This is a genomic window from Streptomyces sp. ICC4, from assembly GCF_003287915.1.
Lineage (GTDB): Bacteria > Actinomycetota > Actinomycetes > Streptomycetales > Streptomycetaceae > Streptomyces > Streptomyces tritrimontium.
This window is the reverse complement of sequence record NZ_CP030286.1, coordinates 7,089,375-7,146,228: the sequence shown is the minus strand read 5'-3', so window position 1 is coordinate 7,146,228 and position 56,854 is coordinate 7,089,375. Positions and strand designations below refer to the sequence as shown.

Sequence of the window (56,854 nt, the reverse complement as noted above, 5' to 3'; positions counted from 1 at the left end):
CCGGACGGGTTCGCCGTCCCGGAAGACGAGCAGGGTCGGCATGGACAGCACCCCGTAGCGCGCGAGCGTGGCGGGGTTTCGGTCCGCGTCGATCTGGACGACCTTGAGCCGGTCGGCCTCCTCGGCGGCGACCGCGGACAGGACCGGGGCGAGCTGGCGGCACGGGCCGCACCAGTCGGCGGTGAACTCCACCAGGACGGGCCGGCCCCGCTCGCCGAGCACCTCCGCCTCGAAGTCCGCGTCGGTCACTTCGGCCACACCGTGTGCCTTCATCGTTGCTTCCCCTCTCTCCTCGACCGGTTCAACCGGTCATCTCACATCTGGGCCGTGCCGCTTCGGCGTCGGCGAGCTGGCTCGCCACGTGGTCCCGTACGTCGGTGAGCCGGCCGATCAGGCCCTCCAGCTCGGCGAGCTTGCGCCGGTAGACGGCGAGCGAGGCCGGGCAGGAGTCGCCGGCCGGGTGCCCGGCGCGCAGGCACTCGACGAACGGGCGGGTCTCCTCCAGGTCGAAGCCGAAGTCCTGGAGCGTGCGGATCTGGCGGAGCAGCCGCAGGTCGTCCTCGCCGTAGGTGCGGTGGCCGTTGCCGTCGCGCCGCGCGGGCAGCAGGCCCCGGGACTCGTAGTACCGGAGCGTCCGCGTGCTGGTGCCGGCCCGCTCGGCCAGTTCGCCGATTCGCATGGGCCGACCGTAAGCCTTGACGTCGGCGTCAAGGCAAGGAGTCGGGGGGAGGCCCTCACCACCCCCGTGAGCGAGGGCCTCCCTCCGGGAGTACGTACCGGCCGGGTGGCCGGTTCGCGATGATCCGGATCATGTGAGGCGGATCACGCACGGGGGTACCCCGCGGGGCGGCCGGAAACGTACGCTAGGAAGTGGATCACGGATCGATCCGATTACCGGACAGTCGCAGAGAAAGCGGACCAAAGCCCTTAACTCCATAGGACTTTCCTACGAGTTATGGGCTTGTTTGTTTGGTCTGTAGTCGCCACGCCTCGGCCACTCCTACGGTGTGGCGTGTGCACTCCAGCCCACCTTTCAATGCCCCCGCCGCGCGTCGTCTCCGCGCGGCCCTGGGCATGGCTCCCGGTCATGTCGCCTATGGCCTGCGCGCCCAGTACGGACTGCTCGTCACCCCCGAGACCGTGACGGCGTGGGAGCGTGGCGAGATTTCGCCCTCCTCCACCGAGCTCACGGCCCTCGCGGGCGTGCTCTGGTGCTCCCCCAGCGAGCTCCTGGCCGAGCCGGTCACTTTGCGCGAGCACCGCATGGCCAGGGGGCTGGCCGCCGACGACCTGGCCCGGCGGGTCGGTGTGGAGACGGGCTCATACCAGAAGATGGAGGACTCCGGCCGCTGGAAGGGCAACGAGCGGCAGTCCGCCGCGCTGGCCACGGCCCTGGGGCTGACCCTGGCCCAGTTCGTGACCGCGACCGGCAAGCACGAGGAGCTGGCCGATCTGCTGCGCAGCGGGGTGACCACGCGCTGGCAGGCGTACGTGAAGCCGCTGGCCAAGCTGCTGCCGGTGCCCAAGGCGCACCTGGAGCGGGTGCTGGAGCAGCTCCACGGGGAGTACCAGTCGAGGATGGTGGCGACCCTCGGATGGGGCGGCGCCGAGGGCGAGGCCGGCAGCGGCGACTCGGGGCGCGAGTACCTCGCGGACATCGTGGACCGCTTCTGGTCCCTCGCGGGCGGTGCGGCGTAGGACACATTTCCACCGCGGGCCCCCTACCGGAACGGCCCCGACCGCGTCCACGGCAGGACGCGGCCGGGGCCGTTCGACGTTCGGATTCAGGGCGGTGGTCCCGCCCCCGCGGGCCGGTGGACCTTTCCGGTCACAGCACTAGTCGACGGGCGCGTGGAGCACGGTCGCGCGGACGCCGTCGCGCTCGAGGTCCGCGCGCAGCCGGTCCGCCACCGCGCGGTCGGCCACCAGGACGGTCGGCGGGGTGGCGCAGGAGGCGATGGCCTTCTTCAGGTGCTCGAGCGAGGGCGCGTAGTCCCTCGCCGCGTCCCTGTCCTTCGCCGCGTCCTTCTCGTCCGCGGGCCCGCCCGTCTTGACCCGGACGGTCTCGTACAGCCCCACCATGTCGCCCGCCCGGTGGGTGAGGAGCTGGGCGAGGAAGGTGGACTGCAGGTTCATGTACGGGTCGTTGGAGTACAGGGCGATCAGCGGCGGGGCGGCCCGGTCGAGGTCGCGCCCGGCGAGGGCCTCGGTCGCCGGGCCCAGGTCGGTCTTGGGGCCGCCCTTGGCCCACAGGAGCATCGGGTTGCCGTACCAGGCGGAGGGGTGGCTCCACCCCGACGGGACCCCGAACTGCACGTTGCCGAAGAGGGCGAGCGCGGCGGCGGTCGCGAGGCCGGAGCGCAGCAGTGTTCCGCCCCGGCGGCTCCACACGGAGCCGCGCGCCGTACGGGCGGCGGGCAGCAGCGCCAGCCCGACCAGGCCCAGCGAGATCAGGGCGATCACCAGGCCGGCGGCGGCCAGCTTCTCGAAGTAGTACGAGAAGTGGCCGATGGTGTGCTTCTGCCAGGCCCCGAAGAGGCCGATCACGGTGGCCGCGCCCAGGACGAGGGCCAGCACCATCCGGCCGGTGCCCGTCTTGCGGTTCGCCGGCAGGGAGGCGGCCAGTACGGCCAGCAGGGCGCATCCGATGAGGACCGGGCGGTCGGGGACGACCATCGGGCCGGGCAGGTTCGAGGTCTTGGAGACGTCCAGCTTGGTCAGCACGGAGAAGAGGCTGGGCAGTCCGGCGACGACCGCGCCGGCGGCCAGGAACACCAGGAGCGGGATCCTGCGGCGGGCGAACCGCCGCCGGTGGACGATCAGGACGGCGGCCAGGGCGAGGCCGATGAGGGCGCCGTAGAGGTTGTAGACGAAGGTCACGGCCACCAGCGCGGCCACGGCGACGACCGCGAACTCGGCCCGGCCCATCGCGGGCCGCACCAGCAGGGCCAGCCCGACGGTGAGGAAGAGGAGGCCGGCGGTCTCGGAGTCGAAGCCCCGCTCGACCAGTTCCGCCATCGAGCCGGAGAGCATCACCGCCATCACGGTGGCGCAGACCGCCGCCGCGCGCCACCCGCGCAGGCGCGGGCCGCCGATCCAGCGGGCGGCCCAGACGAGGGCGGCGCAGAGCAGGGCGTAGCCGCCGATGACGTACAGGAGGTAGCGGTTCATCATCTCGACGCCGGGGCCGCCGTCGGTGGAGGACTTCACGAGGACGTCGATCCAGGCCAGCAGGAAGTGGGTGCCCTGCGGGTAGACGGCCTCGGACGGGGTCATCATGTACGTCCTGGCGGCCTCCTGGTGGAGGAAGGCGTAGCCGCCGACGTGGTGGATGCCGTCGAAGTACGAGAAGTGCCCCAGCCGGTCCTCGGACGTGATGAAGAGGGCCAGCCGTTCGGTGACGGACTTCCCGATGAGCGGGTGGTGCATGTAGTGCCAGACCACCGCCGCGGTGCCGGCGACCAGTGCGTCGGAGCCGCGCAGCCGCAGGGGGATGCGGGGGCGCCGGCCGGACAGCCAGCCGGCGAGGGACACGACGCTCAGCAGGAGGCCCGCTCCGGGGACGGGTGCCAGGCCCCAGGGCCATACGGAGAAGAGCAGTCCGAAGGACATGACCGCGCCGCACAGCACGAAGGCGGCGACGACGATCCGGTCGAGCAGGCCGCCGCCGACCCGCATCAGGGAGGCGATGGCCAGGACCAGGACGGGTATGAGCACCACGTCGAGGGCGAGCGCGTCCAGGAGCAGCGGCAGCGCCCAGGACGCCGCGAGGGCCGCGCCGAGCACGGACCAGCGCCGCCGGGTTCCGCCCGGTGCCGGGTCCGGGACGTCGGCCGAGGCCGCCCGCGGGCTTTCGGGACGCGTTCTGGTCAAGAGGGCAGGGCGGTTCGCCACGGGAGACGGACACCTTCCAAGGAGCGCGCGGAACCGGAGGACGGGGCCCGGACTTCGCGGCCGGACCGGCCGCTCAACCCCCTACGGTGAGATTCTCGGATCATAGCCCGCGGACGGGGCGGGGCATGGCTGAGCCCGGCGCCGCCCCGGTGGGGGGCCGCGTCGGGCGGGTGCCGGCCGGACGGGGCGCTCACGCTCCGCCGGGGCGGTGGCGATCGGGCCGTCCGGCCCTCGGATTCGGGAGGAAGGTCCCGGCCGGGAGGGTCAGAAGACCGACTCGGCCTCGTACATGCGGTCCTCGGGGACGGTCTTCAGCTCGGTGACGGCGTCGGCCAGCGGGGCCATGACGATGTCGGTGCCGCGCAGGGCGGTCATGTTGCCGAAGTCACCGCGGTGGACGGCTTCGACCGCGTGCCAGCCGAAGCGGGTCGCGAGGACGCGGTCGTAGGCGGTGGGGGTGCCGCCGCGCTGGACGTGGCCGAGGATGACCGGGCGGGCTTCCTTGCCCAGGCGCCGCTCCAGCTCGACGGCGAGGCGGTTGCCGATGCCGGCGAAGCGCTCGTGGCCGTACTGGTCGATCGCGCCCTTCTCGTAGGGCATGGAGCCCTCGCCGGGGTGGGCGCCTTCGGCCACGCAGATGACGGCGAACTTCTTACCGCGGGCGAATCGTTCCTCCACCATCTTCACCAGGGCGTCCACCTCGAAGGGGCGCTCCGGCAGGCAGATCCCGTGGGCGCCGCCGGCCATGCCGGACTCCAGGGCGATCCAGCCCGCGTGCCGGCCCATCACCTCGACGACCATGACGCGCTGGTGGGATTCGGCGGTGGTCTTGAGGCGGTCGATGGCCTCGGTGGCGACCATGACGGCGGTGTCGAAGCCGAAGGTGCGGTCGGTGGAGGAGATGTCGTTGTCGATCGTCTTCGGCACGCCGACGACGGGCATGCCGGCGTCCGACAACATCCGGGCGGCGGTCAGGGTGCCCTCGCCGCCGATCGGGATCAGCGCGTCGATGCCGTAGAGCTTCGCCAGCTCCCGGGCGTTCTCGGCAGCCTCGTGCAGCCGGGCGCGCTCCATTCGGGCTGAACCGAGAATCGTGCCGCCGCGAGCGAGAATGCCGCTGACGGCGTTGATGTCGAGGGGGCGGTAATTGCCGTCGAGGAGGCCCTTGAAGCCGTCCTCGAAGCCGATGACCTCGTCCCCGTGCCCGACCACGGCACGGTGTACGACCGACCGGATGACAGCGTTCAGGCCCGGACAGTCGCCGCCTGCGGTGAGAACTCCGATACGCATCGTGCTGTGTCTCCTGCTCCTGGTCGTACCGGGCCGTACGCGTGCGGGCGGACAGCCGGCCGTACATATGAAGGGCTGTATGAAGGGCGTATTGATGAAGCCTGTCCGATTGTTCCACGTGTCCGGGGTGACGCGCGCTCCGTGGCACACCTCCTCCGACGTGCCGGTCAGGCCTTTCGACCCCCTCGACAGGGCCCTTTTCCCGGCGGGCGTCCTAACGATCCGCAGGGGTATTGTCAAGAGGTCAACCCCACATTAACTGGGACAACCGACTCGAATATCCGCCCCGCCGGGGCCAGAATCCTGGTGGGGCGATCCCGAGATTTCACACGATGGGACGGAGAGCACGCGTGACGCGCAGCGTGTACGTGACCGGTATCGAGCGGGGGGACGGCCGCCAGGTCGTCGAGCTGGGGATCATGGAGCTCCTGACCCGCCAGACAGGCCGGGTGGGCGTCTACCGCCCGTTGCTGCACGACGGCCCCGACCGGCTCTTCGACCTCCTGAAGGGCCGCTACCGGATCGACCAGGACGCCTCCACCGCCTACGGCATGGAGTACCACGAGGCCTCCGCCATCCTGGCCGAGAAGGGCACGGACGAGCTGGTCTCCCAGCTGGTCGGCCGCTACCAGAAGGTGGCCCGGGACTACGAGGTCATGCTGGTCCTCGGCACCGACTACGCCGACACCAACCTCCCCGACGAGCTGGCCCTCAACGCCCGCCTCGCCAACGAACTGGGCGCGCTGGTCATCCCCGTCGTGGGCGGCACCAAGCACCCGGCCGAAGCCGTGCGCGCCGAGACCCGCAACGCGTACCGCGCGTACGAGAGCCTCGGCTGCCACGTGGGCGCGATGGTCGTCAACCGGGTGGCCCCCGAGGACCGCGAGGCGATAGCCGAACGCCTGGCCGCACGGCTCCCCGTGCCCTGCTACGTCCTGCCGGAGGACAAGCACCTGTCCGCCCCGACGGTCGCCCAGATCACGCAGGCGCTCGGCGGCGAGGTGCTCCTCGGCGACGAGGCCGGGCTCGCCCGCGACGCCCTGGACTTCGTCTTCGGCGGGGCGATGCTGCCCAACTTCCTCAACGCCCTGACCCCCGGCTGTCTGGTCGTCACCCCCGGGGACCGCTCCGACCTGGTCATCGGCGCGCTGGCCGCGCACACCTCCGGCACCCCGCCGATCGCCGGCGTACTGCTGACGCTGAACGAGCGCCCGGGCAAGGACATCCTGACGCTGGCCTCGAAGCTGGCACCCGGCACGCCGGTCGTCTCGGTGGCCGGCAACAGCTTCCCGACCGCCGCCGAACTCTTCTCGCTGCAGAGCCGGCTGAACTCCGCGACCCCGCGCAAGCTGGAGACCGCGCTCGGCCTGTTCGAACGCCACGTGGACACCGCCGAGCTGCGCGAGGTGCTCTCGGTGGCCCGCTCCGAGCGCGTCACCCCGATGATGTTCGAGAACGAGCTGCTGGAGCGGGCCCGCTCGGAGCGCCGCCGCGTGGTGCTCCCGGAGGGCACCGAGGAGCGCGTGCTGCGCGCCGCGGACGTGGTGCTGCGCCGCGGGGTCTGCGACCTCACCCTGCTGGGCGAGGAGCCGGCGATCCTGAAGAAGGCCGCCGACCTGGGCATCGACATCTCGGCCGCGCAGCTCATCGACCCGTCGACCTCCCCGCTGCGGGAACGGTTCGCCGAGTACTACGCCAAGGCCCGCGCCCACAAGGGCATGACGGTCGAGCTGGCCAACGACGTGGTCACCGACGTCAACTACTTCGGCACCCTGATGGTCCAGGAGGGCCTGGCCGACGGCATGGTCTCCGGCTCGGTGCACTCCACCGCCGCCACCATCCGCCCGGCCTTCGAGATCATCAAGACCAAGCCCGACGCCTCCATCGTCTCCTCGGTCTTCTTCATGTGCCTGGCCGACAGGGTCCTCGCGTACGGCGACTGCGCCGTCAACCCGGACCCCAACGCCGAGCAGCTCGCCGACATCGCCATCCAGTCGGCGACCACCGCGGCCGCCTTCGGGCTGGAGCCGCGGATCGCGATGCTCTCGTACTCGACCGGCACCTCCGGTTCGGGCGCGGACGTGGACAAGGTCCGCAAGGCCACCGAGATCGTCCGCGGGCTCCGTCCCGACCTGCTGATCGAGGGTCCGATCCAGTACGACGCCGCCGTGGAGCCCTCGGTCGCCGCGACCAAGCTGCCCGAGTCCGAGGTGGCCGGCCGCGCGACGGTGCTGATCTTCCCGGACCTCAACACCGGCAACAACACGTACAAGGCCGTACAGCGCTCGGCCGGCGCGGTGGCGGTCGGCCCGGTCCTGCAGGGGCTCCGCAAGCCCGTCAACGACCTCTCCCGCGGCGCGCTGGTCCAGGACATCGTCACCACCGTGGCCATCACCGCCATCCAGGCGCAGGGCGCACCGGCCCCCACTGGCGGGGCCGTGCCCGCCCCCGAACGGGCACGGCCGCCTGGCGGGCCCCGGGGGGATCGGGCCACTGCCGGTTCGGGACCGGCCCAATGAAATCTACGGGTGCCCGCTCGCTCTCTCGCCCATCCAAGGGTTGAACTCCGGCTACCCCCACGGGTGGTAACCCTGTACAACCAGGGGTGTACACAAGGGGGTCCTACGTGCAGTTGTCCGCGCATCCGGCAGTCGCCCGGCTCCGCGCCGTGCGGCCGGCCGTCGTCGAGACCGCGTACGCCCTCGGCTCGCTCTGGATCTCGACCTCCATGCTCGCGAACTGGCCGGACCCCGCGGACTACTGGCGCGACACCGACACGCTCGCCTACGTGCTGCTCGGCGCCGTCTACCTGCCGCTCGTGCTGCGCCGCCGCTTTCCCGTGGCCGTCCTGGTGAGCACCGGGCTCTGCGTCGCCGCCTACTTCACCCTCGGCTACTACCACGTCCCCGCCGTCTGCGGGATGCTCCTCGCCCTCTACACCGTCGCCTCCCTGCGCCCCCGCCCCGTCTCCCTGCGCTGCGCCGCCACCTCGCTCCTCGTGCTGCTCTGGGGCACCCGGCTCGCCGAACCGGGCATCGGCCCGCTCAGCGTCGGCTTCGTGACCGTCACCACCACCGTCTGCTGGGTGGCCGGGAACGGCTCCCGGCGGCTGCGCGAGCTCACCCGCCGACTCAGGCTCGAACAGGAGGAGAAGGCCCGCCGGGCCGTGGTCGCCGAACGCATCCAGATCGCCCGCGAGCTGCACGACGTCATCGCGCACCACGTCTCGGTCATCTCCGTGCAGACCGGCCTCGCCGGATACGTCTTCGCCTCCGACCCGCCCACCGCCCGCCGCGCCCTGGACACCATCGGCTCCAGCGCCCACGAGGCCCTCGCCGAGATGCGCCGGATGCTCGTCGTGCTCCGGGAGGACGGGCCGGAACCCGCCGGGTACGGGAACGGGCAAGGGGACGGGGCGGGCGAGGTCTCCGGACTCGGACGCCTCGGCGAGCTGGTCCGCCGGGTGGGCGAGGCCGGCGTGCCGGTCGACGTCACCGTCACGGGGGCGGCGTACGCCCTGCCGCCCGGAATCGACCTCTGCGCGTACCGCGTGGTCCAGGAGGCGCTCACGAACGTGCTCAAGCACGCCCCGGCCGCGCACACCACCGTCCGCGTGGACTACGCCGAGGACGAGGTCCGCGTACGGGTCAAGGACGACGGCAGCGGAGCCCGCCGCGGGCACGGCCCGAGCCCCGCCCCCGGACACTCCGGCCAGGGCCTGACCGGCATGCGCGAGCGCGCGATGATCTACCACGGCACGCTGACCGCCGAGCCGGCCCCCGACGGCGGCTTCGAGGTCAGCCTGCGCGTGCCCGTACCCCGGACCGGCCATGACGGCTGAGCCGCCCCCGGAGGAAGAGGGAACCACCGTGCTGCGCGTCCTCGTCGTCGACGACCAGTTCCTGATCCGGTCGGGACTGACCGCGCTGCTCACGGCCGCACCCGGTTACGAGGTCGTCGGCGAGGCCGAGGACGGCGACGCGGCGGTGCGGCTGGCCGCCCGGACCCGGCCCGACGTGATCCTCATGGACATCCGGATGCCCGGGACCGACGGGATCGCCGCCACCGAGCGGATCCTGGCCGCCGCCGAACCCGGCGCGCGCCCCAAGGTGCTCATGCTGACCACCTTCGACTCCGACGAGTACGTCTTCCGCGCCCTGCGGGTCGGGGCCGGCGGCTTCCTCTTCAAGGACACCCCGCCCGCCCGGCTGCTGGCCGCCATCGCCACCGTGCACGCAGGCGAGATGCTGTTCAGCCCCGGCGCCCTGCGCGGGCTCGTCGACACCTACGCCGCGCCGGCCGCGGTCGCGCCCCGGGCCGCGCGCCCCGGCATGGACACCCTGACCCCGCGCGAGCGCGAGATCCTCGGCCTGGTCGGCGCGGGCCTGTCCAACGCCGACATCGCCGCACGCCTCGTCCTCAGCGCCGCCACCGTCAAGACGCACGTCCACCGCTGCATGAGCAAGCTGGGGCTGGCCAGCCGGGCGCAGGCCGTGGTGGTGGCCCACGAGTTCGGCCTCGCCGTCCGGCTCAGCTGAGACCCCTTCCGGATGCGGGCTCCGGCCCGCGCCGCCAGAGTGGGAGCCATGGGTATCGAAGACTACGGCGGCGGCCCCGGCGCACAGCAGACGGGCGTCATGGTCGTGACGACGAACGACGTCCCCGGCTACCGGGTCGAGCAGGTCATCGGCGAGGTCTTCGGCCTCACCGTGCGCTCCCGCCACCTGGGCAGCCAGATCGGCGCGGGCCTGAAGTCCATGATCGGCGGCGAGCTGAAGGGCCTCACCAAGACGCTGGTGGAGACCCGCAACCAAGCCATGGAGCGGCTCATCGAGCAGGCGAAGGCGCGCGGCGCGAACGCCGTGCTGATGATGCGCTTCGACGTCACGGACGCCGCGGACGTCGGCACCGAGGTCTGCGCGTACGGGACGGCCGTCGTCCTGGTGCCCGCCAGTACGTAGCCGCCGGTACGTAGCCGCCGGTACGCAGCCGCCGGTACGGAGCTGTACGCAGCCGCGCAGCCACCACGAACGCACCACCATGTGACCCACCGGTCACATAAGTCCAGGACCGAGCGCTGCTTTGTCCATGGGCCTGCCGTGCCGCGATCCGCAAGCTGTCAGGTCAGTGAGCGGACCGCCGGCCTCCACGTCGCGCGGTCTTCCGCACAGGAAGCGCCGACTCCCGGAGGTCCGATGCGAACCCCCCTCTGGCCGGCCGCAGCCGCGGTGGCCGGCCTGGTCGCCACCTTGGTCGTGGCCGTGCCCGCCGCCCCCGCCGCGGCGGCCGCCCCCGTGACGATCGCCTCGCCCGAACTGTCCGTCAGCGTGGACAGCGCCTTCCCCCGCGTCATCAGCTACACCCGCACCGCCACCGGGGACGTGCTGAACGGCAACGAGGACACCCTCGGCGCGATCGTCGTCAACGGAACCACCTACACCCCCGCCGTCACCTCCACGCCCTCCGCCTCCGGCGTCGACTACGCGCTCGCCTTCTCCGGAGTGACCGTCAGGGCCCGTCTCTCGGTGGCCGGTTCGGTCGTGGAGTTCAAGGTCACCGCGATCGAGGACACCGCCGCCCTGCGCGTACGCAGCTTCGCGATCCCCAGCCACAACCTCGTCAGCGTCCGCAGCAGCCAGCCGGGCGCCGCGCTGTCCACCGCGAAGATGCACACCGCCACCACCGGCACCGGGGACACCTTCACGCCCGTCACCGCGAGCACCCCGGTCGACGCCTCCGCCACGACCGTGATGTACGGCCTGGCCAACACCGGCAAGCTGGCCGCGGCCATCGACTCCAACGCGTACTACGACGCCCCCTCGGGCGGCACGGCCACCGAGAACGGCCGGATCAGCAAGCAGGTCACCGACAAGGGCTCCTACCGCCGGGCCGGCCTGTGGAGCGGATCCTGGCTCTACCGGGCCACGGGCGCCGCGGACACCGACACCGAGCCGCTGCCCTATGCCCGGATCGCGGTCACCGCCGACCGCAACGGCGACTCCGCGGTGGACTGGCAGGACGCCGCGGTCGCTTACCGCGACATCTGGACCCCGCCGACCGGCTGGGAGCAGACCGCCGACCGCGTCGTACAGCGCATCCCCTTCAACTTCGCCTCCGCGGCCACCCACCCCTTCGCCGAGACCCTCGACGAGACCAAGCGGGTCAACCTGGCCACCGACGGCCTCGGCCAGTTCGTCCTGCTCAAGGGGTACGCCTCCGAGGGCCACGACTCGGCACACATGGACTACAAGAACATCGGCTCCAAACTGGGCGGCGCCACCGACCTGAACACCCTCACCACCGTCGGCCACACCTACAACGCCGACTTCGGCGTGCACATCAACGCCACCGAGGAGTACCCGGTCTCGGCCACCTTCGACCCCGCCCACCAGAGCGGCGGCCTCGGCTGGGACTGGCTCGACCAGTCGTACTACGTGGACACGCGAAAGGACGGGCAGTCCGGCGGGCGCCTGAAGCGGCTCCAGGACCTCAAGTCGGCCGCCCCCGGCCTGGACTTCCTCTACGTGGACGTCTGGTACGGCGACGGCTACGTCTCGCGCAAGCTCGAACGCGAGATCTCCGGCCTCGGCTACCAGCTCGCCACCGAGTTCCCCAACTCCATGACCGAGCAATCCCTCTGGCACCACTGGGCGACCGACGTCAACTACGGCGGCACCGACCTCAAGGGCATCAACTCCACCATCGCCCGCTTCGTCGCCAACCACACCAAGGACGACTGGATCGCGGGCAACGCGCTGCTCGGCGGTGCCGAGATCACCGCGTACGAGGGCTGGCAGGGCAAGCGGGACTTCACCTCCTTCCTCTCCACCACCTTCGCGACCAACCTGCCGACCAAGTACCTCCAGGAATCCCCGGTCGTGAAGTGGACCGCCGACACGGTCACCCTCGCGAACGGCACCACCGTCACCACCGCCGGCGGCACCCGCAAGATCACCACCGGCGGCCGGACCGTCCTGAACGGCTCCGCGTACCTCCTGCCGCGCGACGGCAAGCTCTACCACTGGAACACCGCGGGCGGCTCCACCACCTGGACCCTGCCCGCCGGCTGGTCCGCGCCCAAGCTCTACCGACTGACCGACAGCGGACGCCAGCTGGTCGGCGACCTGACCGTCACCGGCGGACAGGTCACCGTCAACGCCACCGCCAAGACCGGCTACGTCGTCACCAACGGCGCGGCCCCCGCCCAGCCGGACCCGGTCTGGGGCCAGGGCACCCCGCTCAAGGACCCCTCCTTCTTCTCCGGCAACCTGAACGCCTGGACCGTGAGCGGGTCCGGCGCCGCCGTCACCCGCAACGCCCAGGGCCAGAGCGAGCTCACGATGGCCCCGAACACCGCCCCGGCCGTCTCCCAGCAGCTCACCGGCCTCGCCCCCGGCACCCACGCGGCCTCCGTCTGGGTCTCCACCCCGACCGGCCGCGCCGCCACCCTCACCGTGACCCCGACCGGGGGAACCGCCGCCTCCGTCTACGCCGACTCCTCCACCCTGACCAACAGCCTCGGCGGGAGCGAGAAGAACACCACCAAGATGCAGCGGATGAAGGTGTTCTTCGACGTGCCGGCTGGCCAGTCCACGGCCACCCTCAAACTGTCCGCGGCCACCGGCCCCGGCATCGTCTACCTGGACGACGTACGGGTCGTCCGCTCCGCCCGCACCCCGCTGAACGGCCACTGGTTCACCGAGGACTTCGAGAACGTGGACGCCGGCTGGGGCCCCTTCGCCTTCGGCGGCGCCGGCGGCTCGGCCACCGACCCGCGCACCCACATCGCCCAGCGCAACGCCCCGTACACCCAGGCGGGATGGAGCGGAAAGCTGGTCGACGACGTGATCAGCGGGCAGAACTCGCTCAAGTCGCACGAGGAGCGGCAGGGCCTCGTCTACCGCACCCTCCCGCAGACCCTGCGCCTGACACCGGGCCGCTCGTACAAGGTCGCGTTCAGCTACGAGAACGGCTTCAGCGGCGACTACCAGTTCATCACCGGCTCCGGCAGCACCGAGACGGCGACCGCGCTGAACCAGGCCCGTACGGCCACCACCTTCACCAAGACCTTCACCGCCGGCGCCGACGCCTGGATCGGCATCCGCAAGGTGACCGGCGAAGGCTCCCACAACGAGGCCGACTTCATCCTCGACGACCTTGCCGTCGACGACCTCGGCTCGGGCGGAGGCGGTGAACTCCTCGTCCCCCAGAGCCAGATGAGCGTCAAGGCGGTGGACAGTCAGGAGACCGCCGGCGAGAACGGCGCCGCGGCCAACGTGCTCGACGGCGACGGCGCCACCATCTGGCACACCCAGTGGTACCAGGCCACCGCGCCGATGCCGCACGAGATCACCCTCGACCTCGGCGCCTCCTACAACGTCTCCGCGCTGCACTACCTGCCCCGCCAGACGCAGACCAACGGACGCATCGCCGACTACCAGGTCCTGACCTCCACCGACGGGGTCAACTGGGGCACGACGGCCGCCTCCGGGACCTTCGCCAACACCACCGCCCAGCAGGACGTGGCGTTCACGGCCCGCACCGCGCGCTACGTCAAGCTCAAGGCCACGAAGGAGGTTTCGGGCAATCCGTGGACGGCCGTCGCGGAGCTCAACATCGGCTACCTACCGTGACGCGGACGGCTGCTGCGTCGATTGCTGCGTCGACTGCTGTTGGCGGAACCGGCCGGGCGCCACGCCCACCCGGTGGCTGAACAGCCTGCTGAAGTAGGCGGCGTCCTCGTAACCGACCCGCCGGGCGACTCCGGCGACCGGCAGGTCGGTACGGGCCAGCAGCTCCTTGGCCCGGCTCAGCCGGATGCCGAGGAGGTATTCCTTGACCCCCTCCCCGGTACTGCGCCGCACCGCCCGGCGCAGCTGGGGGAGCGGCATCCCGAGCCGGGCGGCGTGCTCGGCCACCGATATGGGCAGCAGCGCGTCCCGGGCCAGGGTGTCCATCACGGCGTCCCCGTGCCGCGACACCTCGGCCCGGGCGTAGCGCAGCGCGACCAGCAGCCCGTGCACGGCCGCCGCGGCCTCCACCTCCAGCAGCGGACCGCCGCGCCGGGCCGCCCGTACGATCCCGTCGACCACGTGCCGTACCCCGGCCGTCCCGCTCAGCGGCACCAGCGGGCGGTCCGGGGTGACGTAGCCGAGATCGGTGTACGCCTCCACGCTGTGGCCGGAGAAGTCCACGAAGCACTCCTCCCAGCCGGTCCCCGGATCGGGGCCGTAGTGGTGCTCCACCCCCGGGACCAGCCACAGCAGCGCCGGCGCCGTCACCGGCTGCGGGGCCCGCCCGCCGTGGCTGAACCAGCCCCGGCCGCCGCAGACCACCACCGCGACGTGGTGGTCGAGCACGCGCGGGCCCACCACCGGCAGCACCCCCTGCTGCACCCCCACGCCGAGGCACACCAGGCCGAGCCGGCGGTGGTTGGCGGTGGGGGAGAAGTACCGCATCCAGCTGCTGTACGGGGGCGTCGCCATCTGCGGATTGTGATCCACAAGCCCCGGCGGGCTCAAGGGGCGGCCGGCTCCTGGTCGGTACGGGGCTTCCGCGCGGCCGACGGGACGGGCAGGACGAGAGGGACGGGCGGGACGGGAGCGGGCACCGCCGGCCGGGACTCCGGCCGCAGCCCGGCCGCCAGCCCGGCGATCACCACGGTCAGGCCCAGCCACACCGCCGGGCCCGGCACCCCGCTGCCGGTCGCGGCGCCGGCGGCCGCCGCGGCGAGCGGCGCGACCCCGGTCAGCAGCCCGGCCCGGCCGGCGCCCACGGCGGCCACCGTGCGGTACCAGAGGAGGAAGGCCACCGCCGTCACCATGACGGCGAGGTATCCGGCGGTCGCCCACTGGCGCGGGCTCACCGTCACGAGCTCCGCGGGCCCCTCGAAGCACACCGTGAGCACCGCCAGCATCACCGCGCCCAGCCACACCGCGTGCAGCGACACCCCCCAGGCTCCGTGGCGCCGCAGGACCGGCACCGCGAGCAGGGTGAAGCCCGCTTCGCAGACCAGGGCGAGCGCCGCCCAGCCCACCCCGGCTGCGTCGGTCCGGCCCGTCCCCTCGACCAGCACCGCCCCGGCCACCACCACGGGCGCGGCCAGCAGCACCCGGCGGCTGGGCCTGCGGCCCTCCAGCAGCGGGCCGATCACCCCGAGCAGGATCGGCACGGAGGCCACGGCGACCGCGATGACGGCGGGCTCGGCATGCGCGACGCCCCGTACGACCGCCACGTTGAACAGCACCAGGCCGGTCGCGGCGATGCCCGCCAGCCACAGCCACTCCCGGCCGCGCGGCAGCACGATCCGCACCCGGGCCGCGCGGGCGAGGGCGAGGAGCAGCAGCGCGGCCGCGGCGTAGCGGACGGCCTGGACCCCGAACAGCGGGGCGTCGACGAGGGACCGGGAGACGGTGACGCTGCTGCCGACGAGCGCCATGCCGGCGATGCCGGGGGCGAGGTCGCGCAGCGGGCCTGGCTTTGTGTTCATACCGTCGAGCGTCCGTCAGTATTGGACTCATGGACAGTGCCGAAGTGAGCTTGATCAAGGGGTCCAAAACCGTGGAGTCCGCTCGCACGTCCGAGGCCGCCGGATCGGACTTCCTGCTGCTCGACGTCGGCCAGGCCCCGCCCGGCGGCCGGACCGACTGGCTCACCGCCCGCATCCGCGCCGCCATCGCGGACGGCACCCTGCCGGTGGGCAGCAGGCTCCCGGCGGGCCGGGTGCTCGCGGCGGAGCTCCGCGTCTCCCGGGGGCTGGTCACCGAGGTGTACCAGCGCCTGGCGGACGCCGGCCAGGTGGAGGGCCGGGGCCGGGCCGGGACGGTCGTGGTGGCCGCACCGCTGACTGCCGTACCACTGACCGCCGCGCCCGCGCCCCCGGTCCCGGCGGGTCCGCCCCCGCCCCCGCCCCGGGGCGGGGCCGGACTCGTCGACGCCCTGCGCGCCGCACCGTGTCGCATCGACCTCTCTCCCGGAGTGCCCGACCTGGCCGCGTTCCCGCGCTCGGCCTGGCTCCAGGCCGAGCGCCGGGTCCTCGCCCGGCTCACCCCCGCCGACTTCGGCTACGGGAACCCCCAGGGCACGCTCGCGCTGCGCGAGGCGATCGTGGGCTGGCTCGCCCGGGGCCGGGGCATCCGCGCGGACCCCGGCGAGGTGGTCGTCGTCGCGGGCGTGGCCCAGGCGCTCGGACTGCTGGCCCAGGTGCTGCGCGCCGAGGGCGTCCGGCGCATCGCGGTGGAGGACCCCGGCTCGCTCGGGGCCCGGCAGCAACTGGAGCACGGCGGCATGGAGATCCTGCCCGTACCGGTGGACGCGGGCGGGATCGACACCGCGGTCCTGGCGGCGGGCCGGGCCCAGGTGGCGCTGCTGACCCCGGCGCACCAGTTCCCGACCGGGGTGGTCCTCGACGGGGAGCGCCGCCGCGAGCTCCTCGGCTGGGCGGCGGCCGGCGGCGTGGTCATCGAGGACGACTACGACGCCGAACACCGCTACGACCGCGCCCCCGTCCCCGCGCTCCGGGCCCTGCTGCCCGATGCCGTCTGCTACGCGGGCAGCGTGTCCAAACTGCTCGCCCCCGCCCTGCGGTTGGGGTGGCTGCTGGTCCCGCCGCGCATGCTGGACGCCGTGATCGAGGCCAAGCGGTACGCCGACCTCGGCAACCCGGTCCTCGCCCAGCTCGTGCTGGCCCGGCTGATGGAATCGGGCGAACTGGAGCGCCACCTGCGGTTCGTGCGGCGCCGCCACCGGGCCCGCCGGGACATCATGCTGCGGGCGATCGCCGCCGAGCTGCCGGGCGCCCGGGTGCACGGAGCCGCCGCCGGACTGCACTTGATGGTCACCTTCGACGGCGCGGACTTCGACGACACCGCCCTCGCGGCGGCGGCCCTGGACCTCGGGGTCAAGGCCCAGCCCCTGTCCTGGCACCGCCTCGGCCAGGGCCCGCCGGGCCTGGTCCTCGGCTACGCGGCGAGCCCGCCGGGAGAACTGGAGGAGGGCGTGGCGGCCTTCGGCACGGCACTGCGCCGCCTGCGGGCTTCCTGACCCGGAAAGTTTTTCGGGAACGGCGGCAACCTCCCGGCGGTTCGCGCGTCGTGCGGGGGTGAAGGGCGTGAACCCGCGCCTTCCAGCCGACCGTGGAGAACCACCGTGAAGAACCTGAAGCGTGCCCCGCTGACCGTCCGCAAGGCGGCGGCCGTCGCCGTCGCAGCCGCCGGGGTGGCCGTCGCGCTGGCCGGGCCGGCCTCCGCCGCGCAGGGGGCGTCCGCGTCGCCGACCCCGCCCGCGCCCGCCCCGGCGGTGACCGCGCCGAGCACCGCGCCCAGCGCGGCCCCCTCGGCCCCCCCGAAGCCGCAGCCCTCGGAGCTGTGTCTTATACCCCTCTGACTCTGCCGACCATCCACTCCCTGTCGTTCTCGTTTGTGGTCGTTCCTCGGCGGCCCCCGGTTCCAGACCGACCCCGTCGAGCTGTACCGGGAGATGCGCCGCGACCACGGCGCCGTCGCCCCGGTCGTCCTCGACGGCGACGTCCCGGCCTGGCTGGTCCTCGGCTACCGCGAACTGCACCAGGTCACCAGCGACCCGGTGCTCTTCTCCCGGGACTCCGACCTGTGGAACCAGTGGGACCGCATCCCCGCCGACTGGCCGCTGCTCCCCATGATCGGCCGCAAGCAGCCCTCGATCCTCTACACCGTCGGCGAACGCCACCGGGAACGCGCCGCCGTCATCTCCGAAGCCCTCGAATCCGTCGACCCCTTCGAACTCAAGGGCCACGCCGAGCGGTTCGCCGACGAACTGATCGACCACCTGTGCGGCAGGGGCTCCTGCGACATCGTCGGCGAGTACGCCATGCTGCTGCCGCTGCGCGTCCTCGCCCGCATCTACGGCTTCTCCGACGCCCAGGGCCCCGGCCTCGTCACCGCCATGAACGACATGATCAACGGGCGGGCGGGCGCCCTGGAGGGCCAGCGCCACCTCGCCGAGTCGATGTTCGGGCTGCTCGCCGCCAAACTGGCCGAGCCCGGCCCCGACGTGGCCTCCCGGATGCTCGCCAACCAGGCCGGCTTCACCGTCGAGGAGGTCGCCCAGGACCTCATGGTGATGATGGCCGCCGGCCACCAGCCCACCGCCGACTGGATCGGCAACTCCCTGCGCCTCATGCTCACCGACGACCGCTTCGCCGCCTCCCTCGCGGGCGGCCGGCACAGCGTCGGCGAGGCCATGAACGAGGTGCTGTGGGAGGACACCCCCACCCAGAACGTGGCCGGCCGCTGGACCTCCCGCGACACCAACCTCGGCGGACAGCGCATCGGCCGCGGCGACCTCGTCCTGCTCGGGATCGGCGCCGCCAACGGCGACCCCCACGTGCGCACCGACGCCGGCGCCCTCACCGGCGGCAACAACGCCTTCTTCTCCTTCGGGCACGGCGAACACCGCTGCCCCTTCCCCGCCCAGGAGGTCGCCGAGGTCATCGCGCGCACCGGCATCGAGGTGCTCCTCGACCGGCTGCCCGACGTCGACCTCGCCGTGCCCGCCGCAGACCTGGCCCGCCGCCCCTCGCCCTGGCTGCGCGGCCTCACCGCCCTTCCCGTGACCTACACGCCGACCCCCGCCCTTGGAGCCACCCGATGACGTGCCCGATCGACCACACCGGCCCCGCGGCCATCACCCTCGACCCCTTCGTCGCGGACCTCGCCGCCGAGAGCGCCGCCCTGCGCGCCGCCGGCCCGCTGGTCCAGGTGGTCCTGCCCGGCGACGTCACCGTGTACGCCGTCACGCGCCACGCCGAGGCCCGCAAGCTGCTCACCGACCCGCGCGTCGTCAAGGACATCGACGTCTGGGGCGCCTGGCAGCGCGGCGAGATCCCGCTGGACTGGCCGCTGATCGGCCTCGCCAACCCCGGCCGCTCGATGCTGACCGTGGACGGCGAGGACCACCGCCGGCTGCGCACCCTGGTCGCGCAGGCCCTGACCGTACGCCGGGTGGAGAAGCTGCGCGCCGGCATCGAGGCGCTGACCACGGGCATGCTGGACAAGCTCGCCGCGCTGCCGGCCGGCGAGACGGTGGACCTCAAGGCGCAGTTCGCGTACCCGCTTCCGATGAACGTCATCAGCGACCTGATGGGCGTCGACGCCGAGGAACACCCGCGCCTGAAGGCCCTGTTCGAGAAGTTCTTCTCGACGCAGACGCTGCCCGAGGAAGTCCCGCAGATGATGGCGGACCTCGGCGCGCTGTTCTCGCGCATCGTCGAGTCCAAGCGCGAGAACCCGGGCGACGACCTCACCAGCGCCCTCATCGAGGCCTCGGAGGACGGTGACCACCTCACCACGGAGGAGATCACCAACACCCTCCAGCTGATCGTCGCCGCCGGCCACGAGACCACCATCAGCCTGATCGTCAACGCGGTCGTCGCCCTGGAGAGCCACCCCGAGCAGCGCGCCCTCGTGCTGAAGGGCGACGTCTCCTGGGAGAACGTCATCGAGGAGACCCTGCGCTGGTCCAGCCCCACCTCGCACGTCCTGATCCGCTTCGCCACCGAGGACGTGGAGGTCGGCGATTGGATCCTGCCCAAGGGCGAGGGCCTGATCGTCTCCTTCGGCGCCCTCGGCCGCGACGAGGCCCAGTTCGGCGAGACGGCGGGCGAGTTCGACGTCACCCGCACCCCGAACCGCCACATCTCCTTCGGCCACGGCCCCCACGTCTGCCCCGGCGCGGCCCTGTCCCGCCTGGAGGCCCTGGTCGCCCTCCCGGCGCTGTACGCCCGCTTCCCGGACCTCGCCCTGGCCGTGTCCCCCCAGGACCTGCGCAACAAGCCGATCCTCACCCAGAACGACCTCTTCGACCTCCCGGTCCGCCTGTCCTGACCCCGACGCCCGCGCCCCCTCGGCCCGAGGGGGCGCGGGCGCCCGTTAAATCGGATGTGCGTGCGGCGCGCGGTTGTTAGGTTCGGGGTGTGCCGAAGCTGAATCAGATCATCGCAGTCGAAAAGGGCGTCAAGTCCAAGGCCCTCCAGGAGCTCACCCAGGCTCACCAGGACGTGCAGAAGCCCGCCCTGCTGGCCGGCATCTCCCGGACCTACCAGCCCAAGGACGAGGAGGGCGAGCAGCTGCCGCCCGAGTCCACGCGGGTGCAGGTCAAGGCCGAGGACGCCCTGCGGGCGACCGCCGGGACCCTGACGCGGCTCTTCGACGTGACCGCGACGAAGGACTGGGCGAACCGGACCGCGGTCGCCGACGTGGTGGTCGACGGCACGGTCCTGCTGCCCCAAGTACCCGTCCCGTACCTGCTGTTCCTCGAGAAGCAGCTCACCGACCTGCACACCTTCGTGCGCAAGCTCCCGGTGCTCGACGCCTCCGAGTCGTGGAACCTGGACCCCTCGACGGACTCCTGGAAGACGGAGCCCGTGCGGACCATCCGCACGAAGAAGGTTCCGCGCAACCACGTGAAGGCCGAGGCCACGGAGAAGCACCCGGCGCAGGTCGAGGTGTACTACGAGGACGTGCCGGTCGGCTACTGGACCACGGTGAAGTTCTCCGGCGCGCTGCCCGCCCGCCGCGTCAACGAGCTCCTCGACCGCGTCGAGAAGCTCCAGCAGGCCGTCAAGTTCGCCCGCGAGGAGGCGAACAACACCGAGGTCACCGATCAGCGGATCGGAGACGCGGTCTTCGGCTACCTCTTCAGGTAGCCCCCACATTCGCCCCCCGTCGCGAGCGGGGGGTGCGCGATGAGCGCAAGCTGAAACTGATGTTGAAGCTGATCCAGGGGTGTCAGGTGGGGGTTCGAATCCCTCCCCCCGCACACGTGCGGGGGTGGCCCAAGTCCGGTAGAGGCGGCCCCGTCAAACTCAGATTCTCGCTCCAGTCTCAGTATTCGCCGCCGAACACCGGATCGACCGAGCGCGGGCGAACATTGGCGGATGGGGGTTCAAGTCCCCTCGGCGGCTCTCTCGTGCCGCTGTAGTTCAATGGCAGAACACGTCGATCTCAAAATGATCCGCGGCTCTTAAACGCCGCCGGTGTGCGCAAATGGGTGGCAAGCTGGAGCCCGGGAGCTGGACATGCTCCCGGGCTCCGTCACGTTCCCGCACCGAGGGCCGAGGGCCGAGAGCCCAGGGCCCAGGGCCCAGGGCCGCACGGGCCACCGCACGGCCCCCGGCCCCGTTACGCGGCCACCGGGACCGACACGAACGTCTTGCCCGACTCGTTCTCGACCAGGACCGCCCGGACGTCCGCCGGGTCCACGGCCGCCGAACCGTCCAGCGCCGCGCCCTTGCCCTCGCCGTGCTCCGCGGAGCCGACCACCCAGCTGCCGGCCGTGGTGCGCGTACCGTCCCGGGAGACCACCACCAGGCGGCACCGCTCGCCCGCCCGCACTCCCGTCACCGCCGCGTGCACCCGTACCCACTTCGCGGCGGGCGTCACCTGTACGGTCATCCGCGCGCCCGTGCCCGCGTCCGTCGCGGAGGCCACCTTGGTCCCGCCCACCGGCGGCGACGGCTGCGCCGAGACCGTGGGCGTCGGAACCGGAGGCAGCGCGATGGGTCCGCCGTCCGCACCGCCCACCTGGGTCCCGGCCCAGAACACGGCGGCCAGCGAGGCCGCGGCGGCCACCCCGGCGAGCACCGTCCGGCGCCGGCGGGCCCCGGCGACCTCCTGCCGCATCTGCCGCAGGGTGCGCTGGAGCAGCAGGTCCCCGCCCTGCGGCGGGCCTTCGAGGAACGCCTCCGCCGGCACCTCGCCCAGCGCCGCCTCCATCTCGCGCAACGCGGTCACCTCCTGCCGGCACTGCACGCAGCCCTCCACGTGTTCCTCGACCCGGCGGACGTCCGCGTCGTCCAGGACGCCGAGAACGTACGGGCCGAGCAGTTCCTCCTCGTGCCGCTGCCGGTTCATGCCACCACCTCCTGAAGTCCGCCGGGCCGCCGGGGCGCCCCGCCCGTTCGTCTGTCGTCCCCGAAGGCCTCTCGGAGCGCCTTGAGCGCGTAGTGCGAGCGCGATTTGACCGTGCCGGCCGGGATGCCGAGGGTGTCCGCGGCCTCGGCGACGCTGCGCTGGCGGTAGTACAACTCCGTCAGCACGTCCCGGTGTTCCGGGGACAGCCGGTCGAGGGCCCCCAGTACCGCCATCGTGTCGACCACGGCGTCGGCATGGTCCGCCTCCACCGGCGGATGGGCCGGCGAGCCGGATACCTCCGGCGGCCGCGCGGCCTTGGCCCGGTACCGGTCGGTGATGATGTTGCGGGCCACCGTGAGCAGCCAGCCGCGCACCGAACCCTTCCCGTTGACGAGGACTTCCGAGTGGCGCCAGGCCCTGATGAGGGTCTCCTGGACCACGTCCTCGGCCGCGGCCCGGTCCCCGGTCAGCCGCGTGGCGTAGGCGAGCAGGGCGTGGCCGTGCTCCTCGTACACCGACTTGATCAGTGCTTCGTCGGCTCCGCCCCGCCGAGCGCGGGGCCACAGTGGTCCGGCCATCTCACCCTCTCCGTCTTCCTCGCTTGTGTGGTGCTGTCACAACACGCCACACGGGGGTGCCGGGTTCACGTGACCTGCGTCACGGGGTCCCGGCCGGTCAGGTACGGCAGGTGCGGCCCTGGTTGAGGCAGTCCACGACGTCCGCCATCCGCTGCCCGGTCATCGCGTTCACGAACATCGCGTGGTCCGTCCTGGGACTGTGCCGCTGCTCGGGAAAGGAGTCGAGCGCGATCGGCGCCCCCGGTGGCACGTCGTAGGCGAGCGAGATCCGCAGCTCGGGCACCGGGAAGGTGCCCTGCGGACAGACCCCGTTCGCGGCCGGGAAGAGCAGGTGGGACCGGTGCCCGGGGCTGGTGGTGTCCAGACCGTTCCAGCAGCTGGGGAAGGCCAGCGTGCGGGTGAGGCGCTCGCCCGCCGGACAGCGGGGGTAGCGGGTGGTGGACCGGTCGGGAGAGCCCGAACAGCCCCAGCGGGCCCGCACGTCCGCGTCGGTGCCCGCGGTGAGGGCCACCGCGTCGCCGGTCATCGCGTTCAGGAACCGAGGCATCGCCACCACCTTGCTCACCGGGCTGCCGATGAACTCCACGTTCACGGAGGCCTCCGGCAGGATCCGGCCCGCGTTGCCGTGGCCCGCCGAGCCCTCGTGCGCTCCGCTGCCCGGCCGGTCGGTGCGGCGCAGCACCGGCCAGTAGTACGTGGAACGGTCGCCGCCCGCGCAGCTGGTGGCGGCCGCGTCCAGGGAGGCTTCGGTGGAGAAGGCGTCCGTGGACAGGTTCCCGACGTAGGCGTGGGTGTGGTGGGCGCCGGAGCGCAGTCCCGGCGAGACCACCAGGTTGTCCTCGTTGTAGTGGCCCTCGGCATTGCGGCCGCAGTCCACGGACACCCGGCCCGTGGAGGCGTCGGGTCCGCTCGGCCGGGGCGCGGCGGGACCCGGCGGGACCTCGGACAGGTCCACGAAGTCGCCGGGCGGGGGGCCCGCGCCCGCCGCCGGGCGCGGGGCGCCCACCCGCGCGGCCCCCAGCACGGCAGCGGTCAGCCCGCCGCCCAGCACCAGGCATATCAGCAGCGTGAGCAGTCGGCGATCGATCCCCATGCGGGCCACGGTTGCCGCCCGCCACCGCCCGCGTCAACCTGGCGTCCACAGGTCGGTCGCCGCCCGGGGCGGGAGCGGCCGCGGCGGTGGCCGGAACGCGTTGAAGCTGTTGCACGCACCCCACCCCACGGCCCGGCCCCGCAACCTTTGTCCCCGCGAGGCGGTTCACAGGCCAAAGCAACCTTCTCGAGCGACCCGCATCGCAAGGAAGGACCACCGCCGTGCCCTCTTCCAACCACCTCCTGCACCGCGTGATCAGGGAAACAGGCTGGACCTACGAGGCCCTGGCCCGAAGGCTCAACGCGAGCGCGCAGGCGGCCGGCCTCACCACCGGCTACGACCGGACCTCGGTCGCCCACTGGCTGCGCGGCAGCACGCCGCGCGACCCCGTGCCCGGGCTGCTCTGCGAGATCCTCGCGGGCCGGCTGAACCGGCCGGTCGGCCCGGCCGACATCGGGATGGACCGGGCCGGCCACGACCCGGCCCCCGGCCGCCTGCCCCGGGCGGCGGACCTGCTCGCCACCGTCCCCGGCCTGCACCCCCACCGCCGGCCCCGGGGCGGGGCGGGCGAACCAGGGGCAGGCCAACCCGGGGCAGGCCAACCCGGGGTAGGCGAACCCCACCGCGTCCCCGAGCAGCGCGAACGCGGTGAACGCGGCGAAGGCGGCAAGCACGAGCGCGGCGCGGCCGCCGCCGACGCGGAGGGCGGCCAGGTCCCCGCCCTCTCCCACACCGAGCTCCGCAGGGCCGCCGAGAGCTTCTTCACCGGCCAGATCGACGCCCTCGGCGGGGACGCCACCGCGCCAGTACTCCTCGCGTACCTGCAGAGCACCTTCCGCACGGCGCTCACCACCCGGGGCGACGGCTCCCTGTCCGCGCTGGAGATCGGCCACGCGGCGCGCACGGTCCTGCTCCTGGCCCGCAGTTACGCCGACCAGTGCTCCTTCGACGCGTCGCGCCGGACCCTGAGCCGGGCCGCCTCCCTCGCGGAGCTGGCCGGGGAGCCCTCCACGCAGGCCATCGCCCTGCGCATGCTCAGCCAGGACGCCCTCGACCAGAACCAGTCGGCCGTCGCGCTCTCGTACGTGACCCGGGCACTGGAGGTCGCCCCGTGCGCGCCCGCCGCCGTACGGGCCTTCGTGGCGGCCCAGGCGGCCCACGTGCACGCCGCACTCGGTCACCGGGAGCAGGCCCTGGTCTGGCTCGAGACCGCCGACCGGCTGCAGGGCGGCGCCGTGGGCGACACGGACCCCTTCCACACCTACCGTCCGGCCGCCCTGTACTTCAAACGGGCCGTCGTCCTCGGCCTGCTCGGCGACCACCGCGCGGCCCACGAGGCGCTGGACGCCTCGCTGGCCGCCCGCCCCGCGCAGCAGGAACGCGCGATCATGCTCACGCACGTGGAACGGGCCCGCCTGTACCGGCTCGGCGGCCACGAACGGGAGGCCGCGGCCGAGCTGCGCCGGGCCGAGGCCCTCAACCGGGGGGTGCACTCCCCGCGCGCCACCCGCGAGATCGAACTCCTGGGCCAGGGCACCCCGCCGCGCTGAACGGGGCGTCCGCTCAGGCCAGCGGTTCGGCGTCGAGCTCGACCACCTGCGCGGGCCCGGCCCGGAACGCGGGGGCGGCCGCGTCGGCCTCGACCATGTGCGCGGTGGCGTCGTGCGCGGCGAGCGCCGCCTTCGACGCCCACTCCTCCAGGAGCACGAACCGGTCCGGATCGCCGCTCACCCGGTGCATGTCGTAGCGCAGGCATCCGTCTTCGGCCCGCACCACCGGCGCGAGGCGCTCGTACGCCGCGGCCTGCTCCCGTCCGCGGCCCGGGAGCGTGGTGATCATGATCATGATCATGAGTCGAACCGTCGATGGCATGCGCTGAGACTAGATCGACGACTCCGGGCGGCGGAAAGGATTTTCCGGTGCGGCCCTCCCCGCATGGCCGGTCCGGTCCTTGCCCGCGGCGGGCGGACCGCGCAGAGTACCCGGTATGACTCCGGAAGATCTCCTCCAGGCCCTCGCCCGAACCCGCGCCTCCCTCGACGGCGCCGAGGTCACCTTCTGGTGGACGGGCGACGTCTACTCCTGGGCCCCGGGCGAGCCCTACCGGAGGCTGTTCGGCTTCGAGGGCGTCAACGTGGCCCGCCTGGTCGGGGATGAAGCGCCGGGCACCTACCAACTCCTCACCCGCGAAGCCGCCTTCTACCTCGACCCGCAGACCCGCGAGATCCTGGAGACCTGGCAGGACGAGCCGGTGGTCCACGTCTGGAACGACCCCGCGAACCAGCGGTGGCGGCCCTTCCCGGTGCCCATGACCGAGCTGGGCGACCAGGTGTGCTTCAGCCTGGAGATCCCGCTGGCCTATCCCTCGCCGCTGCCGGTCGCGCAGTACCCCGAGAACTCGGCCGACGACACCTACCGGGCCCTGGAGCTCTTTCAGTTCTTCGCACCGGCCTCGGTCCTGACCACCGACGCGCCCAGCGTCGCGTCCACCATGTCCTGGACCCGGACGTCCCCCTGGCTGCCCTGGATGGCGCAGGGGCAGCGCCCCGGCGGGCTCACCTTCCACTGCCGGGGCCGCAAGCTGGCCTCGTACGCCGAGGTCCCGGACCGCACGCGCGCCTACATCGAGGCCCACCACCCGGAGTTCGCCCACGCCCCGGAGAAGTGGACCGAGCCGAACGAGACGAGCTGGACGTACTTCCGGCGGCTGCACCCGCCGAAGGCCTGACCGGCCCGGGGCCGCCGACCGGGCCTCGGGTTCCGGCCGCGCCTACCGCTTCCCGGCCGCGCCTACCGCTTCCCGGCCGCGAACCGGTCCAGGGCGCGGAGCACGTGGTCGCGCGTCGTCGCGCCGCCCAGGTGGCCCGCCTCCTCGACCACCGTGAGCTCCGAGCCGGGCCAGGCGCGGTGGAGTTCCCACGCCGTGTCGAGCGGCCCGCCCATGTCGAGCCGCCCGTGGATCAGGACGCCCGGGATGCCGGCCAGCCGGTGCGCCCCGCGCAGCAGCTCGCCCTCCTCCAGCCACGCGCCGTGGGAGAAGTAGTGCGAGCAGATGCGGACCAGGGCGATCCGGGCGGCCGGCGGCCGGCCGGCGTACGGCCGGGAGGCGCCCTTCGTCTCGCCGGAGAGCACCGCGTCCTCCCAGGCGCACCAGTCGGCCGTGGCCCGCGCGCGCACCTCCTCGTCGGGGTGCTCCACGAGGCGGGCGTAGGCCGCCACGACGTCCCCGTCGCGCGGGATGCCGCCGGCCCCCGCGAGGAATCGCTCCCACTGCTCGGGGAAGTACCGGCCGACACCCCGGTAGAGCCACTCGATCTCCGAGCGCCGGGTCGTGGTGACGCTCGGGATGACGATCTCGGACACCCGCTCCGGATGGCGCTGCGCGTAGGCCAGGATCAGCGTGGAGCCCCACGAGCCGCCGTACAGCAGCCAGCGCCCCACGCCGAGGTGCTCGCGCAGCCGCTCCATGTCGGCGATCAGGTGCGCCGTGGTGTTGTGCCGCATGCCGGTCGCGGGATCGCTCGCGTGCGGGGTGCTGCGGCCGCAGCCGCGCTGGTCGAACAGGACGACCCGGTAGCGCTCCGGGTCGAAGAACCGGCGCGCCTGCGGGCCGCATCCGGATCCCGGACCGCCGTGGACGACGAGCGCGGGCTTCCCGTCGGGATTGCCGCAGGCCTCCCAGTGCACGAGGTTGCCGTCGCCGACGTCGAGCATTCCCTCGTCGTACGGCTCGATCGGCGGGTACATCTCGCCCATGTCCGGACCTTCCCACTCCCTGACCCCAACGGTCCCGCCCACACTACGGCGCAGGCCACGGGAGGCGCGGGCGGTCGGCGGCGAGGGGCCCCGGGGGAGCGGCAGGGGCCGGACAAGGGTTTTCCCCGTATCGCGTTCATCCCGCCGTTGCCTACTGTCTGCCCACCGGCGATCCTCCCGCCTACGACCCGGGACCGATCCCGCAGGTCAACGCCGCGAGTACGGTGAGGCCATGCATCCCGGACCCCGCGGACCCGGCAGCGGCCTGGCCGCCGTGAGCACCGCGCTGCTCGCCATGAGCCGCCGGCTCGAGGTGCGCGACGTGCTGCGCACGATCGTCGCCTCCGCCCGCGAGCTGCTCGACGCCGAGTACGCGGCCCTGGGCGTCCCGGACGACCACGGCGGTTTCGCCCAGTTCGTCGTCGACGGCATAAGCGAGGAGCGGTGGCGGGCGATCGGCCCGCTGCCCCGCCAGCACGGCATCCTCGCCGCGATGCTCCACCAGGCCGGCCCCGAGCGGCTGGCCGACGTACGCAAGGACCCGCGCTTCGAGGGCTGGCCCGCCGCGCACCCCGACATGTCCGACTTCCTCGGGCTGCCCATCCGGGACGGCGAGGAGACCCTCGGCGCCCTCTTCCTCGCGAACAAGCGAAGCGCCCCCGGCGGCGAGCGCGGCTTCACCGACGAGGACGAGGACCTCCTCGCCCTCCTCGCCCAGCACGCGGCGATCGCCCTCACCAACGCCCGCCTCTACGAGCGCAGCCGCGAGCTGACCATCGCCGAGGAGCGCTCCCGCCTCGCCCACGAGCTGCACGACGCGGTCAGCCAGAAGCTCTTCTCGCTCCGCCTGACCGCCCAGGCCGCCGCCGCCCTCATGGACCGCGACCCGGCCCGCGCCAAGGACGAGCTCCAGCAGGTCGCCGTCCTCGCCGCCGAGGCCGCCGACGAACTGCGCGCCGCCGTCACCGAGCTCCGCCCCGCCGCCCTGGACGAGGACGGCCTGGTCGCCACCCTGCGCAACCAGGTCCGGGTCCTGGACCGGGCCCACGCGGCACGGGTCACCTTCACCTGCGACGGCGTACGCGCCCTCCCCGCGGCCCAGGAGGAAGCGGTCCTGCGCGTCGCGCAGGAGGCCCTCCACAACGCCCTGCGCCACTCCGGCGGCGACCGCATCGAGGTCGCGCTGACCCGCCGCGAGGAGGGGGGAGCGGTGCTCCGGGTGAGCGACGACGGGACGGGCTTCTCCCCTCCCACCGTCCGCCGGGCCGGCCGCCACCTCGGCCTGGTCTCCATGCGGGACCGGGCGGCCGGCGTGGGGGGCAGCCTCACCGTGCACTCCGAGCCCGACGCGGGCACCACGATCGAACTGGAGGTCCCCGGTGGCTGAGACCCCCGGCCGGCCCGGCCCCGGCCGCATCAGGATCCTGCTCGTCGACGACCACCAGGTGGTCCGGCGCGGCCTGCGCACCTTCCTGGAGGTGCAGGACGACATCGAGGTGGTCGGCGAGGCCGCCGACGGCGACGAGGGAGTCACCCGCGCCGAGGAACTGCGGCCGGACGTGATCCTGATGGACGTGAAGATGCCGGGCACCGACGGCATCGAAGCCCTGCGAAGGCTGCGCGGGCTGGACAATCCGGCGCGGGTGCTGATCGTCACCAGCTTCACCGAGCAGCGGACCGTGGTCCCCGCCCTGCGCGCGGGCGCCGCCGGCTACGTCCACAAGGACATCGACCCCGACGCCCTCGCCGCCGCCATCCGCTCGGTGCACGCGGGCCACGTCCTGCTCCAGCCGGAGGTCGCGGCCGCCCTGATCTCCGGGGACGGCCACGGCCCCGCGTCAGCCGGCCGCGGCGGCAACCTGACGGACCGCGAACGCGAGGTGCTGCGGCACATGGCGGACGGCCGCTCGAACCGGGAGATCGCCCGCGCGCTGGTCCTGTCGGAGAAGACGGTCAAGACGCACGTCTCGAACATCCTGATGAAGCTGGACGTCGCCGACCGCACCCAGGCGGCACTGTGGGCGGTCAGACACGGGGTCACGGAGTGATTCATACGGTCGGGTGTATGTAGCCCACATGGCGTATCCCGTTCGTCGGATGAGCGTTCTTCATGACGTGCCGCGGCGGCTGGCCGCGGCAGACGTACTGGAGGACGAGAACGTGAAGAACTTCAAGAAGGCCACCGCAGTCACCATGATCGCGGGCGGCCTCCTCGCCGCCGGCGCGGGTGTCTCGTCGGCGCACGGCGGTGCGTCGGCGGAGGGCGAGGCCCTGAACTCGCCCGGCGTGGCCTCGGGGAACCAGCTCCAGCTCCCCGTCCACATCCCGGCGAACGTCGTGGGCAACACGGTCAACGTGATCGGCCTGCTCAACGGCGCCTGGGGCAACACCGGCGTCAACGCCTGACCCCCTTCCTGACGCGGTGCTCGCACTGCTCCGCAGGCTTCGCCCCGCTGCGCCGGGCCGTTTCCTGACGCGGTGCTCGCACTGCTCCGCAGGCTTCGCCCCGCTGCGCCGGACTCCGTCCGGCGAGGCAGTCGGGGCCGGCTGCCGGTCACACACCTCGGCCCCGCTTCCCTCCCTCTCCCCGGGAAGCGGGGCCGTCGCCGTGTGCGGCAGAATCCAGCCCCGCCGGCGTGTGAGGCGCGGGGTCTGGGGCGGAGCCCCAGAAGGCCCGGCGCAGCCGGGGACGCTCGCGCGACGGCGCCGCACCCGAAGCCCCGCAGCCGCCCCCAGCCGCCGCAGGCACACCCGCAGCCCCGAACCCCCGCAGCCGCCGCAGGCTAGCGGAGACGTTCCTCCACCGCCGAGTTGTACGCCGCCACCAGCGCCCGCCGGGCAACCCGTTCCACCGGCCGCAAAGCCTCCGCCCGCGCCGCCATCTCCGACGCGGCCACCGCCGCCCCGTGCCCCCGCTCGTTCGCCAGCGACACCATCAGGTCCACCCGCTGCGCCAGCGCCAGCACCCGTACCGCCCGCGCCGGATACCCCGGCGCCAGCGCGTCCCGCCCGGCCTCCGTCCGCGCCCGGTACGCGGACAGCGCCGCCTCCGCCACCGGCCCGGACCCCGCCACGTCCAGCCGGGTCAGTACCACCGCCGCCTCGCGCAGCGCCTCCGCCAGCTCCCGTTCCGCCTCGCCGAGCGACGGCACGTCCGCCGGCGGTGCCTCCCGTACCGGCAGGCAGTGCCAGGTCACCGAGACGTGGACGTCCCCGGCGGGTCCGGCCTCGTGGACCTCGGGCACCAGCCCCACCGCCGCGCCCACCGCCACGACCGCTTCCTCGGCGTCCAGCGCCCGCGCGTTGAACTCCGGCGGCCCGCTCAGTCCCAGCGGATGCCCCGGCGCGGGCAGCGCGATCCGCAGACCGCTCACCCCCAGGGCGCGCAGCCGGCCCAGCGCGAGCGTGAGCCCGACCGGTCCGGATTCCCCCGGCAGCCCCTCCACGCGGTGCACGGCGTCCTCGCCCACGATCGACAACACGGCCTCGTCGGGCGAGACGAGACCGGCCAGCAGAGCGTTCCCCCAGGCGGCGAGCCGCCCTGAACGTGGTTCGAAAAGCATCCCCCCACTTTACGGATCCGCCCTCCGACCCGGGCTGGCGCCCGCACCCCTCCCCGAGTGGCGTAGGTTTTCCCCTTGGGGCTGCGCCGACCGGTGGCGCACACACGCACCGAGACTGCAAGGGGAGACAACACGCTCATGAGCGATGTTCTGGAGCTGGTGGACGTATCCGTGGTCCGCGAGGGCCGGGCTCTGGTGGACCAGGTCTCCTGGTCGGTCAAGGAGGGGGAGCGCTGGGTGATCCTCGGCCCCAACGGCGCCGGGAAGACCACCCTGCTCAACGTCGCCTCCAGCTACCTCTTCCCCACCAAGGGCACCGCCACCATCCTCGGCAGCACCCTCGGCAAGGTGGACGTCTTCGAGCTGCGCCCCCGCATCGGCATCGCCGGCATCGCGATGGCCGACAAGCTCCCCAAGCGCCAGACCGTCCTGCAGACCGTCCTCACCGCCGCGTACGGCATGACGGCCACCTGGCAGGAGGAGTACGAGGACATCGACGAGCAGCGCGCCCGCGCCTTCCTCGACCGCCTCGGCATGACGGACTACCTCGACCGGAAGTTCGGCACCCTCTCCGAGGGCGAGCGCAAGCGCACCCTGATCGCCCGCGCCCTGATGACCGACCCCGAACTGCTGCTCCTCGACGAGCCGGCCGCCGGTCTGGACCTCGGCGGCCGCGAAGACCTCGTACGCCGCCTCGGACGGCTCGCCCGCGACCCGCTGGCACCCTCCATGATCATGGTCACGCACCACGTCGAGGAGATCGCGCCCGGGTTCACCCACGTCATGATGATCCGTCAGGGCAAGGTCGTCGCCGCCGGTCCCATCGACCTGGAGCTGACCTCCCGCAACCTCTCCCTCTGCTTCGGGCTGCCGCTCGTCGTCGAGCGCAACGAGAACGACCGTTGGGGCGCCCAGGGCCTGCCCCTGCGCTGAGCGGCCCGAGGCTTCCGCACCCTGTCCGGACCGCACCCACCCGACCTACCATGACCATGTGGACATCGACGCGTGGGTGTGGTGGCTCATCGGGGCGGTCGGACTGGGCATCCCCCTGGTCCTGACGGCGATGCCCGAGTTCGGCATGTTCGCCGCGGGAGCGGTGGCCGCCGCGATCACGGCGGCCCTCGGCGGGGGAGTGGTCGCCCAGGTCCTGGTCTTCGTGATCGTCTCGATCGCGCTCCTCGCGGTCGTCCGGCCGATCGCCAACCGGCACCGCAACCAGAAACCCCAGCACCGCAGCGGCATCGACGCGTTGAGGGGCCGCAGCGCCGTCGTCCTGGAACGGGTCGACGGCAGCGGCGGCGGGCGGATCAAGCTCGCCGGCGAAATCTGGTCGGCCCGCGCCCTCGACGCGGACAGCAGTTTCGAACCGGGCGAGTCCGTCGACGTGGTGGAGATCGACGGAGCGACCGCGGTCGTCATGTGACAAGCAGAGGACTCGCGGCCCCGGGGTCTGCGAGACTCCGCTGAACGGGGCAGCACAGACAGCCGGAAGGGCACGGGGAACCGCATGCAACCGATCATCATCGTCCTGATCATTCTGGTGGTTCTGGTCTTCATCGCACTGGTCAAGACGATCCAGGTGATCCCGCAGGCCAGCGCCGCCATCGTCGAGAGGTTCGGCCGCTACACCCGGACCCTCAACGCGGGCCTCAACATCGTCGTCCCGTTCATCGACTCGATCCGCAACCGGATCGACCTCCGCGAGCAGGTCGTCCCGTTCCCGCCGCAGCCGGTGATCACCCAGGACAACCTGGTCGTCAACATCGACACGGTCATCTACTACCAGGTGACCGACGCCCGCGCCGCGACGTACGAAGTGGCCAGCTACATCCAGGCCATCGAGCAGCTCACCGTCACCACGCTCCGCAACATCATCGGCGGCATGGACCTCGAGCGGACCCTGACCTCCCGCGAGGAGATCAACGCGGCCCTGCGCGGAGTCCTCGACGAGGCCACCGGCAAGTGGGGCATCCGCGTCAACCGCGTCGAGCTCAAGGCCATCGAGCCGCCGACTTCCATCCAGGACTCGATGGAGAAGCAGATGCGCGCCGACCGCGACAAGCGCGCCGCGATCCTCCAGGCCGAAGGTGTCCGCCAGTCCGAAATCCTGCGCGCCGAGGGCGAGAAGCAGTCCTCGATCCTGCGCGCCGAGGGTGACGCCAAGGCCGCCGCCCTGCGCGCCGAGGGCGAGGCGCAGGCCATCCGTACGGTCTTCGAGTCCATCCACGCCGGCGACGCCGACCAGAAGCTGCTCGCCTACCAGTACCTCCAGATGCTCCCGAAGCTCGCCGAGGGCGACGCCAACAAGCTCTGGATCGTCCCGAGCGAGATCGGCGACGCCCTCAAGGGCCTCTCCGGCGCCATGGGCAACTTCGGTCCGATGGGCCCGGGTTCGGGCTTCAACCCGGGCGGTTCCGGCAAGGACGCCGGCCCGGCGGCCGACAAGGCCGCCGCGGAGCGCCGCGAGCAGCCCCCCATCGACTGAACGGCCCGCTCCTGCTGCATGATCAGTGAGGCCCCTCGACCTTCATGGCGGGGAGGCGACTCACCCACGCAAAGGGGACGGCCTTGCCCTCCTTCTCGATGTCCCTCTGGGAAGCGCTCGCGGTCCTCGCCGCGGGCGTCGGCGCCGGAGCGATCAACACCATCGTCGGCTCCGGCACCCTGATCACCTTCCCGGTGCTGCTGGCCACCGGTCTGCCGCCGGTCACCGCCAACGTGTCCAACACCCTGGGCCTCGTGCCCGGTTCGCTCAGCGGAGCCTTCGGCTACCGCAAGGAGCTGCGCGGCCAGCGCGCCCGCGTCCTGCGGCTCGGCGCCGTCTCGCTCGTCGGCGGACTCGCGGGCGCCGTCCTGCTCCTGACCCTGCCGTCGGACTCCTTCGACACGATCGTGCCCGTCCTCATCGGACTGGCCCTCGTCCTCGTCGTCCTCCAGCCCCGCCTCGCCGCGATCCTGCGCAGGCGCCAGGAAGCGGCGGGCGGCGACCCGGGCCACCCGGACGGCGGACCGGCCCTGCTCACGGGGATGCTGCTCTCCAGCGCGTACGGAGGCTACTTCGGCGCCGCCCAGGGCGTGCTCTACCTCGGCCTCATGGGCCTGCTGCTCCGCGACGACATCCAGCGGATCAACGCGGTGAAGAACGTCGTCGCCGCGATGGTGAACGGCATCGCGGCCGTCTTCTTCCTCTTCGTCGCCGAGTTCGACTGGACGGCGGTCCTGCTCATCGCCGTCGGCTCCACCATCGGCGGCCAGATCGGGGCCAAGGTCGGCCGCCGCCTCCCGCCCACCGTCCTGCGCGGGGTCATCGTGACCGTCGGGATCATCGCGATCGTCCAACTGCTGCTCCGCTGAGCGACGTAGAAAACGTACGCCGCCCAGCGCGAGCGTCCAGCCGACAGGACGAACCGGCCCTACGCGATCACGCGCGGCCTAAGCGGAACGCTCCAGCCACTCCGGCAACACGTCCCGCCCGCCCACCCCCAGCGCGAGCAGCATGGCGTCCGCCGGAGAGGGCACGAAGGGCTTGCGCAGCAGGGGCATCCCGGCTTCCTCCGGAGTCCGGGCCGCCTTGCGGTGGTTGTCCTCGGAGCAGGAGGCCACCGTGTTCAGCCACGTGTCCCCGCCGCCCTGCGCCCGTGGCAGCACGTGGTCCACGGTCGTCGCGCGCTTCCCGCAGTACGCGCACCGGTGCTGGTCCCGGATCAACACCCCCCTCCGTGACCAGGGAGCATGTCTTCGGAAGGGCACCCGGACGTACCTGCAGAGTCTGATCACCCGCGGCATCGGAAGATCCATCGTGGCCGCGCGCACACGGAGCTCGGGATGCGACTGTTCGACCACGGCCTTGTCCTGGAGCACCAGGACGACAGCCCGGTTCAGGGTCACCGTCGACAGCGGCTCGAAGCTCGCGTTCAGCACCAGCGTGTCCCGCATCTCGCCCACCTCCCGTGTGCAGGCCCGCGACCACCCCGGCGGCAGGGCCCGCAACCACTCTGGCCGCGCGCGCCACGCGGGACAACGCAATAAAAATGCCCGGTCCTGGCCGTCTTTAGACCAGGACCGGGCAAACGCTCGGAGAACGAAAGGCGCGAGGATCAGCCCGCGGGAGCCTCGTACTCACCGATCAGCTGCGCCCGCCCCAGCGTGTGGAAGCGCAGATTGAATCCGATGGCGGCCGCCGACGCGTCGGCGCCGGGCCCCAGCTTCTCCGTATCCACCGCGTAGACGGTGAACACGTACCGGTGCCGCTCCCCGGCGGGAGGCGCCGCCCCGCCGAAGTCCTTGGTGCCGTAGTCGTTGCGCACGTGCACCGCCCCGGCCGGCAGCCCCTCGAACTTCCCGCTGCCCGCCCCGGCCGGCAGTCCGGTGACCGAGACCGGGAGATCGAAGAGCACCCAGTGCCAGAACCCGCTGCCCGTCGGGGCGTCCGGGTCGAAGCACGTCACGGCGAAGCTCCGCGTCCCCTCGGGGAAGCCCTCCCACCGCAGCTCGGGCGAGACGTTCCCGCCCGACAGCACCTGGGCGTCGCCCAGATCGGCCCCGGGCTCCAGGTCCGCGCTGCTCACGGCGAACTCGTGCACCGGGGGATGGAAATCGTGGGGGAGCGGCGCCCTGCTCTGCTCGGCCACTGCTGAACCTCCTGCTGAATCGCGTCTTCGCCTACCCGTGTCCAGGCCCGAGCCTAGATCCGCTCAGAGCCAGTTGCGCTGCGAACCCACCGAGGCGATCCACTGGTTCAGGTACGCCGCCCAGTCCGTCTCCTGGTACGACTGCAGCCCCACCTGGAAGCAGCGGTAGGTGTCGCTGCCCTCGCTGAACAGGCCCGGCTTCTTGTCCATCTCCAGGATGACGTCCATCTCGCGGCCGTCGGAGACGAAGGTCAGCTCGACCTGGTTCAGCCCCCGGTACTGGGACGGCGGGACGAACTCGATCTCCTGGTAGAAGGGCAGCGTCTGCCGCGTCCCGCGGATGTGCCCGCGCTCCATGTCCGCACTGCGGAAGGAGAAGCCCAGCTGCGCGAAGGCGTCGAGGATCGCCTGCTGCGCCGGCACCGGGTGCACGTTGATCGCGTCGAGGTCGCCGGCGTCCACCGCGCGCGCGATCTCCAGCTCCGTGCTGACCCCGATGTTCATCCCGTGCAGGTGGCGGCCGCCGAAGTGGGTGATCGGCGTCTCCCACGGGATCTCCAGCCCGAAGGGCACCACGTGCAGGGCGCCCGGCTGCACCTGGAACGCACCGCCGAGGCGCTGCTTGGTGAAGACCACGTCCTGCTTGTACTCCTGGTCGCCGCCCTCCACCTCCACCCGCGCCTGGAGCCCGACGGACAGCCCCTCGATCTGCTGCTCCACGGACCCGCCCTGGATCCGCACCTCGCCCTGGACGATCCCGCCCGGCACGACGTTCGGCTCGGTGATGACGGTGTCGACCGACGCACCGCCTGCACCCAGGCTCGCGAACAGCTTCCTGAACCCCATGCTCTGACTCCCCTTGAAGACGTGCTGTGAAGACGTGCTGGAAGACCTGCTCGCAGACGTGTGCGACCACGCGCAGGACTACCCCTACAAACGCGGAACCTTAGGCCCCGGTTGCAGCCGCGCCCAGTCCACTACGCTCGACCGGATGAGCGCGCGCCCCGACCGTACGCCCCTGCCCAGGACCTTCTTCGACCGCCCGGTCCTCACCGTGGCCCCGGACCTCCTGGGCCGCACCCTGGTCCGCCGCACCCCGGAAGGCCCGCTGGAACTGCGCATCACGGAGGTGGAGGCGTACGAGGGGGAGACGGACCCGGGCTCCCACGCCCACCGCGGCCGGACGGCGCGCAACGCGTCGATGTTCGGTCCACCCGGACACGCGTACGTCTACTTCATCTACGGCATGTGGTTCAGCCTCAACTTGGTGTGCGGCCCGCCCGGCCACGCGAGCGGGGTCCTGATCCGCGCGGGGGAGGTGACGCTGGGCGCCGAGCTGGCCCGTAAACGGCGGATTTCAGCCAGAAGTGACCGGGAACTGGCCAAAGGTCCGGCCCGTCTGGCCACCGCCCTCGATGTCGACCGCTCCCTCGACGGCGTCGACCTCTGCGCGGGCCCGGATGCACCCCTCTCCCTGCTCGCGGGCACGCGGACCGCGCCCGACCAGGTGAGCAACGGCCCCCGCACCGGAGTGGGCGGCGCCGGCGCGGCCCACCTCTACCGCTACTGGATCACCCACGACCCGACCGTGAGCCCGTACCGGGCCCACGCGCCGCGCCGCCGCCCGACTTGACTCGGCGTCGGCGGGCGCCTAACGTGGCCCGAGCCGCTTGAACGGGGCACTGCCATCAGCAGACCCCCAGAGCGACCAACCCACTACCTACGACTTACCCCTGGCGGGGTCTTATTCGGCATGTCCGAATTCGATTCCAAGCGGCCGATTATGAGCCGCAAGGGATAAGCGCTAATGTGGTGGAGCGCCGAAAGGCACAGACCCCCAACGGTCACCGAATTCAAATCCGAGAGTCGGAAACGACACGGAAATGATCTGGTAGAGTTGGAAACGAAGGAAGCGCCCGGAGGGCCTGGAAACAGGAACAAAGGAAGCGTCCGTTCCTTGAGAACTCAACAGCGTGCCAAAAATCAACGCCAAAAAGTTGATACCCCGTCCATTTCGGTGGATGAGGTTCCTTTGAAAAAGACCTGTGAGGTCGCGGTTCTGCCGCTCCTGCGCGGGGGCATCCGACGCGTCCGACGCGTCCGGGGCGTCCGGGGCGTCCGGGCCGGCGGGCGCCTTCGGGGCCGGGGTGCGCGGGAGGACGGCGTACAGGACGGCCGAGGTGACGATGCCCGCGGCCCAGCCGAGCCCGTTCCGGCCGATCCAGGTGGTGGCCAGCGGGCCGCTGAACCAGTCGACCTTCGTGAACAGCAGGCCCACCACCAGGGCGAGGCCCCAGGCGGTCATGGCCTGCCAGGCGAAGCCGCCCCGGTACCAGTAGGCGCTGGTCCGCGTGGTGTCCAGGAGCGCGGCGCCGTCGTAGGACGGGCGGCGCAGCATGTCCGTGCCGAAGACGCCGATCCACGCGGAGAAGGCCACGGCCAGCAGCGACAGGAAGGAGATGAACGAGCCGAAGAAGCTGGTCGCGACCACCATCAGCAGGAAGCCGAAGACCAGGCTGATCACGGCGTTGACGCTGACCGCCGCCGCGCGCGGGACCTTGATGCCCAGGGTCTGCGCGGTGAACCCGGCCGAGTACATGGACATCGAGTTGATGAGCAGCATGCCCACCAGCGCGATCAGCAGGTACGGGACCGCGATCCAGATCGGCAGGAGTTCGCCGATGAAGGAGACCGGGTCCTGCGCGGTGGCCAGGTCGGGGGTGGCGACCGCCATCACCGCGCCCATCAGCACCATCGGGATCACGACGACGGCCGCGCCGCCGATGGTCGCGCCGACCATGCCCTTGGCGGATGCGGTGCGCGGCAGGTAGCGGGTGAAGTCCGGGCCGGACGGGACCCAGCTGATGCCGCCGGCCGCGATGGTGCCGATGCCCGCCACCATCATCGCGGTGGAGCCGGCGGGCTTGTCGAAGACCGCGGACCAGTCGGTCTCGGCGATCAGGTAGCCCAGCACGAGCACGCTGAAGGCGCCGAAGAGGTACGTGGACCACTTGGAGCAGACGCGCAGCGCGTTGATGCCGAGCCCGGAGACCACGAAGGTGCAGCCGACGAAGAAGAGCAGGGTGACGACGATCAGGGCGGTGTTCTTCTTCACGCCGAAGACCAGGTCGAGGACGGTCAGCACGGCGTAGGCGCCGCTGACCGCGTTGATGGTCTCCCAGCCCCACCGGGCGATCCAGATCAGGGCGCCGGGGAAGAGGTTGCCGCGCTGGCCGAAGACGGCCCGCGAGAGCGCCATGCCGGGGGACCCGCCGCGCTTGCCCGCGATGGATATGAGGCCGACGATCCCGTACGAGACGACGGGCGCCGCGATCGCGACGACGAGCACCTGCCAGATGTTCAGCTTGTTGAAGATGACCAGGCCTGCGCCCATGGTCAGCAGCAGCACGCTGATGTTGGCCGCGACCCAGGTCGGGATCAGCTCGCGGACCCGGCCGCGCCGCTCCCCGTCGGGGACGGGTTCCAGTCCGCGTGACTCGACGGCGGTCGTCTCGGCAGGCATACGTGTACTCCGTGGGGGAGGCGGGGCAGGAGGGGGAGCTGCTCATCATCGTAGATTTGCCGCAAAAAGTACAAACAGAGGCTTACGTCCTGGTGTGAACCTCCAGGGTCCCCATCTCGGGGTGCGCGTGGCCGATACTGGGTGGGTTATGACAGACATCCTCATCCTTGCCGTAGTCATCGCCCTGGTCGCGGTCGGTGCGATCAGCGGGCTCGTGGTCAGCAGCCGCAAGAAGAAGCAGCTGCCTCCGCCGGCGCCGTCGAGCACGCCGACCATCACTGCCCCGCCCGCCGAACCGCAGGTGGGGGAGGACGCCGCACCGACGGCGCAAGAGCCGCGCCGCACGATCGAGGAGGTCGCGCTTCCCGACGCGGAGGCCGCCCTCGAATCGCCCGTCGCGGTCGAGGACCCGGTCGTGGAGGCGCCGCCCGCCCCCGAGATCGAGGTGCCCGAGCCGACGGCCGGCCGCCTGGTCCGGCTGCGCGCGCGCCTCGCCCGGTCGCAGAACTCGCTCGGCAAGGGGCTGCTCACGCTGCTCTCCCGCGAGCACCTCGACGAGGACACCTGGGAGGAGATCGAGGAGACCCTCCTCATCGCCGACGTCGGTGTCGCGCCGACCCAGGAGCTGGTGGACCGGCTCCGCGAGCGGGTCAGGGTGCTCGGCACCCGTACCCCCGCCGATCTGCGCGCGCTGCTGAAGGAGGAGCTCGTCGCCCTCCTCGGCACCGACTTCGACCGTGCCGTCAAGACCGAGAGCGGTGTGGACACCCCCGCCGTGATCATGGTCGTCGGCGTGAACGGCACCGGCAAGACCACCACCACCGGCAAGCTGGCCCGCGTGCTCGTCGCCGACGGGCGCAGCGTGGTGCTCGGCGCGGCCGACACCTTCCGCGCCGCCGCCGCCGACCAGCTCCAGACCTGGGGCGACCGGGTCGGCGCGCGCACCGTGCGCGGACCCGAGGGCGGTGACCCGGCCTCGATCGCCTACGACGCGGTCAAGGAGGGCATCGCCGAGGGCGCCGACGTGGTGCTCATCGACACCGCCGGCCGCCTGCACACCAAGACCGGCCTGATGGACGAGCTCGGCAAGGTCAAGCGCGTCGTGGAGAAGCACGGTCCGCTCGACGAGATCCTGCTGGTCCTGGACGCCACCACCGGCCAGAACGGCCTGACCCAGGCCCGCGTCTTCGCGGAGGTCGTGGACATCACCGGCATCGTGCTGACCAAGCTCGACGGGACCGCCAAGGGCGGCATCGTCATCGCCGTCCAGCGCGCGCTCGGCGTCCCGGTCAAGCTCGTCGGTCTCGGCGAGGGTGCGGACGACCTGGCGCCCTTCGAGCCCGAGGCCTTCGTCGACGCCCTGATCGGCGACTGAGCGGACCTTCCCGAGCGCCGTACGCAGGCCGGTGCCCCCGAGGTCCCGTGGACCCGGGGGCACCGGCCTGTCCGGAGCCGGGCCGGTGCCCCCGGGTCAGGGCTAGGCCCGGCGCAGCCGGTGGCAGAGGTAGGCGAGGGTGCCGAGCAGGAGCCGGGCCTGGGGCGGGTCCCCGGCCGAGTCCAGCGACGGCGTGCGCAGCCAGCTCACCGGGCCGAGGCCCGCGAAGTCGGACGGCGGGGCGGTGACGTAGGCCCCCTGGCCCAGCGCGCGCAGGTCGAGCCCCGCGTCGTCCCAGCCCATCCGGTACAGCAGCTGGGGCAGCCCGGCCGCGGCGCCCGGGGCCACGAAGAACTGGGCCCGGCCGTCCGGGGTCGCGGTGACCGGGCCGAGCGGCAGGCCCATCCGCTCGAGGCGGACCAGCGCGCGCCGCCCGGCCTCCTCGGCCACCTCGATGACGTCGAAGGAGCGGCCGACGGGGAGCAGCACCGCCGCCCCCGGATAGCCGCTCCACGTCTCGGCGACCTCGTCGAGGGTGGCTCCGGCCGGCACCGTCGGCGCGAGGGCCAGTGGATGCGCCCCCGGCGCGCCGCAACTCGTATGACCGCAGGAGCAGTCGCGGGCGGGGGCCGCTGCCCGGGCACCGGGGACCACGTCCCAGCCCCACAGCCCGGTGTACTCCGCCACCGCCGTGCTCTCCGACGTCCGGCCGCGGCGCCGGGCGCCGGAACGGAACTCCTTGGTGCCGCGGCTGCCGCCGATCGTGAAGCCCATGCCCATGCCCCCTCCAACGGGTCGGACGTGCCGGTGGTTACGACGTCGGCGCAACCGGATGCCGGCCGGGCGCGGTGCCCGGTCGGGGCCGGTCCGCCCCGGTCCGTCCGTCGGGCACCCGGCGCACTCCTCGCCGCGTGCGCCCCGAGCGCACCTCTGTCCAACCGATCCGTCTCGCCTTCCTGTCAAGTGAATCGCGCCTGGCGGGTGGCGAGTTCATTCGAAGGGGTGGCGAATGGTGGCGTTTCCGGGATCGACCTCGCCGAAGGGGTGATCGTAGGATTACTTTCGGTGCACGAAGAGCGAAGGCAGACTCGTCCGCGGGTATGCCGGAGGCATGGTGTGAAGGACCTGTGAAGGTCCGTTCCCTCACCGCCTCCGACGCGGTTTCGTGTCGAAGATGCTGAGGGATGGGGGCGTTCCAGTGAGCGGCAACGGCGCAAGCGGAACGAGCGCGGAGTCCGAGGCGCCCGGCGCCGAGGCGTCGGAGCAGGGGGCCACCGCCCGCAACGAGCAGCTGACCTCCTGGTTCGTGCGCAGCGGCTGGTCCAAGGGCGAGCTCGCCCGCCAGGTCAACCGCCGGGCCCGCCAGATGGGCGCCCACCACATCAGCACCGACACCTCCCGGGTCCGGCGCTGGCTCGACGGCGAACAGCCCCGTGAACCCGTCCCGCGGATCCTGTCCGAGCTGTTCTCCGAACGCTTCGGATCCGTCGTCGCCATCGAGCACCTCGGCCTGCGCACAGCCCACCAGACCCCCTCGGTCTCCGGCGTCGACCTGCCCTGGGCCGGCCCGCAGACCGTCGAGCTGCTCGGCGAGTTCTCCCGCAGCGACCTGATGCTGGCCCGCCGCGGCTTCCTCGGGACCTCGCTGGCCCTCTCCGCCGGTCCCGCCCTCATCGAGCCCATGCAGCGCTGGCTCGTCCCGGTCCCGGCCGCCGACCCGGGGCCGCGCGAGGCGGGGCCGGCGGGCGCCCTCAGCGGCCACCGGCCGCCCCGGCTCTCCGAGCAGGAGGTCGACCTCCTCGAAGCCACCACCGTGATGTTCCGCCAGTGGGACGCCCAGTGCGGCGGCGGCCTGCGCCGCAAGGCCGTCGTGGGCCAGCTCCACGAGGTCACCGACCTGCTCCAGGAGAACCACCCGGCCCCGGTGGCGAAGCGGCTCTTCAAGGTCGCCGCCGAACTCGCCGAACTCGCCGGCTGGATGAGCTACGACATCGGCCTGCACCCCACCGCGCAGAAGTACTTCGTCCTCGCGCTGCACGCCGCCAAGGAGGGCGGCGACAAGCCGCTCGGCTCGTACATCCTCTCCAGCATGAGCCGCCAGATGATCCACTTGGGCCGCCCCGAGGACGCCCTGGAGCTCATCCACCTGGCCCAGTACGGCAGCCGCGACTGCGCGGGGCCCCGTACGCAGGCCATGCTGTATGCGATGGAGGCCCGCGCCTACGCCAACATGGGCCAGCCCAGCCGCTGCAAGCGCGCCGTCCGGATGGCCGAGGACACCTTCTCCGACGTCGGTTTCGGCAGCGAGCCGGAGCCCGACTGGATCCGCTTCTTCTCCGAGGCCGAGCTCAACGGCGAGAACTCCCACTCCTACCGGGACCTGGCCTACGTCGCGGGCCGCAGCCCCATGTACGCCTCCCTCGCCGAACCCGTCATGGAGCGCGCCGTCGAGCTGTTCGAGAAGGACGAGGAACACCAGCGCTCCTACGCCCTCAACCTCATCGGCATGGCCACCGTGCACCTGCTCCAGCGCGAGCCCGAGCAGGCCACCGTCCTCGTCGGCCGCGCCCTCGACGTGGCGGGAAAGGTGCGGTCCGAAAGGGTGAACACCCGGCTGCGCAAGACCGTCGACGCCGCCGCGCGTGAGTACGGCGACGTCGCCGACGTGGTGCGCCTGACCGACCACCTCGCCTCCCGGCTCCCCGAAGCCGCGGAGGCCGTCTGACGGCCCTCGCGGCCGCTCCCCAAGGCCCCCGGCCGCGGCAGTCACCCCGTGAAGCCCGATCAGGCTCCCCCAGCCAGGTTCCCCGGGTCATCGCCGCGGCCGGGTTTTCAACGGACGCCTCCATGAACCACTCGGTCATGAACCACTCGTTCATGACCCACTTGTTTATGAGCGCGTAACACGCCGGACCTCTTCGTCATCGACGCGAAACACCCAGCGGCGCCGCCGGAAACCGGCCTGCGCGAATCTCAGGGCCATTAACCGGCCAGCTCGCAGGCCGGCCCCCTCAGGCCTGACTCAAAAACCAGCGCCGCTCAGGTTTTCACGCTCGCCCGCACGCGAACGTACCGACGACGAGGAGACGCCGATGGCATCAGCCATCACGACCCTCGCGGCAGACGCCCCGACGCTGTCTGCCGCGAACACCGGGTTCATGCTCATCTGCTCCGCCCTGGTCATGCTGATGACCCCGGGACTCGCCTTCTTCTACGGAGGCATGGTCCGCGTCAAGAGCAGCCTCAACATGCTGATGATGAGCTTCATCAGCCTCGGGATCGTCACGATCCTCTGGGTCCTCTTCGGATTCAGCCTCGCCTTCGGCGCCGACACCGGCTCCCTCATCGGCTGGACCTCCGACTACGTGGGCCTCAGCGGCATCGGGATCACCGAGCTGTGGGACGGCTACACCATCCCCGTCTACGTCTTCGCCGTCTTCCAGCTGATGTTCGCGATCATCACCCCCGCCCTGATAAGCGGTGCGCTGGCCGACCGCGTGAAGTTCAGCGCGTGGGCCCTGTTCATCACCCTCTGGGTCACCATCGTCTACTTCCCCGTCGCCCACTGGGTGTGGGGCGCCGGCGGCTGGCTCTTCGAGCTCGGCGTCATCGACTTCGCGGGCGGCACCGCCGTCCACATCAACGCGGGTGCCGCGGCCCTCGGCGTGATCCTCGTCATCGGCAAGCGCGTCGGGTTCAAGAAGGACCCGATGCGCCCGCACAGCCTCCCGCTCGTGATGCTCGGCGCCGGCCTCCTGTGGTTCGGCTGGTTCGGCTTCAACGCCGGATCCTGGCTCGGCAACGACGACGGCGTCGGCGCCGTCATGTTCCTCAACACCCAGGTCGCCACCGCCGCCGCCATGCTCGCCTGGCTCGGCTACGAGAAGCTGCGCCACGGCTCCTTCACCACCCTCGGCGCCGCCTCCGGCGCGGTCGCGGGCCTCGTCGCCATCACCCCCTCCGGCGGCTCCTGCTCCCCGCTCGGCGCGATCGCCATCGGCGCCATCGCCGGTGTCGTGTGCGCCATGGCCGTCGGCCTGAAGTACAAGTTCGGCTACGACGACTCCCTCGACGTGGTCGGCGTCCACCTCGTCGGCGGTGTCATCGGCTCCCTCCTCGTCGGCCTCTTCGCCACCGGCGGGGTCCAGTCCGACGCGGCCGGCCTCTTCTACGGCGGCGGCCTGGAGCAGCTCGGCAAGCAGGCCGTGGGAGTCTTCTCCGTCCTCGCCTACTCTCTCGTGGCGTCCGCGGTACTCGCCTTCCTGCTCGACAAGACGATCGGAATGCGCGTCACCGAGGACGACGAGGTCTCCGGCATCGACCAGGTCGAACACGCCGAGACCGCCTACGACTTCAGCGGGGCCGGCGGCGGCTCCTCCTCCCGGAGCACCGCCGCACCCGCCCCCGTTGCCGCCGCGAGCAAGAAGGTTGACGCATGAAGCTCATCACCGCGATCGTGAAGCCGCACCGGCTGGACGAGATCAAGGAAGCCCTGCACCGCTTCGGGGTCCAGGGACTCACGGTCTCCGAGGCCAGCGGCTACGGCCGCCAGCGCGGCCACACCGAGGTCTACCGGGGCGCCGAGTACACCGTGGACCTCGTACCGAAGATCCGTATCGAGGTGCTCGTCGAGGACGGCGACGCCGAGGACGTGATGCGGATCGTCGTCGACGCCGCCCAGACCGGCAAGATCGGCGACGGCAAGGTGTGGAGCATCCCCGTGGACTCGGTCATCCGGGTCCGCACCGGCGAACGCGGCGCTGACGCGCTCTAGGTGACGGGAGCTACTGGGTGACGAGCGTCGAAGAGACCACGGACGACAACACGGCCGGCTCGGGACCCAGCGGCTACGCCGCGGCCCGGCTGCGACTCCTCCAGGAGGAGTCGCGGTCCGGGCCTTCCCGGCGTTCCGCCCTGGCCGCCCTGACCGACGACTGGCTGAAGGCGCTGTTCGCCCAGGCCGTACGGGAGACGGGCGTGCGGGGCGCCGCCCTCGTCGCCGTCGGCGGCTACGGCCGCGCCGAACTCTCCCCGCGCAGCGACCTCGACCTGGTCCTGCTCCACGACGGCAGGGCCGAACCGCGCGCCCTGGCCGCCCTGGCCGACCGGCTCTGGTACCCCGTCTGGGACCTGGGCCTCGCCCTCGACCACTCGGTCCGCACCCCGGGCGAAGCCCGCAAGACCGCCGCCGAGGACCTCAAGGTGCACCTCGGACTGCTGGACGCCCGGCCCGTCGCGGGCGATGTCGGACTCCTCGCCGGGCTGCGCACCTCCGTCCTGGCCGACTGGCGCAACCAAGCGGCCAAGCGGCTCCCGCAGCTGCACTCCCTGTGCCTGGAGCGGGCCGAGCGGGCCGGCGAGCTCCGCTTCCTCCTCGAACCCGACCTCAAGGAGGCCCGCGGGGGACTGCGCGACGTCACCGCGCTGCGGGCCGTCGCCGCGTCGTGGCTGGCCGACGCCCCGCGCGAGGGCCTCGCCGAAGCCCGGCGCAGGCTGCTCGACGCGCGCGACGCCCTCCACCTGGTGACCGGCCGCGCCACCGAGCGGCTCTCCCTGCAGGAGCAGACCCCGGTCGCCGCGCACCTGGGCCTGCTCGACGCCGACGCCCTGCTCCGGGAGGTGTACGAGGCCGCGCGCGTGGTCTCGTACGCCGGCGACGTGACCTGGCGCGAGGTCGGCCGCGTGCTCCGGGCGCGCGCCTCCCGCCCCAGGCTCCGGGGCCTGCTCGGCACCCGGGCGACCGTGCCCGAGCGGGCGCCGCTCGCCGAAGGCGTCGTCGAGTCCGACGGAGAGGCCGTACTGGCCCTGGCCGCGCGCCCGGACCGGGACCCGGTGCTGCCCCTGCGCTTCGGCGCGGCGGCCGCGCAGGCGGGACTGCCCGTCTCGCTGCACGCCGTACGCAGGCTCGCGACGCAGGCGAAGCCGCTGCCGGTGCCCTGGCCGGCGGAGGCCCGGGAGCAGTTGCTGACCCTGCTGGGCGCGGGGGAGCCGACCGTGGCCGTCTGGGAGGCGCTGGAGGCCGAAGGGATCATCACCAAGCTGCTGCCCGACTGGGAGCGGGTGCGGTGCCGGCCGCAGCGCAACCCCGTGCACACCTGGACCGTGGACCGGCACCTGATCGAGACGGCCGTGCGCGCCTCGGAACTGACCCGCCGGGTGGGCCGCCCCGACCTGCTCCTGATGGCCGCGCTGCTCCACGACATCGGCAAGGGCTGGCCCGGCGACCACTCGGTGGCGGGCGAGACGATCGCGCGCGACGTGGCGCTGCGCGTGGGCTTCGACCCGCAGGACGTCGCCGTGCTGGGCGCGCTCGTACGCCACCACCTGCTGCTGATCGACACCGCGACGCGCAGGGACCTGGACGATCCGGCGACGGTGAAGGCGGTCGCCGAAGCGGTGGGCTCGGCGGGCACGCTGGAGATCCTGCACGCGCTGACGGAGGCCGACGCGCTGGCGACCGGGCCGGCGGCGTGGAGCACCTGGCGGGGCTCACTGGTGGCCGACCTGGTCGCACGGGTCGCCGCCGTGCTGCGGGGCGCGGCGCCCGCGGTGACGGAGCTGGAGATCCCGACGACGGAACAGGAGCGCCTGGCGGTGGAGGCGCTGCGCACCCGGGAGCCGGTGCTGGCCCTGCACGCCCGCCAGGAGGAGGACGCCGTCGGGGTGGAGCTGGTGGTGGCCGTCCCCGACCAGCCGGGGGTGCTGCCCGCGGTGGCCGGCGTACTGGCGCTGCACCGCCTCACGGTGCGGGCGGCGGACCTGCGCTCGCTGGAGCTCCCCGACCGGCTGGGCGAAGTACTGGTGCTGCGGTGGCGGGTGGCCGCGGAGTACGGGGCCCTGCCGCAGGCGGCCCGGCTGCGCACGGACCTGGTGCGGGCCCTGGACGGCTCGCTGGACGTCCCGGCGAGGCTGGCGGACCGCGAGGCGGCGTACCCGCGCCGGCGCGGGGTGCTCCCGCCGCCGCCCAGGGTCACGGTGGTCCCGGAGGTCTCCTCCCTGGCCACCGTCCTGGAGGTGCGCGCGCCCGACGCGGTGGGGCTGCTGCACCGGATCGGGCGGGCGCTGGAATCCTCCGGGGTCAGGGTCCGCAGCGCGCACGTCTCCACCCTGGGCGCGAACGCGGTGGACACGGTGTACGTGGTCGACGGCGACGGGAAACCCCTGGCGCCCCCGGCGGCGACCGCCTTGGCCAAGGCGGTCCAGGCGGCCCTGGCGTAGCGCGGCGGCCGCCGGGCGCGGCACGGGCCCTGCCCGTCCCTCCGGAGGGAGTCCGGGGGGCGGGCAGGGCCGCCGGGGGCGTCCGCGGTGCTCGTGGGGCCGCCGGCGGTCGTGGGGGCTCCGGTGGCCGGGTCGGGCTGGAGGAAGCCGGCGCCGGCTATGACGGCGGCCATGGCCGAGGCGGTGGCGATCCAGTGGAGGGGCCGCGCGCGGTGGTGCGCCGGGGTCTGCGGTGCCGGCGCGGGCTCGGTGGGGCTGTGCGGCACTCGGGGTGTCTCCTGTGCGAAGGGTGACGGGGAGCCAGCATCGTGCCACACCTCACATCGGGGTGGAACGGTTGGGTCCGCACCGGCGGGGCCGGTTTCCGGGACAACGAAAAGACGCTGTGGCGCAGTTCCCGGATGCTTCGGGGAACTGCGCCACAGCGTCTGCGTGTTGGGCGGGCGGGTGACCGCAGGTCAGCCGCGGTCGCCTTCGGCGGGCTCTACGGCTTCTGCGGGCTCGGCGGCCTTGGAGCCGGACCGGCTGCCGGGGCCGTCGTAGTCCTCGCCGTAGGCGCCCTTGGAGGGGCGGCGGCGGCGCATGGGCGGCTCGACGCCGTCGGCGAGGCGGCGGGCGGTGACGAGGAAGCCGGTGTGGCCGATCATCCGGTGGTCCGGGCGGACGGCGAGGCCCTCGACGTGCCAGTTGCGGATCATCGATTCCCAGGGCTGCGGCTCGGCGTAGCAGCCGAACTCGCGGATGGACTCGACGGTGCGCGAGAGCTGGGTGGTGGTGGCCACGTAGCAGCAGAGGATGCCGCCGGGGACGAGGGCCTTGGAGACGGCCTCGAGGCATTCCCAGGGGGCGAGCATGTCGAGGATCACGCGGTCGACGTCCGTGTCGGACAGGTTGTCCTGGAGGTCGCCCACGGTCAGCTGCCACGCGGGGTGCGGGCCGCCGAAGTAGCGCTCGACGTTGGCGGTGGCGATTTCGGCGAAGTCCGCGCGGCGCTCATAGCTGTGGAGCATGCCCTGGTCGCCGATGGCGCGCAGCAGGAAGCTGCTCAGGGAGCCGGAGCCCACACCTGCTTCCACGACTCGGGCGCCGGGGAAGATGTCGGCGAAGGCCAGGATCTGGCCCGCGTCCTTGGGGTAGACCACGGCGGCGCCGCGGGGCATGGACAGGACATAGTCGGGGAGCAGGGGACGCAGCGCGAGGTAGGCGACGTTGCCCGTGGTACGGACAACGCTTCCCTCGGGGGAGCCGATCAGCTCGTCGTGCGGGAAGGAACCCTTGTGGGTGTGGAAATTCTTCCCGGCTTCGAGCGTGAACGTGTAGTGGCGGCCCTTGGGGTCGGTGAGCTGTACCTGGTCCCCGACCTCGAAGGGCCCGCGTCGGCGGGCGGCACCGGTCGGTTCGGACATGTGACCAGTGTATTGGCTTCAGGACTGGGGCCGCGCCATGGCCTTCACGAAGGCCTTTTCGACGTCGAGGGTGGACAGGACGCCGTAGATGGCGCCGTCGGGTTCGAGGACGAGGTATTCGCTGGCGGGGGTGGTGCGCAGGTGGTCGAGGAGTTCTTCGCCGGCGAGTTCCGCGGAAACCTTCATGCCGTCGGTGAGGTCTTGGGCGAGGGTGCTGACGGCGACCCAGGGGCGGCGGTGTTCGGGGACGGCGGCGATGGCGCTTTCGCGGACGATGCCGGTGGGGTCTCCGAGTCCGTCGACGACGACGAGGGCGCGGGCGCCGGCTTCGTTGGCGCGGCGCAGGGCTTCGGAGAGGGGGGTGGCGTTCTCGACGGGGATGGCGCGGCGGGTGAGTTTGCGGGCTTGGAGTTCCGGGAGGTGTTCGCGCAGGCGGGCCACGCGCAGGCTGTTGCCGGCGCCGGTCCAGATGATCGCGGCGAGGATCGCGGCGAGCAGGGCGTCCATGACGGTGTCCATGCCGCCGATCTCGTCGGCGCGGTTGCCGAGGGTGCCGGTGTAGTTCAGGAGCGGCAGGCCGAGGAGGACGGCGACGGCGAGGGCGCGGCCGACCCAGGCGGCGGCGATGGTGCCGGTCATGGGTTTGCCGGTGATGCCCCAGATGACGGCGCGGAGCATGCGGCCGCCGTCGAGGGGCAGGCCGGGCAGGAGGTTGAAGGCGGCGACGAGGAGGTTGGAGATCATCAGGCCGGCGAGGAGGACGCCGGGGACGCTGGCGGGTTCGACGGTCTTCATGCCGAGGTAGAAGGCGCCGGCGAGGAGGAGGGAGAGCAGGGGGCCGACGAAGGCGAGGACGAATTCGCGGCCGGGGGTCTCGGATTCCTTCTCGATCTCGGAGACGCCGCCGAAGAACTGGAGCTGGATGCGGCGTACGGGGAGTTTGAAGCGCAGGGCGGCGATGGTGTGGGCGAGTTCGTGGACGAGTACGGAGGCGTAGAAGGCGACGGCGAAGAAGAGGGCGACGAGGTAGCGGGCGGGGCCGAGGTCGGGGAGGATGCGGTCGAGCTGGTCGCCGAAGACCCAGGTGATGAGGGCGGCGACGAGGAACCAGCTGGGCGAGACGTAGACGGGTACGCCGAAGGGGCGGCCCATGAGGAGTCCGCCGCCCGGTCCTGAGCGCCGGCCCGCGCGCTCGCCGGTCTCGTCGGTGTCTGCCACGGTTTTCCTTCGTTCGCTGCTGTCCGGCGTTTGGTGCGCGCCGGCGGTTGTTCTGCCTTTGCCCGGTGGTGTCGGGGTGCGCCGTAGCGCGTTGTGATGCTCCGATCATGCAGTGCGAGTGGGCTTGGCGTCGATGGTATGCGCGTGCTGTCGGTCGCGGGTCGTAGGGTTTTGGGTATGACGACGAGCCCCGGCAGCGGTCCGGACGACGCAGTGAGCAGTCCCGTGCCCGGTTCCGTGCCCGTGCAGGCGGTGGCCGTGGCGCCTTCTTCGCTGTCGCCTTCGCGGGCGAGCGATTTCATGCGGTGTCCTTTGCTGTACCGGTTCCGGGTGATCGACAAGCTGCCGGAGAAGCCGAGCGCGGCGGCGACGCGGGGGACGCTGGTGCACGCGGTGCTGGAGCGGCTCTTCGACCATCCGGCGGCCGAGCGGACGGCGCCGCGGGCGAAGGCTTTGATTCCGGGGCAGTGGGACCGGCTGCTGGAGTCGAAGCCGGAGCTGACGGAGCTGTTCGCGGAGGGTGCGGCGGGTGGCGGGGGCGGCGAGGGGGTGGAGCTGGCGCGCTGGCTGACGGAGGCCGAGGCGCTGGTGGACCGGTGGTTCACGTTGGAGGACCCGACGCGGCTGGAGCCGGTGGAGCGGGAGTTCTTCGTGGAGACGGAGCTGGAGTCGGGGCTGCGGCTGCGCGGGATCATCGACCGGGTGGACGTGGCGCCGACGGGTGAGGTGCGGATCGTCGACTACAAGACGGGCAAGGCGCCGCGGCCGGAGTACGCGGAGGGCGCGCTGTTCCAGATGAAGTTCTACGCGCTGGTGGTGTGGCGGCTCAAGCAGGTGGTGCCGCGGCGGCTGCAGCTGGTGTATCTGGGCAGTGGGGACGTGTTGACGTACGACCCGGTGGTCGAGGATCTGGAGCGGATGGAGCGCAAGCTGCTGGCTCTGTGGGACGCGATCCGGGAGGCGACGGAGAGCGGTGACTGGCGGCCGCGGCGGACGAAGCTGTGCGGCTGGTGTGATCATCAGGCGGTGTGTCCGGAGTTCGGCGGCACTCCCCCGGTCTATCCTCTGGCCGTCCCGCCGCGGGGCGTGGTGGAGGATCCGTCGGGTCCTTCGGGGAGTGCTTCGGGGAGTCCTTCGGGTCCGTAGGCGGGGCCGGGGAGGAGTTCCGATCTTCGGGTCAGGGCAGAATGGGCGGCGTCCCCCGATGGCGTCCGACGAACACGAGGTAGACCCTGTGGCGATCCGCGTACTGCTGGTCGACGACCAGCCGCTGCTGCGCACCGGTTTCCGGATGATCCTGGAGGCCGAACAGGACCTGGCGGTGGTCGGCGAGGCCGGGGACGGGCTGCAGGCGCTGGACCAGGTGCGGGCGCTGCAGCCCGATGTGGTGCTGATGGACATCCGGATGCCGCGGATGGACGGGGTGGAGGCGACCCGGCAGATCACCGGGCCGGGCCGGGACGGGCCGGCGAAGGTGCTGGTGCTGACCACGTTCGATCTGGACGAGTACGTGGTGGAGGCGCTGCGGGCGGGTGCGAGCGGCTTCCTGCTGAAGGACGCTCCGGCGCAGGAGCTGGTGCAGGCGATCCGGGTGGTGGCGGGTGGTGAGGCGATGCTCGCGCCGAGCATCACGCGCCGACTGCTGGACAAGTACGCGGGTCATCTGCCGTCGGGCGAGGACAGCATGCCGGACATGATCGGTACGTTGACCGAGCGCGAGGTCGAGGTGCTCAAGCTGGTGGCGCGGGGGTTGTCGAACGCGGAGATCGCGGCGGACCTGTTCGTGAGCGAGACGACGGTCAAGACGCATGTGGGGCACGTGCTGACGAAGCTGGGCCTGCGCGACCGGGTGCAGGCGGCGGTGTACGCGTACGAGAGCGGTCTGGTGCGGCCGGGCGCCGGCCAGTAGGGCGGCCGCGGCCGCCGTTGTACGGGGACGGGCCCGCTTCCGCGTCGCGCGGAGGCGGGCCCGTTGCCGTGGCGGCCGGTTCAGCCCTTGCTGATCTCCCAGAAGCGGAAGACGGTCGAGGCGTCGAGGGACCACTGCAGGCCGGTCACGTTCTGGCGGGTGACGGCGTACTGCTTGCTCTGCCAGAGCGGGAGGAGCGGGACCTCGTCGGAGACGATGTCCTGGAGGCGGGCGTAGTCGTTGGCGGTGGCGGCGCGGTCGGACTTGGCGGAGGTCGCCGGGATGATGGTCCCGATGATCTCCTTGTTGTCGTAGTTGTTGTGCAGGACGTTGTCCGGGCCGAAGAACGGCTGCGTGAAGTTGTCGGCGTCGGGGTAGTCGGGGACCCAGCCCTTGACGTAGACGCCGTACTTGCCGTCCTGGATGTCCTTCTCGTACTGCTCGAACTCGACGGACTTGACGTCGGCTTCGAAGAGGCCGCTGTCGTTGAGCTGCTTGGCGATGAGCTGGAATTCCTGGTCGGTCGAGGGGCCGTAGCGGCTGGGCGTCGAGTACAGGGTGATCTTCACCTTGTCCTTGATGCCGGCGGCGCGCAGGACGTTCTTGGCCTTCTCGGGCTGGGGGCTGCCGCCGTAGCGGTCGAAGAAGGCGGTGGTGTGCGAGGCGATGCCGGCCGGGACGATGGAGTAGAGCGGGGTGGCCGTGCCGTCGTAGACCTGCTTGACGAGGGCTTCGCGGTCGACGAGGTAGGCGATGGCCTTGCGGACGGGGAGCTTTCCGGCGACCGGGTCGTTGACGTTGAAGACGAGGTGTTCGACTTCGGCGCCGGCGCCCTGGACGACCTCGACCTTCTGGTCGCCGTTCTGGGAGGCGAGGCCGGCGATGTCCTTGGCGGCGAGGCCGCGGAAGGCGAAGTCGACGTCGCCGCTTTCGAGGACCTTCTTGAGGGCGGCCTGGTCCTCGTTGAAGAACTTCATGGTGACGCCGCTGTTCTTCGGCTTGGCCTTGCCGCTGTAGGAGCCGTTGACGGAGAAGCTCGCGCTCTTGTCGTTGATCGAGTCCAGTTTGTAGACGCCGGATCCGGTGGCCTTGCCGTCCCCGCGGAGTTTGTCCGCGGGGTATTCGGTGTGGTCGACGATGGAGCCGGCGCCCGACGCGATCTTGCTCGGGAAGGTGGCGTCGGAGTTCTTGAGGTTGAAGACGACGGTCTTGTCGTCGGGGGTCTCGATGGAGCCGATCGACGCGAGCATGACGGCGGGGCCGTTCTCGTCGTTGATCTTCAGCGTGCGCTCGAAGGAGTACTTGACGTCCTTGGCGGTGAGGCTGTTGCCGTTGCTGAACTTCAGGCCGCCGCGCAGGGTGCACTCGTACACCTTGCTGTCGTTGCCCTTGAACCCGCAGGCCTGCGCGGCGTCGGGTTCGGGCGTGGTGCCGCCCTTGGGGAAGCTCAGCAGCGACTGGAAGACGTTGTTGAAGAGCAGCCAGGAGCCGGGGTCGTAGCCCGAGGCGGGGTCGGTGGCCTTCACCTTGTCGGATATGCCCATGACGACGCCCTTGCCGCTGCCGGCGTTCGAGCCATCCGTCGCACCGCAGCCGCTGAGCAGTGCGGCGGCGGTGGCCGCGCCGAGAGGGGCCGCCAACCACTGGTTACGTCTCATCACGCGAACGTCCTTCTCAGTTTCACTGGCTGATCTGAATGGTCTGGTCCGGCCCGCGGTGTGTGCGGGCCGTTTGGTGCCGCTCAGCCGCTGACGCCGCGGCCGAGTTCCCACAGCTGGAGGTCGGAGATGGCGTTGACCGACCACTCCACTCCGGTGATCCCGTCGCGTGCGGCGACGTACTGCTTGCCCTGCCACAGGGGCAGGACGGGTACGTCCTCGGCGACGATGTCCTGCATCTCCGTGATCGCGGGAACGGCGACGCCACGGTCGACGGCGCGCCTCGATTCGGGGATGAGCTTGGTGCGCACCGCGGTGTTGGCGTACGGCGTGCCCAGGAAGTTGTCCTGCTCCAGGAACGGGGCGAGGAAGTTGTCGGCGTCGGGGTAGTCGGGGAACCAGCCGAGCCCGTAGGCGGCGTAGTCGCCCTTCTTCTGCGCGGGGCGGAATTCGGACCAGTCGGCGCCCTGGACGGTGACGTCGAAGAGCTGGGTGGAGTTCAGCTGGGCCTTGAGGGCTTCGAACTCGGCCGCGGTGCCGTCGCCGTAGTGGTCGTTGGTGTAGTTGAGGGTGAGCTTGACCGGGGTCTTGATCCCGGCGGCCTTCAGCAGGTCGGCGGCCTTGGCGGTGTTGGCTTCGCCGTACTTGTTGAAGAAGGAGTTGACGTGGCCGGTCACGGTGGTGGGGACCAGCGAGTAGAGGGGCTGCGCGGACTTCCCGTACACCTTGTTGATGAGGGCGCCCCGGTCGACGGCGGCCGCGAGGGCCTGGCGTACGGCCTTGTCCTTGACGGTGGGTGCGTCGGTGTTGAAGCCGAGGTAGCGGATCTCCAGGCCGGGCATCGGGACGAGCTTGATGCCCTTGGGGGGCTTGGCGGAGAACTCGGTGATCTGGGCGGGCGACAGGGTGCGGGAGACCATGTGGACGCTGCCGTCCTCCAGGGCCTTGACCATGGCGTCGGAGTCCTCGAAGGCGCGCAGCTCGGCCTTGTCGTTCTGCGGCTTCAGATCACCGCGGTAGTTCGGGTTCTTGCTGAAGACGGCGCGGACGAGGTGGTTGTCCTTGACTTCGGTCTTCACCGTGTAGGGGCCCGAGCCGTCGACGGCGAAGCCCTGGCGGAGCTTCTTGGCGTCGTACTTCTTGGCGCTGACGATGCCGGCGGCGGGGGTGGAGAGCTTGTACGGGAAGGTCGCGTCGGAGGTCTTCAGGTGGAAGACGACGGTGTCGGCGCTCTTGGCCTCGACGGTGTCGACGGTCGACAGGAGCGAGGAGGGGCCGTTCTCGTCCTTGATGGCGATGACGCGCTCGATGGAGAACTTGACGTCCTGGGCGGTGAGCGGGTCTCCGTCGGCGAACTTGAGGCCGGGGCGCAGGGTGCAGCGGTAGCTCTGGTTGCCGGTGTCGGTGAAGCGGCAGTCGGAGGCCGCTTCGGGGACGGGCTGGCCGCCGCCGCGCGGGGTGTGCATCAGCGTCTGGACGGTCTGGCGCAGGATGTTCCAGGTGCCGGCGTCGTACGCGTAGGCGGGGTCGAGCGGGGCGGGGGCGTAGTCGGCGGCCTCGAACCGGTCGGTGGTTCCGACGACGATCGCCCCGGATCCCGCGCCGCCTCCGCTGGTGCTGCCGCAGGCGGTCAGCGCGGGGGTGAGCAGGCCGGCGGCTGCCGTCAGCACCATGGTCTTGCGGTTCATGCTGGAAGTACTCCCTCGACCCGGCACTTGTTCAAAGCTGGCGTGGAGGGCATCGCGACGGTCGCCCGTTCTGGGCGGAACGATCGGGCCGGTGATGTGACGATCGGTCCACGCCGTTCCGGCAACAGGGGGTGTGTTTCCGGGACGGCTGAGGTGCGGCGCAGTGCCCGGATCGACATTAGTGGCCTGCGGAGGGGTGGCTTGAACCGGCCGGAGCGGGGGCGTTATCGCACCGTTGCGGGAGCGTACCGGGGGTGTGCGCGGGGGCGTTCGCAGATTCGGTCAGGTGCTGATCAATGGGGACACAAGGGATGGCCGGGGAGGGCGCGGAGTGGTGCGAAGGGGGACTTGTGGGTGACAAAGGTCACCCGGGACAACTCCCCCGGGAGGGATGGAATTTCGGCCTCCGGGGAATTAGGCGAAAGATCCGCCCGCGGGACCTCGGTCCCGGGGGCGGATCGTCCCGTACGCAGCGTGCGCGGTCAGTTCATCGGTGTGATGAGGGAGCGCAGGAAGGTCAGGTCCACGTCTTCGAGGGAGCGCACGATGGTGCGGCCGGGCCCGGGTGCGATCAGGCCGACGGAGGGGATGGCGACGACCCGGCAGCCGGCGGCCTCGGCGGCTGCCACACCGGTGGCGGTGTCCTCGATGACCGCGCAGCGCGAGGGGTGGGCGCCGAGGGTGCGGGCGGCGAGGAGGTAGGGGTCGGGGTGCGGCTTGGTGCGCGGGACCTCGTCGCCGGCGACGGTCATGGTGAAGCGGTCGCGGCCGAGGGTGAGCAGGACCCGGTCGATGACGCGCCGGTGGGAGGCGGAGACGAGGGCGGTGGGCACGTTGTGCCGGGCCAGCTCGCTCAGCAGCCGCTCGGCGCCGGGCATGAGGGGCACGCGGTCGGCGATGCGGGCTTCGAAGCGCTCGTTGAGCAGGACGGTGAGCTCGGCGATGCTGATGTCGGCGCCGGTGGATGCGATGAGGAAGCCGGCGCTGCGGGTCATGGGGCCGCCGACGACGATGTCGCGCCAGGCCTCGTCGAGGCGGTGGCCGAGCTCGCCGAAGACGTCGACCTCGATCTCCCACCAGAAGCCCTCGGTGTCCACGAGGGTGCCGTCCATGTCGAGCAGCACCGCCTGCAGGGCATGTCCGTCGGCCGTACGGGCGACGGGGG

The 56,854-nt window shown here is 72.0% G+C and carries 49 protein-coding genes and 2 pseudogenes (2 of these 51 only partly in view); 29 read left to right on the top strand and 22 right to left on the bottom strand.

Annotation, left to right across the window (positions count from 1 at the left end):
• Positions 1-273, bottom strand: partial view of a thioredoxin domain-containing protein gene (locus DRB89_RS33555; protein WP_112451910.1) — the 5' portion only. 105 nt of this gene lie to the left of the window's left edge; 273 of the gene's 378 nt are visible here — the first part of the coding sequence; the start codon lies at positions 271-273; its stop codon lies off the left edge, out of view.
• A gap of 28 nt (positions 274-301) precedes the next feature.
• Positions 302-679, bottom strand: coding sequence for a MerR family transcriptional regulator (locus DRB89_RS33550; protein WP_112451909.1), 378 nt, complete (start codon positions 677-679; stop codon positions 302-304).
• 395 nt (positions 680-1,074) lie between these two features.
• Here DRB89_RS33550 and DRB89_RS33545 point away from each other — a divergent pair, with 395 nt between their 5' ends.
• Complete coding sequence (locus DRB89_RS33545; protein WP_112451908.1) at positions 1,075-1,698, top strand: helix-turn-helix transcriptional regulator; 624 nt, start codon at positions 1,075-1,077, stop codon at positions 1,696-1,698.
• Between the two features lie 138 nt (positions 1,699-1,836).
• Here DRB89_RS33545 and DRB89_RS33540 read toward each other — a convergent pair whose 3' ends face one another.
• Both DRB89_RS33540 and DRB89_RS33535 read right to left on the bottom strand, forming a co-directional pair.
• Complete coding sequence (locus DRB89_RS33540; protein WP_162688829.1) at positions 1,837-3,873, bottom strand: hypothetical protein; 2,037 nt, start codon at positions 3,871-3,873, stop codon at positions 1,837-1,839.
• Between the two features lie 285 nt (positions 3,874-4,158).
• Entirely contained in the window at positions 4,159-5,184 is a 1,026-nt protein-coding gene (locus tag DRB89_RS33535; protein WP_112451906.1) for an ATP-dependent 6-phosphofructokinase, read from the bottom strand.
• Positions 5,185-5,534: 350 nt separating this feature from the next.
• Between DRB89_RS33535 and pta the strand changes: the two genes are divergently transcribed.
• The 5 genes from pta to DRB89_RS33510 all read left to right on the top strand — a co-directional run bounded on the left by pta (position 5,535) and on the right by DRB89_RS33510 (position 13,817).
• Positions 5,535-7,703: a phosphate acetyltransferase gene (gene pta / locus DRB89_RS33530; RefSeq protein ID WP_239516460.1), complete on the top strand. Its 2,169-nt coding sequence runs from the start codon at positions 5,535-5,537 to the stop codon at positions 7,701-7,703.
• A 107-nt stretch (positions 7,704-7,810) separates the two neighbouring features.
• Positions 7,811-9,025 (top strand): sensor histidine kinase, encoded by a 1,215-nt coding sequence (locus tag DRB89_RS33525; RefSeq protein WP_239516459.1) that lies wholly within the window; start codon positions 7,811-7,813, stop codon positions 9,023-9,025.
• Entirely contained in the window at positions 9,015-9,722 is a 708-nt protein-coding gene (locus tag DRB89_RS33520; RefSeq protein ID WP_112451055.1) for a response regulator transcription factor, read from the top strand. Before DRB89_RS33525 ends, DRB89_RS33520 begins: the two co-directional genes overlap by 11 nt.
• A 48-nt stretch (positions 9,723-9,770) precedes the next feature.
• Positions 9,771-10,145, top strand: coding sequence for a YbjQ family protein (locus tag DRB89_RS33515; RefSeq protein ID WP_112451056.1), 375 nt, complete (start codon positions 9,771-9,773; stop codon positions 10,143-10,145).
• Between the two features lie 234 nt (positions 10,146-10,379).
• The gene (locus DRB89_RS33510) at positions 10,380-13,817 is read left to right on the top strand and encodes an endo-alpha-N-acetylgalactosaminidase family protein (protein WP_112451057.1); all 3,438 of its coding nucleotides are present in this window, start codon (positions 10,380-10,382) and stop codon (positions 13,815-13,817) included.
• Here DRB89_RS33510 and DRB89_RS33505 read toward each other — a convergent pair.
• Both DRB89_RS33505 and DRB89_RS33500 read right to left on the bottom strand, forming a co-directional pair.
• A complete protein-coding gene (locus tag DRB89_RS33505; protein ID WP_112453786.1) occupies positions 13,809-14,669 on the bottom strand; it encodes an AraC family transcriptional regulator in 861 nt (286 codons plus the stop codon). The two genes, DRB89_RS33510 and DRB89_RS33505, sit on opposite strands and share 9 nt — an antisense overlap.
• 32 nt (positions 14,670-14,701) lie before the next feature.
• Complete coding sequence (locus DRB89_RS33500) at positions 14,702-15,673, bottom strand: DMT family transporter (protein ID WP_112451058.1); 972 nt, start codon at positions 15,671-15,673, stop codon at positions 14,702-14,704.
• 29 nt (positions 15,674-15,702) lie between these two features.
• Here DRB89_RS33500 and DRB89_RS33495 point away from each other — a divergent pair, with 29 nt between their 5' ends.
• The 6 genes and pseudogenes from DRB89_RS33495 (at position 15,703) to DRB89_RS43315 (ending at position 20,979) form a co-directional block, all read left to right on the top strand.
• Positions 15,703-17,226 carry a PLP-dependent aminotransferase family protein gene (locus tag DRB89_RS33495; protein WP_112463538.1) on the top strand — a complete coding sequence of 508 codons (1,524 nt, stop codon included), beginning with the start codon at positions 15,703-15,705 and terminating at the stop codon, positions 17,224-17,226.
• Positions 17,227-17,331: 105 nt separating this feature from the next.
• Positions 17,332-17,568 (top strand): hypothetical protein, encoded by a 237-nt coding sequence (locus tag DRB89_RS33490; RefSeq protein ID WP_112463537.1) that lies wholly within the window; start codon positions 17,332-17,334, stop codon positions 17,566-17,568.
• A gap of 33 nt (positions 17,569-17,601) precedes the next feature.
• Entirely contained in the window at positions 17,602-18,813 is a 1,212-nt protein-coding gene (locus DRB89_RS33485) for a cytochrome P450 (RefSeq protein ID WP_112463536.1), read from the top strand.
• Complete coding sequence (locus tag DRB89_RS33480) at positions 18,810-20,045, top strand: cytochrome P450 (RefSeq protein WP_112448204.1); 1,236 nt, start codon at positions 18,810-18,812, stop codon at positions 20,043-20,045. The genes DRB89_RS33485 and DRB89_RS33480 overlap by 4 nt, the downstream gene beginning before the upstream one ends.
• A gap of 89 nt (positions 20,046-20,134) precedes the next feature.
• Positions 20,135-20,866: a hypothetical protein gene (locus DRB89_RS33475; RefSeq protein WP_112448203.1), complete on the top strand. Its 732-nt coding sequence runs from the start codon at positions 20,135-20,137 to the stop codon at positions 20,864-20,866.
• 25 nt (positions 20,867-20,891) lie between these two features.
• Positions 20,892-20,979, top strand: a pseudogene (locus DRB89_RS43315).
• 362 nt (positions 20,980-21,341) lie between these two features.
• On the opposite strand, the gene DRB89_RS33470 reads toward DRB89_RS43315, so the two are convergent.
• From DRB89_RS33470 to DRB89_RS33460, 3 genes are all read right to left on the bottom strand, one after another.
• Positions 21,342-22,073 carry a zf-HC2 domain-containing protein gene (locus DRB89_RS33470; protein WP_112448202.1) on the bottom strand — a complete coding sequence of 244 codons (732 nt, stop codon included), beginning with the start codon at positions 22,071-22,073 and terminating at the stop codon, positions 21,342-21,344.
• A complete protein-coding gene (locus DRB89_RS33465; RefSeq protein WP_112448201.1) occupies positions 22,070-22,651 on the bottom strand; it encodes a sigma-70 family RNA polymerase sigma factor in 582 nt (193 codons plus the stop codon). The genes DRB89_RS33470 and DRB89_RS33465 overlap by 4 nt, the downstream gene beginning before the upstream one ends.
• Before the next feature lie 97 nt (positions 22,652-22,748).
• Positions 22,749-23,744: a DUF1996 domain-containing protein gene (locus DRB89_RS33460; protein ID WP_112448200.1), complete on the bottom strand. Its 996-nt coding sequence runs from the start codon at positions 23,742-23,744 to the stop codon at positions 22,749-22,751.
• 221 nt (positions 23,745-23,965) lie between these two features.
• Between DRB89_RS33460 and DRB89_RS33455 the strand changes: the two genes are divergently transcribed.
• Positions 23,966-25,294 carry a hypothetical protein gene (locus DRB89_RS33455; protein WP_112448199.1) on the top strand — a complete coding sequence of 443 codons (1,329 nt, stop codon included), beginning with the start codon at positions 23,966-23,968 and terminating at the stop codon, positions 25,292-25,294.
• Positions 25,295-25,307: 13 nt separating this feature from the next.
• Here DRB89_RS33455 and DRB89_RS33450 read toward each other — a convergent pair whose 3' ends face one another.
• A complete protein-coding gene (locus DRB89_RS33450) occupies positions 25,308-25,583 on the bottom strand; it encodes an antibiotic biosynthesis monooxygenase family protein (protein WP_239516458.1) in 276 nt (91 codons plus the stop codon).
• A gap of 148 nt (positions 25,584-25,731) precedes the next feature.
• Here DRB89_RS33450 and DRB89_RS33445 point away from each other — a divergent pair, with 148 nt between their 5' ends.
• Entirely contained in the window at positions 25,732-26,472 is a 741-nt protein-coding gene (locus DRB89_RS33445) for a DUF1838 family protein (protein WP_112448197.1), read from the top strand.
• Positions 26,473-26,534: 62 nt separating this feature from the next.
• Here the strand turns inward: DRB89_RS33445 and pip are convergent, their stop codons facing one another.
• On the bottom strand, positions 26,535-27,500 hold the full coding sequence (gene pip, locus DRB89_RS33440) for a prolyl aminopeptidase (protein ID WP_112448196.1): 966 nt from the start codon (positions 27,498-27,500) through the stop codon (positions 26,535-26,537).
• A gap of 232 nt (positions 27,501-27,732) precedes the next feature.
• Between pip and DRB89_RS33435 the strand changes: the two genes are divergently transcribed.
• From DRB89_RS33435 to DRB89_RS33425, 3 genes are all read left to right on the top strand, one after another.
• Complete coding sequence (locus DRB89_RS33435; RefSeq protein ID WP_112452976.1) at positions 27,733-28,887, top strand: GAF domain-containing sensor histidine kinase; 1,155 nt, start codon at positions 27,733-27,735, stop codon at positions 28,885-28,887.
• Complete coding sequence (locus DRB89_RS33430; RefSeq protein ID WP_204357957.1) at positions 28,880-29,548, top strand: response regulator transcription factor; 669 nt, start codon at positions 28,880-28,882, stop codon at positions 29,546-29,548. Before DRB89_RS33435 ends, DRB89_RS33430 begins: the two co-directional genes overlap by 8 nt.
• A gap of 112 nt (positions 29,549-29,660) precedes the next feature.
• Positions 29,661-29,906, top strand: coding sequence for a chaplin (locus DRB89_RS33425; protein WP_112454449.1), 246 nt, complete (start codon positions 29,661-29,663; stop codon positions 29,904-29,906).
• A gap of 377 nt (positions 29,907-30,283) precedes the next feature.
• Here the strand turns inward: DRB89_RS33425 and DRB89_RS33420 are convergent, their stop codons facing one another.
• Positions 30,284-31,063 carry a hypothetical protein gene (locus DRB89_RS33420; RefSeq protein WP_112452315.1) on the bottom strand — a complete coding sequence of 260 codons (780 nt, stop codon included), beginning with the start codon at positions 31,061-31,063 and terminating at the stop codon, positions 30,284-30,286.
• Between the two features lie 138 nt (positions 31,064-31,201).
• On the opposite strand from DRB89_RS33420, the gene DRB89_RS33415 reads away from it, so the two are divergent.
• From DRB89_RS33415 to DRB89_RS33400, 4 genes are all read left to right on the top strand, one after another.
• Positions 31,202-31,996, top strand: a complete 795-nt coding sequence (locus tag DRB89_RS33415) for an ABC transporter ATP-binding protein (protein ID WP_112452316.1) — start codon at positions 31,202-31,204, stop codon at positions 31,994-31,996.
• Positions 31,997-32,054: 58 nt separating this feature from the next.
• On the top strand, positions 32,055-32,486 hold the full coding sequence (locus DRB89_RS33410) for an NfeD family protein (protein WP_112452317.1): 432 nt from the start codon (positions 32,055-32,057) through the stop codon (positions 32,484-32,486).
• 84 nt (positions 32,487-32,570) lie between these two features.
• Positions 32,571-33,548, top strand: a complete 978-nt coding sequence (locus tag DRB89_RS33405; RefSeq protein ID WP_112452318.1) for an SPFH domain-containing protein — start codon at positions 32,571-32,573, stop codon at positions 33,546-33,548.
• 98 nt (positions 33,549-33,646) lie between these two features.
• Complete coding sequence (locus DRB89_RS33400) at positions 33,647-34,417, top strand: sulfite exporter TauE/SafE family protein (RefSeq protein ID WP_112454194.1); 771 nt, start codon at positions 33,647-33,649, stop codon at positions 34,415-34,417.
• A 78-nt stretch (positions 34,418-34,495) separates the two neighbouring features.
• Here DRB89_RS33400 and DRB89_RS33395 read toward each other — a convergent pair whose 3' ends face one another.
• From DRB89_RS33395 to DRB89_RS33385, 3 genes are all read right to left on the bottom strand, one after another.
• Entirely contained in the window at positions 34,496-34,999 is a 504-nt protein-coding gene (locus tag DRB89_RS33395) for an HNH endonuclease (protein WP_112454196.1), read from the bottom strand.
• 161 nt (positions 35,000-35,160) lie between these two features.
• Positions 35,161-35,694, bottom strand: a complete 534-nt coding sequence (locus DRB89_RS33390; protein ID WP_112452319.1) for a YbhB/YbcL family Raf kinase inhibitor-like protein — start codon at positions 35,692-35,694, stop codon at positions 35,161-35,163.
• Between the two features lie 63 nt (positions 35,695-35,757).
• Positions 35,758-36,540 carry a sporulation protein gene (locus DRB89_RS33385; RefSeq protein ID WP_112452320.1) on the bottom strand — a complete coding sequence of 261 codons (783 nt, stop codon included), beginning with the start codon at positions 36,538-36,540 and terminating at the stop codon, positions 35,758-35,760.
• Between the two features lie 145 nt (positions 36,541-36,685).
• Here DRB89_RS33385 and DRB89_RS33380 point away from each other — a divergent pair, with 145 nt between their 5' ends.
• Positions 36,686-37,327 (top strand): DNA-3-methyladenine glycosylase, encoded by a 642-nt coding sequence (locus DRB89_RS33380; protein WP_112452321.1) that lies wholly within the window; start codon positions 36,686-36,688, stop codon positions 37,325-37,327.
• Between the two features lie 504 nt (positions 37,328-37,831).
• Here the strand turns inward: DRB89_RS33380 and DRB89_RS33375 are convergent.
• Positions 37,832-39,217: pseudogene (locus DRB89_RS33375) on the bottom strand (cytosine permease); the annotation flags it as partial.
• 148 nt (positions 39,218-39,365) lie between these two features.
• Between DRB89_RS33375 and ftsY the strand changes: the two are divergent.
• Positions 39,366-40,592: a signal recognition particle-docking protein FtsY gene (gene ftsY, locus DRB89_RS33370; protein WP_112451062.1), complete on the top strand. Its 1,227-nt coding sequence runs from the start codon at positions 39,366-39,368 to the stop codon at positions 40,590-40,592.
• 102 nt (positions 40,593-40,694) lie between these two features.
• On the opposite strand, the gene DRB89_RS33365 is transcribed toward ftsY, so the two are convergent.
• A complete protein-coding gene (locus DRB89_RS33365; protein ID WP_112453790.1) occupies positions 40,695-41,366 on the bottom strand; it encodes a bifunctional DNA primase/polymerase in 672 nt (223 codons plus the stop codon).
• A 424-nt stretch (positions 41,367-41,790) separates the two neighbouring features.
• Here DRB89_RS33365 and DRB89_RS33360 point away from each other — a divergent pair, with 424 nt between their 5' ends.
• The 4 genes from DRB89_RS33360 to DRB89_RS33345 all read left to right on the top strand — a co-directional run bounded on the left by DRB89_RS33360 (position 41,791) and on the right by DRB89_RS33345 (position 47,810).
• Complete coding sequence (locus DRB89_RS33360; protein WP_239516457.1) at positions 41,791-43,317, top strand: hypothetical protein; 1,527 nt, start codon at positions 41,791-41,793, stop codon at positions 43,315-43,317.
• Between the two features lie 367 nt (positions 43,318-43,684).
• Positions 43,685-45,031 carry an ammonium transporter gene (locus DRB89_RS33355; protein WP_112451061.1) on the top strand — a complete coding sequence of 449 codons (1,347 nt, stop codon included), beginning with the start codon at positions 43,685-43,687 and terminating at the stop codon, positions 45,029-45,031.
• Entirely contained in the window at positions 45,028-45,366 is a 339-nt protein-coding gene (locus DRB89_RS33350) for a P-II family nitrogen regulator (protein WP_112451060.1), read from the top strand. The genes DRB89_RS33355 and DRB89_RS33350 overlap by 4 nt, the downstream gene beginning before the upstream one ends.
• A 17-nt stretch (positions 45,367-45,383) precedes the next feature.
• Positions 45,384-47,810, top strand: a complete 2,427-nt coding sequence (locus DRB89_RS33345; RefSeq protein WP_112451059.1) for a [protein-PII] uridylyltransferase — start codon at positions 45,384-45,386, stop codon at positions 47,808-47,810.
• Positions 47,811-48,268: 458 nt separating this feature from the next.
• On the opposite strand, the gene DRB89_RS33340 is transcribed toward DRB89_RS33345, so the two are convergent.
• Both DRB89_RS33340 and DRB89_RS33335 read right to left on the bottom strand, forming a co-directional pair.
• Positions 48,269-49,216, bottom strand: coding sequence for a tRNA (adenine-N1)-methyltransferase (locus tag DRB89_RS33340; protein WP_112452933.1), 948 nt, complete (start codon positions 49,214-49,216; stop codon positions 48,269-48,271).
• An 18-nt stretch (positions 49,217-49,234) separates the two neighbouring features.
• Positions 49,235-50,368 carry a site-2 protease family protein gene (locus DRB89_RS33335; protein ID WP_112454419.1) on the bottom strand — a complete coding sequence of 378 codons (1,134 nt, stop codon included), beginning with the start codon at positions 50,366-50,368 and terminating at the stop codon, positions 49,235-49,237.
• Positions 50,369-50,611: 243 nt separating this feature from the next.
• Between DRB89_RS33335 and DRB89_RS33330 the strand changes: the two genes are divergently transcribed.
• Both DRB89_RS33330 and DRB89_RS33325 read left to right on the top strand, forming a co-directional pair.
• Positions 50,612-51,580 (top strand): RecB family exonuclease, encoded by a 969-nt coding sequence (locus DRB89_RS33330; RefSeq protein ID WP_239516456.1) that lies wholly within the window; start codon positions 50,612-50,614, stop codon positions 51,578-51,580.
• Between the two features lie 88 nt (positions 51,581-51,668).
• On the top strand, positions 51,669-52,343 hold the full coding sequence (locus DRB89_RS33325; protein WP_112452370.1) for a response regulator transcription factor: 675 nt from the start codon (positions 51,669-51,671) through the stop codon (positions 52,341-52,343).
• Positions 52,344-52,423: 80 nt separating this feature from the next.
• Here DRB89_RS33325 and DRB89_RS33320 read toward each other — a convergent pair whose 3' ends face one another.
• The 3 genes from DRB89_RS33320 to DRB89_RS33310 all read right to left on the bottom strand — a co-directional run.
• Positions 52,424-54,001, bottom strand: coding sequence for an ABC transporter substrate-binding protein (locus DRB89_RS33320; protein ID WP_239516455.1), 1,578 nt, complete (start codon positions 53,999-54,001; stop codon positions 52,424-52,426).
• 83 nt (positions 54,002-54,084) lie between these two features.
• Complete coding sequence (locus tag DRB89_RS33315) at positions 54,085-55,689, bottom strand: ABC transporter substrate-binding protein (protein WP_112452372.1); 1,605 nt, start codon at positions 55,687-55,689, stop codon at positions 54,085-54,087.
• 482 nt (positions 55,690-56,171) lie between these two features.
• Positions 56,172-56,854 carry the 3' portion of an HAD family phosphatase gene (locus DRB89_RS33310; RefSeq protein ID WP_112452373.1) on the bottom strand. 19 nt of this gene lie beyond the right edge of the window, so only the last 683 of its 702 coding nucleotides appear in the window; its start codon lies beyond the right edge, outside the window; it ends in the stop codon at positions 56,172-56,174.

Bases quoted from the DNA above. Each gene is read 5' to 3' on its own strand.
- DRB89_RS33420 (WP_112452315.1), bottom strand. From the start codon at position 31,063: ATGCTTTTCGAACCACGTTCAGGGCGGCTCGCCGCCTGGGGGAACGCT.
- DRB89_RS33520 (WP_112451055.1), top strand. From the start codon at position 9,015: ATGACGGCTGAGCCGCCCCCGGAGGAAGAGGGAACCACCGTGCTGCGC.
- DRB89_RS33320 (WP_239516455.1), bottom strand. From the start codon at position 54,001: ATGAGACGTAACCAGTGGTTGGCGGCCCCTCTCGGCGCGGCCACCGCC.
- DRB89_RS33395 (WP_112454196.1), bottom strand. From the start codon at position 34,999: ATGCGGGACACGCTGGTGCTGAACGCGAGCTTCGAGCCGCTGTCGACG.
- DRB89_RS33350 (WP_112451060.1), top strand. From the start codon at position 45,028: ATGAAGCTCATCACCGCGATCGTGAAGCCGCACCGGCTGGACGAGATC.
- DRB89_RS33340 (WP_112452933.1), bottom strand. From the start codon at position 49,216: ATGTCCGAACCGACCGGTGCCGCCCGCCGACGCGGGCCCTTCGAGGTC.
- pip (WP_112448196.1), bottom strand. From the start codon at position 27,500: ATGGGCGAGATGTACCCGCCGATCGAGCCGTACGACGAGGGAATGCTC.
- DRB89_RS33535 (WP_112451906.1), bottom strand. From the start codon at position 5,184: ATGCGTATCGGAGTTCTCACCGCAGGCGGCGACTGTCCGGGCCTGAAC.
- DRB89_RS33460 (WP_112448200.1), bottom strand. From the start codon at position 23,744: ATGGGGATCGATCGCCGACTGCTCACGCTGCTGATATGCCTGGTGCTG.
- DRB89_RS33405 (WP_112452318.1), top strand. From the start codon at position 32,571: ATGCAACCGATCATCATCGTCCTGATCATTCTGGTGGTTCTGGTCTTC.
- DRB89_RS33335 (WP_112454419.1), bottom strand. From the start codon at position 50,368: ATGGGCCGCCCCTTCGGCGTACCCGTCTACGTCTCGCCCAGCTGGTTC.
- DRB89_RS33355 (WP_112451061.1), top strand. From the start codon at position 43,685: ATGGCATCAGCCATCACGACCCTCGCGGCAGACGCCCCGACGCTGTCT.
- DRB89_RS33435 (WP_112452976.1), top strand. From the start codon at position 27,733: ATGCATCCCGGACCCCGCGGACCCGGCAGCGGCCTGGCCGCCGTGAGC.
- DRB89_RS33365 (WP_112453790.1), bottom strand. From the start codon at position 41,366: ATGGGCTTCACGATCGGCGGCAGCCGCGGCACCAAGGAGTTCCGTTCC.
- ftsY (WP_112451062.1), top strand. From the start codon at position 39,366: ATGACAGACATCCTCATCCTTGCCGTAGTCATCGCCCTGGTCGCGGTC.
- DRB89_RS33470 (WP_112448202.1), bottom strand. From the start codon at position 22,073: ATGAACCGGCAGCGGCACGAGGAGGAACTGCTCGGCCCGTACGTTCTC.
- DRB89_RS33450 (WP_239516458.1), bottom strand. From the start codon at position 25,583: ATGATCACCACGCTCCCGGGCCGCGGACGGGAGCAGGCCGCGGCGTAC.
- DRB89_RS33545 (WP_112451908.1), top strand. From the start codon at position 1,075: ATGGCTCCCGGTCATGTCGCCTATGGCCTGCGCGCCCAGTACGGACTG.
- DRB89_RS33550 (WP_112451909.1), bottom strand. From the start codon at position 679: ATGCGAATCGGCGAACTGGCCGAGCGGGCCGGCACCAGCACGCGGACG.
- DRB89_RS33415 (WP_112452316.1), top strand. From the start codon at position 31,202: ATGAGCGATGTTCTGGAGCTGGTGGACGTATCCGTGGTCCGCGAGGGC.
- DRB89_RS33480 (WP_112448204.1), top strand. From the start codon at position 18,810: ATGACGTGCCCGATCGACCACACCGGCCCCGCGGCCATCACCCTCGAC.
- DRB89_RS33515 (WP_112451056.1), top strand. From the start codon at position 9,771: ATGGGTATCGAAGACTACGGCGGCGGCCCCGGCGCACAGCAGACGGGC.
- DRB89_RS33400 (WP_112454194.1), top strand. From the start codon at position 33,647: ATGTCCCTCTGGGAAGCGCTCGCGGTCCTCGCCGCGGGCGTCGGCGCC.
- DRB89_RS33500 (WP_112451058.1), bottom strand. From the start codon at position 15,673: ATGAACACAAAGCCAGGCCCGCTGCGCGACCTCGCCCCCGGCATCGCC.
- DRB89_RS33385 (WP_112452320.1), bottom strand. From the start codon at position 36,540: ATGGGGTTCAGGAAGCTGTTCGCGAGCCTGGGTGCAGGCGGTGCGTCG.
- DRB89_RS33330 (WP_239516456.1), top strand. From the start codon at position 50,612: ATGACGACGAGCCCCGGCAGCGGTCCGGACGACGCAGTGAGCAGTCCC.
- DRB89_RS33445 (WP_112448197.1), top strand. From the start codon at position 25,732: ATGACTCCGGAAGATCTCCTCCAGGCCCTCGCCCGAACCCGCGCCTCC.
- DRB89_RS33465 (WP_112448201.1), bottom strand. From the start codon at position 22,651: ATGGCCGGACCACTGTGGCCCCGCGCTCGGCGGGGCGGAGCCGACGAA.
- DRB89_RS33495 (WP_112463538.1), top strand. From the start codon at position 15,703: ATGGACAGTGCCGAAGTGAGCTTGATCAAGGGGTCCAAAACCGTGGAG.
- DRB89_RS33315 (WP_112452372.1), bottom strand. From the start codon at position 55,689: ATGAACCGCAAGACCATGGTGCTGACGGCAGCCGCCGGCCTGCTCACC.
- DRB89_RS33380 (WP_112452321.1), top strand. From the start codon at position 36,686: ATGAGCGCGCGCCCCGACCGTACGCCCCTGCCCAGGACCTTCTTCGAC.
- DRB89_RS33505 (WP_112453786.1), bottom strand. From the start codon at position 14,669: ATGGCGACGCCCCCGTACAGCAGCTGGATGCGGTACTTCTCCCCCACC.
- DRB89_RS33510 (WP_112451057.1), top strand. From the start codon at position 10,380: ATGCGAACCCCCCTCTGGCCGGCCGCAGCCGCGGTGGCCGGCCTGGTC.